Annotated in this window: 51 protein-coding genes, 3 pseudogenes and 2 riboswitches; of the genes and pseudogenes, 21 read left to right on the top strand and 33 right to left on the bottom strand. The window is 66.8% G+C overall.

Annotated elements, in window-relative coordinates; genetic code table 11:
* Positions 1–51: 51 nt before the first annotated feature.
* A riboswitch (cobalamin riboswitch) is annotated at positions 52–251 on the bottom strand.
* A 96-nt stretch (positions 252–347) separates the two neighbouring features.
* The 10 genes from FV229_RS00275 to FV229_RS00230 all read right to left on the bottom strand — a co-directional run bounded on the left by FV229_RS00275 (position 348) and on the right by FV229_RS00230 (position 12,430).
* Entirely contained in the window at positions 348–842 is a 495-nt protein-coding gene (locus FV229_RS00275; protein ID WP_147750022.1) for an AAA family ATPase, read from the bottom strand.
* Between the two features lie 50 nt (positions 843–892).
* Positions 893–1,855 carry a hypothetical protein gene (locus tag FV229_RS00270; RefSeq protein WP_147750021.1) on the bottom strand — a complete coding sequence of 321 codons (963 nt, stop codon included), beginning with the start codon at positions 1,853–1,855 and terminating at the stop codon, positions 893–895.
* Entirely contained in the window at positions 1,830–2,648 is an 819-nt protein-coding gene (locus FV229_RS00265) for an ABC transporter ATP-binding protein (RefSeq protein WP_147750020.1), read from the bottom strand. Before FV229_RS00265 ends, FV229_RS00270 begins: the two co-directional genes overlap by 26 nt.
* Positions 2,645–3,679, bottom strand: coding sequence for an iron ABC transporter permease (locus tag FV229_RS00260; RefSeq protein WP_147750019.1), 1,035 nt, complete (start codon positions 3,677–3,679; stop codon positions 2,645–2,647). Before FV229_RS00260 ends, FV229_RS00265 begins: the two co-directional genes overlap by 4 nt.
* Positions 3,676–4,527: an ABC transporter substrate-binding protein gene (locus tag FV229_RS00255; protein ID WP_147750018.1), complete on the bottom strand. Its 852-nt coding sequence runs from the start codon at positions 4,525–4,527 to the stop codon at positions 3,676–3,678. Before FV229_RS00255 ends, FV229_RS00260 begins: the two co-directional genes overlap by 4 nt.
* A gap of 8 nt (positions 4,528–4,535) precedes the next feature.
* Positions 4,536–6,515, bottom strand: coding sequence for a TonB-dependent receptor (locus FV229_RS00250; protein WP_147750017.1), 1,980 nt, complete (start codon positions 6,513–6,515; stop codon positions 4,536–4,538).
* Positions 6,516–6,635: 120 nt separating this feature from the next.
* Positions 6,636–6,848: riboswitch (cobalamin riboswitch) on the bottom strand.
* Positions 6,849–6,899: 51 nt separating this feature from the next.
* A complete protein-coding gene (locus tag FV229_RS00245) occupies positions 6,900–10,058 on the bottom strand; it encodes a CusA/CzcA family heavy metal efflux RND transporter (protein ID WP_147750016.1) in 3,159 nt (1,052 codons plus the stop codon).
* Positions 10,055–11,560: an efflux RND transporter periplasmic adaptor subunit gene (locus tag FV229_RS00240; RefSeq protein ID WP_147750015.1), complete on the bottom strand. Its 1,506-nt coding sequence runs from the start codon at positions 11,558–11,560 to the stop codon at positions 10,055–10,057. The genes FV229_RS00245 and FV229_RS00240 overlap by 4 nt, the downstream gene beginning before the upstream one ends.
* Positions 11,557–11,952 (bottom strand): FixH family protein, encoded by a 396-nt coding sequence (locus FV229_RS00235; RefSeq protein ID WP_147750014.1) that lies wholly within the window; start codon positions 11,950–11,952, stop codon positions 11,557–11,559. The genes FV229_RS00240 and FV229_RS00235 overlap by 4 nt, the downstream gene beginning before the upstream one ends.
* 82 nt (positions 11,953–12,034) lie before the next feature.
* On the bottom strand, positions 12,035–12,430 hold the full coding sequence (locus FV229_RS00230; protein ID WP_147750067.1) for a hypothetical protein: 396 nt from the start codon (positions 12,428–12,430) through the stop codon (positions 12,035–12,037).
* A 144-nt stretch (positions 12,431–12,574) separates the two neighbouring features.
* Here FV229_RS00230 and FV229_RS00225 point away from each other — a divergent pair, with 144 nt between their 5' ends.
* The gene (locus FV229_RS00225; RefSeq protein ID WP_147750013.1) at positions 12,575–13,330 is read left to right on the top strand and encodes an SDR family oxidoreductase; all 756 of its coding nucleotides are present in this window, start codon (positions 12,575–12,577) and stop codon (positions 13,328–13,330) included.
* 95 nt (positions 13,331–13,425) lie between these two features.
* Here FV229_RS00225 and pyk read toward each other — a convergent pair whose 3' ends face one another.
* From pyk to FV229_RS00205, 4 genes are read right to left on the bottom strand one after another with little or no spacing between them, the layout of a single operon-like run.
* Entirely contained in the window at positions 13,426–14,838 is a 1,413-nt protein-coding gene (pyk, locus tag FV229_RS00220) for a pyruvate kinase (RefSeq protein WP_147750012.1), read from the bottom strand.
* A 38-nt stretch (positions 14,839–14,876) separates the two neighbouring features.
* On the bottom strand, positions 14,877–16,136 hold the full coding sequence (locus tag FV229_RS00215) for a glycerate kinase (protein ID WP_147750011.1): 1,260 nt from the start codon (positions 16,134–16,136) through the stop codon (positions 14,877–14,879).
* 4 nt (positions 16,137–16,140) lie between these two features.
* A complete protein-coding gene (locus FV229_RS00210; protein WP_147750010.1) occupies positions 16,141–17,220 on the bottom strand; it encodes a tartrate dehydrogenase in 1,080 nt (359 codons plus the stop codon).
* A 46-nt stretch (positions 17,221–17,266) separates the two neighbouring features.
* Positions 17,267–18,565 carry an MFS transporter gene (locus tag FV229_RS00205; RefSeq protein WP_147750009.1) on the bottom strand — a complete coding sequence of 433 codons (1,299 nt, stop codon included), beginning with the start codon at positions 18,563–18,565 and terminating at the stop codon, positions 17,267–17,269.
* A 151-nt stretch (positions 18,566–18,716) separates the two neighbouring features.
* Here FV229_RS00205 and FV229_RS00200 point away from each other — a divergent pair, with 151 nt between their 5' ends.
* Together FV229_RS00200 and FV229_RS00195 are read left to right on the top strand one after the other, a co-directional pair.
* Positions 18,717–19,433 (top strand): GntR family transcriptional regulator, encoded by a 717-nt coding sequence (locus tag FV229_RS00200; RefSeq protein ID WP_147750008.1) that lies wholly within the window; start codon positions 18,717–18,719, stop codon positions 19,431–19,433.
* Between the two features lie 276 nt (positions 19,434–19,709).
* Positions 19,710–19,967 (top strand): annotated as a pseudogene (locus FV229_RS00195) (MBL fold metallo-hydrolase); the annotation flags it as partial.
* Here FV229_RS00195 and FV229_RS00185 read toward each other — a convergent pair.
* The 6 genes and pseudogenes from FV229_RS00185 to FV229_RS00160 all read right to left on the bottom strand — a co-directional run.
* Positions 19,936–20,776: pseudogene (locus tag FV229_RS00185) on the bottom strand (IS5 family transposase); the annotation flags it as partial. The pseudogenes FV229_RS00195 and FV229_RS00185 sit on opposite strands and share 32 nt — an antisense overlap.
* Before the next feature lie 177 nt (positions 20,777–20,953).
* Entirely contained in the window at positions 20,954–21,940 is a 987-nt protein-coding gene (locus tag FV229_RS00180; RefSeq protein WP_147750005.1) for a hypothetical protein, read from the bottom strand.
* Positions 21,941–22,002: 62 nt separating this feature from the next.
* Positions 22,003–27,540: a DEAD/DEAH box helicase gene (locus FV229_RS00175; protein WP_147750004.1), complete on the bottom strand. Its 5,538-nt coding sequence runs from the start codon at positions 27,538–27,540 to the stop codon at positions 22,003–22,005.
* A gap of 7 nt (positions 27,541–27,547) precedes the next feature.
* On the bottom strand, positions 27,548–28,627 hold the full coding sequence (locus tag FV229_RS00170) for a hypothetical protein (protein WP_147750003.1): 1,080 nt from the start codon (positions 28,625–28,627) through the stop codon (positions 27,548–27,550).
* A complete protein-coding gene (locus FV229_RS00165; RefSeq protein WP_147750002.1) occupies positions 28,624–31,461 on the bottom strand; it encodes a hypothetical protein in 2,838 nt (945 codons plus the stop codon). Before FV229_RS00165 ends, FV229_RS00170 begins: the two co-directional genes overlap by 4 nt.
* Before the next feature lie 11 nt (positions 31,462–31,472).
* The gene (locus FV229_RS00160; RefSeq protein WP_147750001.1) at positions 31,473–32,681 is read right to left on the bottom strand and encodes a Druantia anti-phage system protein DruA; all 1,209 of its coding nucleotides are present in this window, start codon (positions 32,679–32,681) and stop codon (positions 31,473–31,475) included.
* Positions 32,682–33,613: 932 nt separating this feature from the next.
* Here FV229_RS00160 and FV229_RS00155 point away from each other — a divergent pair.
* Positions 33,614–33,922, top strand: a complete 309-nt coding sequence (locus tag FV229_RS00155) for a hypothetical protein (protein WP_147750000.1) — start codon at positions 33,614–33,616, stop codon at positions 33,920–33,922.
* A 79-nt stretch (positions 33,923–34,001) separates the two neighbouring features.
* Here FV229_RS00155 and FV229_RS00150 read toward each other — a convergent pair whose 3' ends face one another.
* A complete protein-coding gene (locus FV229_RS00150; RefSeq protein ID WP_147749999.1) occupies positions 34,002–34,727 on the bottom strand; it encodes a hypothetical protein in 726 nt (241 codons plus the stop codon).
* Positions 34,728–34,821: 94 nt separating this feature from the next.
* Positions 34,822–35,361 carry a hypothetical protein gene (locus FV229_RS00145; protein ID WP_243971728.1) on the bottom strand — a complete coding sequence of 180 codons (540 nt, stop codon included), beginning with the start codon at positions 35,359–35,361 and terminating at the stop codon, positions 34,822–34,824.
* A gap of 126 nt (positions 35,362–35,487) precedes the next feature.
* Between FV229_RS00145 and FV229_RS00140 the strand changes: the two genes are divergently transcribed.
* The 10 genes from FV229_RS00140 (at position 35,488) to FV229_RS00100 (ending at position 38,949) form a co-directional block, all read left to right on the top strand.
* Positions 35,488–35,823, top strand: a complete 336-nt coding sequence (locus tag FV229_RS00140) for a hypothetical protein (RefSeq protein ID WP_147749998.1) — start codon at positions 35,488–35,490, stop codon at positions 35,821–35,823.
* Positions 35,820–36,053: a hypothetical protein gene (locus FV229_RS00135; RefSeq protein ID WP_147749997.1), complete on the top strand. Its 234-nt coding sequence runs from the start codon at positions 35,820–35,822 to the stop codon at positions 36,051–36,053. Before FV229_RS00140 ends, FV229_RS00135 begins: the two co-directional genes overlap by 4 nt.
* Positions 36,050–36,271 carry a hypothetical protein gene (locus tag FV229_RS00130; RefSeq protein WP_147749996.1) on the top strand — a complete coding sequence of 74 codons (222 nt, stop codon included), beginning with the start codon at positions 36,050–36,052 and terminating at the stop codon, positions 36,269–36,271. Before FV229_RS00135 ends, FV229_RS00130 begins: the two co-directional genes overlap by 4 nt.
* 56 nt (positions 36,272–36,327) lie before the next feature.
* On the top strand, positions 36,328–36,639 hold the full coding sequence (locus tag FV229_RS00125; RefSeq protein ID WP_147749995.1) for a hypothetical protein: 312 nt from the start codon (positions 36,328–36,330) through the stop codon (positions 36,637–36,639).
* A 9-nt stretch (positions 36,640–36,648) separates the two neighbouring features.
* Complete coding sequence (locus FV229_RS00120; RefSeq protein ID WP_147749994.1) at positions 36,649–37,131, top strand: hypothetical protein; 483 nt, start codon at positions 36,649–36,651, stop codon at positions 37,129–37,131.
* A gap of 94 nt (positions 37,132–37,225) precedes the next feature.
* The gene (locus tag FV229_RS28370; protein ID WP_279598563.1) at positions 37,226–37,357 is read left to right on the top strand and encodes a hypothetical protein; all 132 of its coding nucleotides are present in this window, start codon (positions 37,226–37,228) and stop codon (positions 37,355–37,357) included.
* 100 nt (positions 37,358–37,457) lie between these two features.
* Complete coding sequence (locus FV229_RS00115) at positions 37,458–37,670, top strand: hypothetical protein (RefSeq protein WP_147749993.1); 213 nt, start codon at positions 37,458–37,460, stop codon at positions 37,668–37,670.
* 85 nt (positions 37,671–37,755) lie between these two features.
* Positions 37,756–37,992 (top strand): hypothetical protein, encoded by a 237-nt coding sequence (locus FV229_RS00110; RefSeq protein ID WP_147749992.1) that lies wholly within the window; start codon positions 37,756–37,758, stop codon positions 37,990–37,992.
* Between the two features lie 118 nt (positions 37,993–38,110).
* Positions 38,111–38,407 carry a hypothetical protein gene (locus tag FV229_RS00105; RefSeq protein ID WP_147749991.1) on the top strand — a complete coding sequence of 99 codons (297 nt, stop codon included), beginning with the start codon at positions 38,111–38,113 and terminating at the stop codon, positions 38,405–38,407.
* Between the two features lie 29 nt (positions 38,408–38,436).
* On the top strand, positions 38,437–38,949 hold the full coding sequence (locus FV229_RS00100) for a hypothetical protein (protein WP_147749990.1): 513 nt from the start codon (positions 38,437–38,439) through the stop codon (positions 38,947–38,949).
* Positions 38,950–39,048: 99 nt separating this feature from the next.
* Here the strand turns inward: FV229_RS00100 and FV229_RS00095 are convergent, their stop codons facing one another.
* Positions 39,049–40,341: a tyrosine-type recombinase/integrase gene (locus tag FV229_RS00095; RefSeq protein ID WP_246687990.1), complete on the bottom strand. Its 1,293-nt coding sequence runs from the start codon at positions 40,339–40,341 to the stop codon at positions 39,049–39,051.
* Positions 40,342–40,820: 479 nt separating this feature from the next.
* Here FV229_RS00095 and FV229_RS00090 point away from each other — a divergent pair, with 479 nt between their 5' ends.
* Both FV229_RS00090 and FV229_RS00085 read left to right on the top strand, forming a co-directional pair.
* On the top strand, positions 40,821–41,444 hold the full coding sequence (locus tag FV229_RS00090) for a 2,3-bisphosphoglycerate-dependent phosphoglycerate mutase (RefSeq protein ID WP_147749988.1): 624 nt from the start codon (positions 40,821–40,823) through the stop codon (positions 41,442–41,444).
* A 125-nt stretch (positions 41,445–41,569) separates the two neighbouring features.
* Positions 41,570–41,806 (top strand): polyhydroxyalkanoate synthesis regulator DNA-binding domain-containing protein, encoded by a 237-nt coding sequence (locus tag FV229_RS00085; RefSeq protein WP_348644167.1) that lies wholly within the window; start codon positions 41,570–41,572, stop codon positions 41,804–41,806.
* Positions 41,807–41,860: 54 nt separating this feature from the next.
* On the opposite strand, the gene FV229_RS00080 is transcribed toward FV229_RS00085, so the two are convergent.
* The 5 genes from FV229_RS00080 to FV229_RS00055 form a co-directional block, all read right to left on the bottom strand.
* Positions 41,861–42,556: a VIT family protein gene (locus FV229_RS00080; protein ID WP_147750065.1), complete on the bottom strand. Its 696-nt coding sequence runs from the start codon at positions 42,554–42,556 to the stop codon at positions 41,861–41,863.
* Positions 42,557–42,561: 5 nt separating this feature from the next.
* Positions 42,562–43,149: a cytochrome b/b6 domain-containing protein gene (locus FV229_RS00075; protein WP_147749986.1), complete on the bottom strand. Its 588-nt coding sequence runs from the start codon at positions 43,147–43,149 to the stop codon at positions 42,562–42,564.
* Between the two features lie 388 nt (positions 43,150–43,537).
* On the bottom strand, positions 43,538–44,350 hold the full coding sequence (locus tag FV229_RS00065) for a DNA starvation/stationary phase protection protein (protein WP_147749984.1): 813 nt from the start codon (positions 44,348–44,350) through the stop codon (positions 43,538–43,540).
* Between the two features lie 233 nt (positions 44,351–44,583).
* Entirely contained in the window at positions 44,584–45,966 is a 1,383-nt protein-coding gene (locus FV229_RS00060; RefSeq protein WP_147749983.1) for an ATP-binding protein, read from the bottom strand.
* Complete coding sequence (locus tag FV229_RS00055; protein ID WP_147749982.1) at positions 45,959–46,636, bottom strand: response regulator transcription factor; 678 nt, start codon at positions 46,634–46,636, stop codon at positions 45,959–45,961. The genes FV229_RS00060 and FV229_RS00055 overlap by 8 nt, the downstream gene beginning before the upstream one ends.
* 152 nt (positions 46,637–46,788) lie before the next feature.
* Between FV229_RS00055 and FV229_RS00050 the strand changes: the two genes are divergently transcribed.
* From FV229_RS00050 to FV229_RS00035, 4 genes are all read left to right on the top strand, one after another.
* Positions 46,789–48,192 (top strand): efflux RND transporter periplasmic adaptor subunit, encoded by a 1,404-nt coding sequence (locus tag FV229_RS00050; RefSeq protein ID WP_246687989.1) that lies wholly within the window; start codon positions 46,789–46,791, stop codon positions 48,190–48,192.
* A gap of 7 nt (positions 48,193–48,199) precedes the next feature.
* Positions 48,200–51,337 carry a CusA/CzcA family heavy metal efflux RND transporter gene (locus FV229_RS00045; RefSeq protein ID WP_147749981.1) on the top strand — a complete coding sequence of 1,046 codons (3,138 nt, stop codon included), beginning with the start codon at positions 48,200–48,202 and terminating at the stop codon, positions 51,335–51,337.
* A complete protein-coding gene (locus FV229_RS00040) occupies positions 51,306–51,668 on the top strand; it encodes a hypothetical protein (RefSeq protein WP_246687988.1) in 363 nt (120 codons plus the stop codon). The genes FV229_RS00045 and FV229_RS00040 overlap by 32 nt, the downstream gene beginning before the upstream one ends.
* A 202-nt stretch (positions 51,669–51,870) precedes the next feature.
* Positions 51,871–52,080 (top strand): hypothetical protein, encoded by a 210-nt coding sequence (locus tag FV229_RS00035; protein ID WP_147749980.1) that lies wholly within the window; start codon positions 51,871–51,873, stop codon positions 52,078–52,080.
* Positions 52,081–52,199: 119 nt separating this feature from the next.
* Here FV229_RS00035 and FV229_RS00030 read toward each other — a convergent pair whose 3' ends face one another.
* From FV229_RS00030 to FV229_RS00020, 3 genes are all read right to left on the bottom strand, one after another.
* Entirely contained in the window at positions 52,200–53,495 is a 1,296-nt protein-coding gene (locus FV229_RS00030) for an arsenic transporter (RefSeq protein ID WP_147749979.1), read from the bottom strand.
* Positions 53,496–53,557: 62 nt separating this feature from the next.
* Positions 53,558–53,956, bottom strand: coding sequence for an arsenate reductase (glutaredoxin) (gene arsC, locus FV229_RS00025; protein ID WP_147749978.1), 399 nt, complete (start codon positions 53,954–53,956; stop codon positions 53,558–53,560).
* On the bottom strand, positions 53,956–54,303 hold the full coding sequence (locus FV229_RS00020; protein ID WP_147749977.1) for a metalloregulator ArsR/SmtB family transcription factor: 348 nt from the start codon (positions 54,301–54,303) through the stop codon (positions 53,956–53,958). Before FV229_RS00020 ends, arsC begins: the two co-directional genes overlap by 1 nt.
* 47 nt (positions 54,304–54,350) lie before the next feature.
* Here FV229_RS00020 and arsH point away from each other — a divergent pair, with 47 nt between their 5' ends.
* The gene (arsH, locus tag FV229_RS00015) at positions 54,351–55,103 is read left to right on the top strand and encodes an arsenical resistance protein ArsH (protein WP_147749976.1); all 753 of its coding nucleotides are present in this window, start codon (positions 54,351–54,353) and stop codon (positions 55,101–55,103) included.
* Between the two features lie 476 nt (positions 55,104–55,579).
* Here arsH and FV229_RS00010 read toward each other — a convergent pair whose 3' ends face one another.
* Both FV229_RS00010 and FV229_RS00005 read right to left on the bottom strand, forming a co-directional pair.
* Positions 55,580–55,918 (bottom strand): hypothetical protein, encoded by a 339-nt coding sequence (locus FV229_RS00010; protein WP_147749975.1) that lies wholly within the window; start codon positions 55,916–55,918, stop codon positions 55,580–55,582.
* 143 nt (positions 55,919–56,061) lie between these two features.
* Positions 56,062–56,382: pseudogene (locus tag FV229_RS00005) on the bottom strand (sigma factor-like helix-turn-helix DNA-binding protein); the annotation flags it as partial.
* Positions 56,383–56,504 lie beyond the last annotated feature (122 nt).

Raw genomic sequence — 56,504 nt, 5'->3', positions numbered from 1 at the left:
GCAGTGCGCATGCTTCCGCACCCGCCGGGGCACCCCGCCCAGCGTGTCTCGCGTGTGACCACGACTGACGGCAGGTCTCCTGGCTCGCGGGTCACTGCCCTTCACCGTCTTCCCGAGCGAGGCCGCTCAGTGACGTCGGTGGCGAAGGGCTCGCCGCTTACAGTTGCGGGGGCAGCCGCGGCGTTGGGGCTACCCCCGCACCGCGTTCCCTTTTGATCCTCCGGGGAGGAACCGTCACGGCCGAGCTAACATGCCGACGCCCATGCCCGTCAACGGACCAAGTGCAATGCACGAGGGGTTATGCCCTGCCGGCAACACCTGGGAAGACGGATCGCGCACTCCGTCCGTCAGGTCAGGACCTCGACCTGCTGCGGCGGCAAGCTACGCCACCAAGCGTCCGGGGATCGGAAAACCTCGTAGGTGAACCGGAGGACCTCATCCGGCTGGCGATGCGACGGGTCCACCCGACCACGCTCCGCGTTGCGGGACTTCAGGATCTCCCACGGCACGTCGAACACTTTCCACTCCACGGTGAGTCCGTGTCGGGCGACGATCCCGAGCTCGCGCTCGAACACGGGTCTGGTGAGATGGGTGTCCGCCATCACCACGCTGAAGCCGTTCGTCAGGGCGGCATCCAGGGCCGCTTCCTTGACCCGGTGCAGGAGGTCCCGGGCCGCATCGTCATGTGAGCCCTGCCTGAGTTCCCAGTAGACCTGCCGGTGCGGCGGCCAGAGGGTCTGCCGGAAGTCGTCGAGGGTGAGGTGAACCCAGCCGGCGAGAGGGTCGAAGCGGCGGGCGTAGGTCGTCTTCCCCGCGCCCGGGCAGCCGATCAGGCCGATCACCCTCTGCGGTGCCCCCGGACGATTCCTGCCGGGCACCGTCCGGGTCACGGTCAGGCCGTCGCCTCCGCATCCTCGTCGTCGCTCGCCGAGCCCTCGATGATCTCGCCCCGTAGGTAACGAGCCTGGGCCTCGGCGACCCGCCGTGCGCCCTGGGCGTGGCGGGTCGACACCGTGCCGCCGGGCGCCTCGGGCCCGCCGCGCTTGATGGCCACGAGTTCCGGATCACCCCAATGGTCGAGCATCGCCTGGAACGCTTCGTAGCGGCCGGCATCGAAGGCGATGCGGTCGCCCATCATGTCCTTGTAGGGGTGCGCCGGGTGCAGGCCTCCGCAGGGGACCCAGCCCGCCGGGATCGGCGTCGTGGCGGCATGGGTCCGACCGCTGCGCAGGAGCTTGGGCAGCACATGCGTATGCGGACCTTCAGGACTGGTACCGCCGGGGCCCGGGATCGGAGCATAGACCTCGACGCGCCCGACCCGCGCCAGGAACACCCGGTGCGGGCTCATGGCGACGAGATGCGACCCGATGGGGTTTGCGTGGTCGAACAGGGGCATGCCGACGCCGGCCCGCAGCCGCTCGACGGCCTCCGGATCGCGCACCCGCACACAGGCATCCACGGCGAGCAGGCCGAGGCCGAGGTCGAACAGGATGCCGTCGCGATCCTCGACCCGGGCGGCGTTCCGGTCGGGCCCGAGTTCCGTCACCACGGTCCTGCGGTTCATCGCGCAGGTCGCCTCCGGCAGGCAAAGCGCGATGGCGTGGTTCCAGCCGGACGAAACGGCCGTCTCGTAGGCGACGGGCCGCAGGTCGGAGCTCGGGGTCAGGGCGATGGCCCCGCGCGCGGTCGCAAGTCCCAGGCGATCGTCAGGGAGGGCCAGGACAGGCTCGTCCGGATCGCGCATGAACTCGGCGATGGCACCGAAGCTGCCCAGGCTCCAGGCCGTGGTCGGATCGGCCAGTGCAGCGCGCAGAAGGGCGACGGTGGCATCAGGGCTGGTGGGGGAAGGCTGCATCGATCTCCTCCGGATGTGGCCCTGAACGGCTCCAGGGCAGGATATAGGCGGTTCCGTCCGGTCCAGCCCCTCGGCACGCCGTGACGCCGAAGACGTCCGAGAGCAGCCGGTCGGTCAACGCAACGTCCGGGTGTCCATCGGCAGTGACACGTCCCTCGCCCAGGACCACGATCCGGTCGCAGAATCGGGCCGCGAGGGAGAGGTCGTGCAGGACGGCGACGACGCCGGTGCCGGCCAGGGCCACGCTCCGCAACAACGTCATGGCGTCGAGTTGGTGGGCAGGGTCGAGGGCGGTGATCGGTTCGTCGGCCAACAACCATTCCGCTTCGACGGCAAGCGCCCGCGCCAGCAACACGCGCATCCGCTCGCCCGAGGACAGGGTCGGTTCGGTCCGCTCGGCGAAGCGCGCGACGTCGGTCCGTGTCATCGCTCGGTTTATTGCGGCGTGATCGGTGCCATCGAGGCCACCGAACGCGCGTCGATGCGGCAGCCTGCCGAGGGCGACGAGGTCACGCACCTGCATCGGCCAACCGGCCCCCGCGCCCTGGAACAGGACCGCGATGCGCTTGGCGCGCGCGTCGCGGGAGATGCCCTTGAGCGGCATACCGTCGAGATCCACGCGGCCCTTGGTCGGGGCGACCAAGCCCGCGAGGGTGCGCAGGAGGGTGGTCTTGCCAGCGCCGTTCGGACCGACCAGACCGACGAGGATCCCGCGTTCCAGGGACAGGGTGATATCCGAGAGGATGACACGCCCGCCGAGGCGGACATCGAGAGCTGCGGTCGCGAGGCTCATGCGCCACGACCCCGTTCGCGCATGAGAAGCACGATCAGGAACGGCGCCCCGACCAGTGCCGTGACCACCCCGAGCTTGAGTTCCGGGCGCGTCGCCAGGAGGCGCACGCCCAGATCCGCTGCGAGCACCAGGGCCGCCCCCGCCAGTCCGCTCGGCAGCAGGCTGGCGCCGGGACGCGCGCCAACCAACGGTCGCACCAGATGCGGCACCACGAGGCCGACGAAGCCGATGGCGCCGCTGACGGCGACGCCGCTGCCAACGGCCAGCGCCGCGCCCGTGACGAGGCGCAGGCGCACCGAGACCAGATGGAAGCCGAGGCTCGCGGCCGTGTCCTCGCCGAGCGTCAGGGCATCGAGCGCGCGAGCCGTGGACAGCATCAGGCCCCAGCCCACTGCCATCAGCGGCAGGCAAAGCCAGACATGGTCCATGCTGCGGTCCGCGAGCGACCCCATCAGCCAGAACACGATCTCCAAGGCCGCGTAGGGATTGGGTGAGAGGTTGAGCGCCAGCGCCGTCATGGCACCGGCGAGGCTCGACAGGGCGACGCCGGCGAGGATCAATCCCAGGGTGGTGCCGCCTCTGGCGGCGACAAGGTTCAGGGCGAGCGCCGCCACGGCGGCGCCGGCGATCCCGCCGAGCGGGAGGGCGAGGCTGACGGAGGCCGCGAACCCGCCGTAGAACACAACCACGGCCCCGAGGGCCGCCGCGGAGGAGATGCCGAGGATGCCGGGATCGGCGAGCGGGTTGCGCAGGTAGCCCTGCATCGCCGCCCCGGTCAGCCCGAGGCTGAAGCCGACGAGGGCCCCGAGCAGGGCGCGGGGCAGGCGCAGCTCCCAGAGGACGAGGGCAGGCAGTGTCGCCCGTCCGGCGATGATGTCGCCAGCCGCCGCCGGGACGTCGAAAGGGGCATACCCGACCGCGATGGACGCCAACGTCAAAACGAGAACCAGCAGGCCAAGGAGAACGACGATGCTGCGGGGTCCGACGACCGCGCGTTCGATCCGGGCAGGAGGTGGAATGGGTGCGTTCATGGCTCTGCCCGTTCGCGTGCGGCGGCGGCGAGCAAGGCCACGACCTCGGCAACCTGGGGACCTGGACAGGTCCAGAGCCGGTTCGGAATCGAGACGGTACGACCCTGTCGGCGCAGGGCGTCGAGGACGGGGTGATGCAACAGGGCGTCGGCGAGCGACGGCGCGCCGGGCTCCCCCTCGTCAAGGACGATGAGGTCGGCGTTGGCCAAGGCCGCCGCTTCCAGCGGGACCTGGCCGAAGCGGTCGCGACCGAGTTCGGCCGCGACGTTGACGAGGCCGGCGGCGCGGATGATCGCATCGCCAAGGCTGCCGGGTGCGACCGTGAAGGCATTCGGGCGCATGACGAGTGCCCGCAACGGTTTTGCCGCCGGCACCACCTGCGCCAGCCGCGCGTCGAGGTCCGCGACCATCGCCTCGCCGCGCGCCGGGTGCCCGAGGGCCGCGGCGACGGTCCGGATTTGGGCCCGCACCCCCTCGAAGTCGTTGGGTACGCCGAGTTCGAGAAGGGGGAAGCCGACGCGCTTGAGCAGGCCCACCGTGGTCCGCGTCGTGAAGGCACCGGCCACGACGAGGTCGGGCCGGAGCGCGACGATCTCCTCCGACAGGCCACGGGTCACCGCGATGCCGGTGGCCTCCCGCGCGACGGTGGAGCCGCGCGGGTCATGGGCGAGGTAGGTCACGGCGGTGACCTGGTCGCGGTCGGCGAGCCGCAGGACCAGCTCGTCGGCGCAGAGGTTCATCGAGACGACGTAGACTGGATGCGCCGGCTCGTCTGCCGCCCACCCCGCACCTGACAGACCAGGCCAGACCGCAATCGCTAGCGCAGCCAGCGTCCATCGCATCGACATCGCAATCCTCAGAACGTCGTCACGCGGACGCCGCCGTACACGGCGAGGCCCGGGCCGAGGAAGCCGGTGGGGTTCTCGTAGCGGCGGTCGAACAGGTTATCGATCCGGCCGAACACACTCACCGTCTCGCTGACGTCGTAGTTGATCGCGAGGTTGACCAGGGTGAAGCCCGGGTTCTTCAGCCTCTGGATCGAGAAGTCTCGGTTTCCGTCTACGAAGTGGCCAAGCACGATCACCGTCCCGCTGAAGCTCAGGCCGGGGATCGGCGTCCACTGAGCGGTGGCGCTGCCCTTGTGGCGGGGCCGGCGCAGGAGCTCCTGGTTGGTAATCTCATTCTTGGTCACGGTGTTGGTGTAGTCGACCCGGCCCGAGAGCGTGTCGGTGAACCGGACCGCAACGAAGGCCTCGGCCCCGTAGGATTCGGCTCGCCCGACGTTCTCGTTCGAGGTGAAGCTGGCGTTGGTGTTGATCAGGTTCTTGAAGTCGTTGGCGTAATAGGTCGCGCCGACGAGAACGCGCTCGCCGAGCGGCTGTTCGAAGCCGGCATCGTAGCCGAGGCTCTCTTCCGGCTTGAGGTTGGGGTTGGCGAAGAAGTTGAACGCCGGGAAGCTCTGGAACAGCTGGCTCAGCGTCGGCGCCTTGAAGCCGGTGCCGACGCTGCCTTTGATCCGCGTGTCGGTGAACGGCAGGATGTAGCTCGGGGCGACGCGGAACGTGGTGGCCGGTCCGAAGGCGTCGTTCTCGTCGTGGCGAACGTTGGCGACGAAAGAGGCACGGTCGAACGGCGTTAGCTGTATCTCGCCGTAGCCGGCGGTATTGCCGTTCCTGGCCCGCAGGTTGCCGGAACCGAACGGGTTCGGATCGGTGGTCGACAGGCTCTCGTCGTCACGCTGCGCGCCGAACAGAACGAGGTTGCCGGGCGAGAGCTGGTAGTCGCCGCGGTACTCGTAACGCGTGCGCTCGCCGAGGCCGGCGGTCGGGAGCGGGTTGAACGGGTCGTACGCGTTCTGGACCTGGCGGTTGTAGAGGTTCGAGTAGTTGATCGCGAAGACGTTGTGGAAACCGGCGAACGGCGTCCACTCGGCCTCGTTGCGGGTGAAGACTTGCTGCACGTCCGCCTGGCTGCGCAGGCCGCCCAGCGTCACCGGGAAGGTGCCGTAGTCGTCGCCGCTGAAGAGCAGCTTCGAGTTGATGAACCGCGTGATCGAGTTGATCCGGAACGTGTCGGTGAACTGGTAGCCGAACTTCGCCGAGACGGTCTCGTTGTCGTAGTAGTTCGGGCGGGTCGTCGTTCCTGGGGCGACGAGGTTGGGCGGCGTCACAGGCGTTGCGGCAGCCCGGAGATGCTGGATCGACACCGAGTAGTCGAAGCCGTTTTCCGACCCGCTGATCCGGCCGCTCTGGTTGAACGTCCCGAACGAGCCGCCCTCGATCCGCGCGCTGGCCCTGGCCGGTCCCTCGCCACGTTTCGTCGTGAAGGAGATCGCGCCTCCGATGGCGTCGCTGCCGTAGAGCCCGCTCTGGGGCCCCCTGAGAACCTCGATGCGGGAGAGGTCGTCGGTCAGGAGTTGTCCGAAGTCGAAGGAGCCGTTTGGGTTCGACGGGTCGGTCGCGTCGATGCCGTCGATGAGCACTTTCACGTGGTTCGAGTTCGAGCCGCGGATGAACACCGAGGTCTGGCCGCCCGGGCCGCCGGTCTGCACGACGTTGAGGCCGGGCACCTGTTGCAAGGCGTCCGGTACGGTTCGGCGCTGCTGGGCCTCCAGGGTCTCGGCGGTGAGCACCGTCACACTCGATCCGACCTGATCGACCGGCGTCGGGACGCCGGTGGCGGAGACGGAAAGCTCGGAGAGCGTGACGGCCGCCTCGGCCCCGCGCGGGACGTCGGCGAAGGGCGCGGCGGTCTGCTGCGCGAGTACAGGACCGGGAAGGGAGGCGCAGGCGAGCGCGAGCGTGCGCAGGCACGCGGATCGGGAGGGGAAGGACACGGGACAAGCCTCGGGCGACGTCTGTGGCACGTCACCGCGAACGAGGCCTGGGCGCTTGCCTGCCGTTAGGACAGCCGAACGCCTCGACACCCATCAGGACACCCCGCCCGATGCGTTTCGCGTGTGACCACGACTGACGGCAGGTCTCCTGGCTCGCGGGTCACCGCCCTCTCATCGTCTTCCCAGGCCCAAAGACCCAGTGACGTGTTGATGATGGGCTCGCCGCTTACAGTTGCGGGGGCAGCCGCGGCTTCGGGGAAGCCCTTTCGGACCTCATCCTCACCGCGTTCCCTTTTGATCCTCCGGGGAGGAACCGTCGGGCATACAGGACCTGAGGGAATGGCCCGGCGTCAATGTCGCTTCGGGGTTTTCCGCCCTGTGTGTTCATAACGTTACAAGTCGGGCCTCGGGGTCGATGGCATTCGGTTCGGACCGCGGCAGGCCCCATCCTTTCACGAGGCCGTACACCGCCGGGATCACGACGAGGGTCAGGACGGTCGATGAGACCATGCCGCCGATCATCGGCACCGCGATCCGCTGCATGACCTCCGAGCCGGAGCCCGTGCTCCACAGTATCGGCAGGAGCCCGGCCATGATGGCCACCACCGTCATCATCTTCGGGCGGACCCGTTCGACCGCGCCGACCATGATGGCCCGGCGCAGGTCGTCGCGGGTGAAAGTCCGCCCGTCGCGATCGCATACGGCCCGCACCTCGACCAGCGCGTGGTCGAGGTAGACCAGCATGATCACGCCGGTCTCGGCCGCGACGCCGGCCAGCGCGATGAAGCCGACGGCGACCGCCACCGACAGGTTGAAGCCCATCCACCACATCAGCCAGACGCCCCCGACGAGGGCGAAGGGCAGCGACAGCATGACGATGAGCGTCTCGGTGAGCCTCCGGAAGTTGAGGTAGAGCAGCAGGAACACGATCAGCAGCGTCAGCGGGACCACGACCTTGAGCCGGGCGGTCGCGCGGTCGAGGTACTCGACCTGCCCGCTCCACTGCACGAGGGTGCCTTGGGTGAGCCTGACCTCATTGGCCACCGCCGCCCGCGCCTCGGCGACGTAGCCCCCGAGATCGCGACCCGCGACGTCGACGTAGATGAAGACCGCGAGTTGCCCGTTCTCGGTCCGGATCTGCGTCGGGCCGCGGTTCAACTGCACCTTGGCCACCTCGCCGAGTGGCACCGTTCCCCCGCCCGGGATCGGGACCTGCACCTCGTCCGCGATGGACCGCGGGTCGGACCGGAAGGCCCGGGGGTAGCGCACGTTGACGGTGTAGCGCTCCCGGCCCTCGACGGTGTTGGTGACGCTCTCGCCTCCGAGCGCCATCCCGATCACGTCCTGCACGTCGCCAACCGTCAGCCCGTACCGGCCCAGCGCATCGCGGTCGGGGGTGATGTCGAGGAAGTAGCCGCCCTGGACCCGCTCGGCGTAGGCGCTCGACGTGCCCGGGACCGCCTTCACCACCGCCTCGACCTGGCGGGCGACCTTTTCCATCTCGGTCAGGTCCGTCCCCAGAACCTTGATCCCGACCGGCGTGCGGATGCCGGTCGAGAGCATGTCGATCCGGGCGCGGATCGGCTGGGTCCAGGCATTCGAGACCCCGGGGAACTGGAGCGCGGCGTCCATCTCGGCCTTCAGGCTCGCCGTCGTGACGCCGGGCCGCCACTCCGCTTTCGGCTTCAGGTTGACGATGGTCTCGAACATCTCGCTCGGCGCCGGGTCGGTCGCGGTGTTGGCCCGTCCGGCCTTGCCGTAGACCGAGGCGACCTCGGGAAACGACTTGATGATCCTGTCCTGGGTCGCGAGCAGGTCCCCGGCCTTAGTCACCGAGATGCCCGGCAGGGTGGTCGGCATGTACATCAGGGTGCCCTCGTCGAGATCGGGCATGAACTCCAAGCCGAGCCGGCTCGCCGGCCAAGCCGTCGCCGCCAGGACGACGAGGGCCAATAGGATCGTGAGCACCCGCGCCTGCAGGACGCCCGCGATGAGCGGCCGGTAGCTCCAGATCAGGAACCTGTTCACCGGATTGCGGTGCTCCGGGATGATCCGGCCCCGGACGAACAGCACCATCAACGCCGGGACGAGTGTCAGGGACAGCACCGCCGCCGCGGCCATGGCGAAGGTCTTGGTGAAGGCCAGCGGACCGAACAGACGGCCCTCCTGGCTCTCCAGGGTGAAGATCGGCAGGAAGCTCACGGTGATGATGAGGAGCGAGAAGAACAGCGACGGCCCGACCTCGCTCGCGGCCTCGATCAGGATCTCGACCCGGGGCTTGTCCGGTGGCGCCCGTTCCAGGTGCTTGTGGGCGTTCTCGATCATCACGATGGCCGCGTCGATCATGGCACCCACCGCGATGGCGATGCCGCCGAGGCTCATGATGTTGGCCCCGAGCCCCAAAACCTTCATGCCCGCGAACGCCATGAGGATGCCGACCGGCAGCATCAGGATCGCCACCAGCGCGCTGCGCACGTGGAGCAGGAACACGACGCAGACGAGGGCGACGATGGCGCTCTCCTCGATCAGCGTGCCCTTGAGGGTCTCGATGGCCGCCTCGATCAGGTGCGAGCGGTCGTAGACCGGAAGGATCTCCGCGCCCTTGGGCAGGCTGGCGGCGACCTCGGAAAGCCGGGCCTTCACGTTCTCGATGACGTTCAGGGCGTTGGCCCCGAACCGTTGCAGGACGATCCCGCCGGCGACCTCGCCGTCGCCGTTCATCTCGGTGATGCCGCGGCGCTCGTCCGGACCGAGCTCGACCCGGGCAACGTCCTTCACCCGCAGGGGCGTGCCGGCCTCGGTCCTCAGGACGATGCTCTCGATGTCGGCGACGCTCTTGAGGTAGCCGCGGCCACGGACGACGAACTCGAACTCGGAGAGCTCGACGGTGCGACCGCCGACGTCGGCGTTGCTCGACCGGATCGCCTCCCGGAGCTTGGACAGGGTGATGCCCTGCGCCCGCAGGCGGTTCGGATCGACCACGACGTTGTACTGCTTCACGAAGCCGCCGACGCCGGCGACCTCCGCCACGCCCTCGGCGCGCGACGCCCCGAAGCGGACGACCCAGTCCTGCAGCGACCGGAGCTCGGCCAGCGACCGCTCCTTGGCGACCACGACGTACTGGTAGACCCAGCCGACCCCGGTCGCGTCGGGCCCCAGGGTCGGGGTCACGCCGGCCGGCAGGCGCTTGGCCACGGTGTTCAGGTATTCGAGCACCCGGCTCCGGGCCCAGTACGGGTCGGTGCCGTCCTCGAAGATCACGTAGACGAACGAGACCCCGAAGAACGAGAAGCCACGCACGACCTTGGACCGCGGCACCGTCAACATCGCGGTGGTCAGGGGGTATGTGACCTGATCCTCTATGACCTGCGGCGCCTGCCCGGGGTACTCGGTGTAGACGATGGTCTGGACGTCCGAGAGGTCCGGGATCGCGTCGAGCGGCAGGGTTTTGAGGGCGTAGAGCCCGGCTCCCACCGCGAACACCGTCCCGATCAGGACCAGCACCAGATTCCTCGCCGACCATGCGATCAGGCGGGCGATCATGGCGCCTTCCCTTCGGCCGCAGCCTGCGGCCCGGGATCGAGCTTGGGTTCGGAAAGCCCCTGCAGGGCCGCCTTCAGGTTGCTCTCGGCATCGATGAGGAAGTTCGCCGACGTGACCACGCGGTCGCCCGCGGCGATGCCGTCGCGGATCTCGACGTAGCCGTCGCCGCGGACGCCGAGCCTAACCGGTCGCGGTTCGAAGCGACCATCTCCCTTGTCGAGCAAGACGACTTGTTTCGTGCCGGTGTCGATGACCGCGTCGTCGGGCACCGCCACCGCCGGCTTGTCGCTGCCGGTGGCGATCGTCACGTCGGCGAACATGCCCGGGCGCAGGTCGCCGTTCGGGTTGGGCAGCTCGATCCGCAGGCGGGCGGTCCGGGTCCCCATGGCGAGGTGCGGGTAGATCCGGGTCACCGCGCCGGTGAAGACGCGGTCCGGGAACGTCCGGGCGCGAACGGTCGCCGTCTGGCCCTCCGCCACGGCCGCCAGGTCGCGTTCGGTGACGTCGGCCAGGACCCAGACCCGCGAGTGGTCGACGAGCTTGAACAGGGTGTCGCCGGACTTGGCGCGCATGCCGTCGGAGACGTTGCGCTCGACCACGACGCCGTCGCGGGGCGCCGACCATGTGATGGTCGAGGGCACCTTCCGTGTGCGCTCGATCTCGTCGATGACCTCGGGCGGGATTCCGAGGTTCTCCAGGCGCCGGCGGGCGCCCTCGTAGCCGATGCCGGTGAGGTACTGCGCGGCGGCCGCGTTCATCTCCGGCGAGAACAGGCGCAGGAGCGGCTGGCCCTTGTGGACGTGGTCGCCGGTGGTGACGGCCTCGACCTTCTCGATGAAGGCGTCGGTGCGCATCGCGATGACCGAGATCCGGCGCTCGTCCTCCTCGATGGCGCCCGGCGCGCGCACCGGCATCGACAGGACCCGTCGCTCGGCGACCGCCGTCCGGACCCCGGTGCGCTGGAGCTTGCCCGGCGAGATTTTCACGGTGCCGTCGTCGGTGTCCTCGCCCTCGTAGACGGGGAGGTAGTCCATCCCCATCGAGTCCTTTTTCGGAGTCGGCGAGGTGTCGGGAAGGCCCATCGGGTTGCGATAGAAGCGCACCTTGCGGGCGCTTGCAGGGGGCGTCGCCTGAGCCATGGCCATGTCGCCGGGGCCAGCGTCGGGCATCGCCTCCGCCTCGTCGGGTTCGTCGAAGCGCACGTCCTCGCTCGCGTGGACGGCGCGGTAGTCTCGACCGTCCGCGGTGCGCTTGGGCTCCGCGGCGTAGTCCGGTCTCCCGTCCGGGTCCCGGTAGTAGACGACCGGTCCCGTCGCGTTCACCGCGACCGGTGCCTGCATCGGGGAAGCCGGCCGGGGTGTGCCCGGCAGCCAATGGGCGAAGCCGGTCCGCGCCTGCCGGACGAGCGCCGGCACGGGGCTGCCCTCATGCCCCGCTCCAAATCCCAAAACCCCCGCGGCAAGCGCGGCGAGGGTCCCGGCTGCCCAAGCCGACCGGTTCACTTGGTGGCCTTGAACACCAGCCTGTTCTCGACGGTGCCGGTCTCGCCCTGCACCTTGGCCCCGAGCGAGAGGCGCCAGCCGCCGGCCATCGTCAGCTTCGCCTTGAACCGGTAGACGCCCGGCTCCGGCGACGGCATCTGCTCGATCCTGGAGGTCATCTCCTCCATGCTGTCGGGCGCCATGTCGATGCGCTTGGCGAAGATGACGGCGTTCGGCACGGGCTTGGACGTGCGCTTGTCGACGAGGCGGACGTCGAGGATGGCCTCGCCCTGCCTGGCCTCGTCCTTCACCAGTTGGAACTCGTAGTCCTTGGTGTCGGCCCGGGCCGCGGTGGTCAGGGCGAGGCCGAGCAGCGCAGCCGTGAGGGCGCGCGAAAACGATGTCTTGGACACGGTGGATGATCTCCTGAAAACGATGGGACCCGGGCCTTCAGGCGCGCGGGATCGGCCGGCGCAGGCGCCGGCGGCATCGAATTCAGGCTCGGGGAGGCTCGGTGGGTGGTCCTTGCGACAGGCTGTCGAAGGAGGCGGTGACGCCCCAAATCGGCCCCTCGACGCCGGCAACGCGGCCCGGAAGTCCGACGGCGACCGGCAGGCCGGTGACGACCTTCGCCAGGCAGAGCGCCATCAGCGGGCAGCCCTTCGAGCAGTCGGGCATGTCCGGCCGCTCCTTGGGGCAGCACGGCATCTCGTCCATGGCCATCCCGGCCATGTCGTCCATGGCCTCGTCGGGCATCGCCATGGCGTGACCCTGAACGGCCGTCGGCGCGCGGATGCCCGCGGCGGCCGCGGAGGCGGTCACCGGCGCGAGGGCGAGGCCGAGCACCGCCAGGAGCGGGAGCAGCCGCCGAAGGGCGAGCCAGAAGGTCACGGACGGAGGATGCCACATCGCATGTCGGCGAGGAAGGGACAGGGCATCTGATGCCAACCACGGCGCCGTGCGTCGAGCTATTTCGGCCATCGCGCGTTCGCCATCGGGTCTGAGTCCGTATGGCCGCAGAATGGAGGATAGTCCTTGAGCAAAGTCCCCGATGATGAGCCGCCCGTCGCCCTCGTGACCGGGTCCACGTCCGGCATTGGGGCGGCAATAGCTCGTCGGTTGTCCGGCGATGGCTACGCGGTCGTGTTGCACTCGCGCAATTCCGCGGAGGCGGGACACGCTCTAGCCGCCGAACTCGGGAAGGCCGCATACATCCAGGCCGATCTCGCCGATGACGCCGACAGGGTCCGGCTGGTGCAGCACGCCATCGCCCGGTGGGGCCGCCTTGATGTGTTGGTCAACAACGCAGGCATCAGCCAGGTCATCCCTCACGCCGACCTTAAGGCCGCCTCGCCGGCGGTCTGGCACGCGTTGCACGAGGTCAACGTGGTGGCGCCGTTTCGCCTCGTGGCGGAAGCCGAGACCGCATTGCGGGACGCCGCGCGGCGAGGTCGTCCAGCCTGTGTCGTCAATGTCAGTTCGCACGCCGGGGTTAGACCCAAGGGTGCATCGATCCCCTATGCTGCATCGAAGGCAGCGTTGAACCACATGACCCGGCTGCTCGCCGTATCGTTGGCTCCGGACATTCGGGTGAATGCCGTCGCTCCCGGGTTGGTCGATACACCCTTGACAGCCGATTGGACTGCAGCCCAGGCGCTTTGGCGGGAGCGGTCGCCCATGCGCCGGGCTGCCAAGCCGGAAGACATCGCCCAGGCCGTCGCATTGCTGGTGGCGTCGGACTACCTCACTGGGGAGATTCTTCTCTCGGATGGAGGTTTAAACCTTACGTAGCGCTCGCGCCGCGGTGTCTGGGCCTGATCAACAAGCGCGATCTCGAAACACGCGTGATGTGCAAGATCGATAGGCGTCATGCACCGGGACTCGGTTCAGATCTGGATCAGCCGGATGTTGTTGGTGTTGCCGGTGGTGTGAAACGGAATGCCGGCCGCCGTGACGATCGCGTCGTTGGGCTTGGCAAAGCCCTCCTCCTGAGCGTGACGGCAGGCCTTGGCCGTCATCTCCTCGTATGAGTCGACGTCGTCCGTGTGCACGCTGTGGGCTCCCCAGAGCAGGCAGAGGCGGCGTGAGGTATCAAGGTTCGGCGTTAAAGCCAGGATCGGCACCGCGGGACGCTTGCGCGCGACGCGGGCAGCCGTCGTGCCGCTCGCGGTGTAGGTGACGATCGCGGTGGCGTGGACGGCCTCGGCGAGCGTGGCTGTGGCCGTCGCAACCGCGTGGGGCGGCGTCTCCTCTTCGCCGGGGCTGGTGGCCGCGATGATCGAGCGGTAGAGCTTGTGGCCTTCCACGCTACGGATGATGCGATCCATCATCGCCACCGTCTCGACCGGGTACTGCCCCGTGGCGGATTCGGCCGACAGCATCACCGCGTCCGCCCCGTCGTAGATGGCGGTGGCCACATCCGAGGCCTCGGCGCGGGTCGGTGTCGGGGCCGAGACCATCGAATCGAGCATTTGGGTCGCCACCACCACGGGCTTCACCGCGAGCCGGCAGGCGCGGATCAGCTCCTTCTGCCGCCCGGGCACGTCCTCGTGCGGGATCTCAACCCCGAGGTCGCCGCGCGCCACCATCACCGCGTCGGACAGGCGGATGATGTCGTCGATGCGCTCCAGGGCCTGGGGCTTCTCGACCTTGGTCATGATGCCGGCCCGGTCCCCGATCAACCCGCGCGCCTCGATGACGTCGGAGGGCTTCTGCACGAATGAGAGCGCCACCCAGTCCACCCCGAGTTCGAGGCCGAAGGCGAGATCGGCGCGGTCCTTGGGTGTGAGCGGCGAGACGTCGAGGAGCGTGCCCGGCAGGTTTACGCCCTTGCGGTTCGAGATCGCGCCGGCGGTGATCACCTCGGCCTCGATCGCCGCGGCCTCGATGCCAGTAACGCGCACCCGCACGCGCCCGTCGTCGATGAGCAGGTCCTGGCCGGGCACGACGGCGGCGAAGATCTCCGGGTGATGCAGTGGGATCGCATCTTTGGCCCCCTCGGCGCCTTCCAGGACGAAGCGCACCCGCTCGCCGGCGATAAGGTCGAGGCGGCCACCCAGGACGGTCCCGACACGGATCTTGGGGCCCTGCAGATCCTGCAGGATGCCGATCGGTCGGCCGACCTCGCTCTCCAGGGCGCGGATGGCGGCATGGACCCGGGCGTGGTCGGCCTGGAGGCCGTGGCTGAAGTTGAGGCGGAAGGTATCGACGCCGGCCAGGAACAGGGCCTTCAGCATCTCGGGCGAGGACGAGGCCGGTCCGACGGTGGCGACGATCTTGGCGTAGCGGTGACGGCGCATGATGGGCTCGGCCCGAAGGCCGCCTCTGCAAGAGTGGGTCAGACGATCAGGATCGCGCGGAAGTCGTTCACGTTGGTCAGGGTCGGACCGGTGATGATCTCGTCCCCAAGCGCCTCGAAGAAGCCGTGACCATCGTTCCGGGCGAGGCTGGCATCCAAGCTGAGGCCGAGGCGGGCCGCCCGGGCTATCGTATCCGGTGCGAGCACCGCTCCGGCGACTTCCTCCAGGCCGTCCACGCCATCCGTGTCACCGGCGAGGGCGTGAACCCGGGGGTGGCCACAGAGTTCGACACCGAGTGCCAGCAGGAACTCGACATTGCGGCCTCCGCGCCCTTGCCCACGCACGGTGACGGTGGTCTCCCCGCCGGAGAGCAGGACACAGGGCGCCGAGATCGGCAGGCCATGCTCGGCAACGCTTCGCGCGATGCCGGCCATGACCCGGCCGACCTCACGCGCCTCGCCTTCGATGGCATCGCCGAGGATGCACGCTGCGACGCCGACGTCCTGCGCGCATGCCGCAGCGGCCCGGAGGGCCATGAGCGGCGTCGCGATCATGCGCAGGTCCGGTGCCGCGAGGGCCGGATCCCCGGGCTTCACCGACTCTCCCGCACCGCTTTCCAGCTCCGCCTGCACGGCCGCCGGGGCTTCGATCCGGTACCGAGCGAGGATCGCCAGCGCGTCCGCGCAGGTGGTCGGATCGGGAACGGTAGGCCCGGAAGCGATGTCCAGGGGATCATCTCCGGGCGTGTCCGAGATCAGGAGCGTCACGACCTTGGCCGGATGGCAGGCCGCTGCGAGACGTCCTCCCTTGATCGCCGAGAGGTGCCGTCGAACGCAGTTCATCTCGCCGATGGTGGCACCGGATCTCAGGAGCGCGCGGTTCACTGCCTGCTTGTCGCTCAAAGTCAGGCCTGGCGCGGGTCGAGAGAGCAGGGACGAGCCGCCGCCCGAGATCAGGCAGAGGACGAGGTCATCGGGCGTGAGCCCGGCGACCAGGTCGAGGATGCGTCCGGCGGCGGCCTCGCCGGCGGCGTCCGGAACGGGATGGGCCGCCTCGACCACCTCGATCCGCTTGGTGGGTGCGCCGTGCCCGTAGCGCGTGACGACGAGCCCGGAGATTTCGCCCTGCCAGGCCGCTTCGACGGCCTGGGCCATCGAGGCGGCGGCCTTGCCGGCTCCGACGACGACGGTGCGTCCTCGTGGCGGTTCCGGCAAATGCCGGGCAAGGCTCACGGCCGGATCGGCCGCGGCCACGGCAGCCGCAAATAGCTGCCGCAGGAGATCCCCGGGCTCGACCACGGCCCTACTCGTTGTCGCCTTGAACGGCCGCGATCACCGCGTCGGTCACCATGCGGGTCGTGGCGTTGCCGCCGAGATCCGGCGTGTGCAGGCGCGGATCGGCCGTCACCCGCTCGACGGCGCGCATGAGGCGGTCGGCGGCCGGCTTCTCGCCGAGGTGCTCCAGCATCTGGCAGGCGGTCCAGAAGGTGGCGATCGGGTTGGCGATGCCCTTGCCGGTGATGTCGAAGGCCGACCCGTGGATCGGCTCGAACATCGACGGGTAGGTGCGCTCCGGGTTGAGGTTGGCGGTCGGCGCGATGCCGAGCGAACCGGCGAGCGCCGCCGCGAGGTCCGAGAGGATGTCGGCGTGCAGGTTGGTGGCGACGATGGTGTCGAGCGTCTGCGGCTTCATCGTCATGCGCATGGTCATCGCGTCGACCAGCATCTTGTCCCAGGTCACATCGGGGAAGTCGGCGGCGACCTCGGCCGCGATCTCGTCCCACATCACCATCGCGTGACGCTGGGCGTTCGACTTCGTCACCACGGTCAGGAGCTTGCGCGGACGCGACTGTGCCAGCTTGAAGGCGAAGCGGATGATCCGGTCGACGCCGGAGCGGGTCATCATCGAGACGTCGGTGGCGACCTCGTTCGGGTGGCCCTGGTGGACCCGGCCGCCGACGCCGGCATACTCGCCCTCCGAGTTCTCGCGCACGATCACCCAGTCGAGCTCGGGACCCGAGACGTTGCGCAGTGGCGAGGTGATGCCGGGCAGGATGCGTGTCGGGCGGACGTTGGCGTACTGGTCGAAGGGCTGGCAGATCGCGAGCCGCAGGCCCCAGAGGGTGATGTGGTCGGGCACGTCCGGCGCGCCGACCGCGCCGAAGAAGATCGCGTCATGGTTGCGGATCTGGTCACGGCCGTCGGCGGGCATCATCACGCCGTGCTTCTTGTAGTAGTCCGAACCCCAGTCGAAGTGGTCGAACTTGAAGGTGAAGCTGCCGGCCTTCTCGGCCAGCACGTCGAGCACCTCGATGCCGGCGGCGATGACCTCGACGCCGATGCCGTCGGCGGGGATCGCGGCGATGTTGTAGGTCTTGGTCATGACAGGTCTCCGTTGGGACGTTGGGGTGTGGGAACGAGGCAGGGGTTCAGCGCGCGATGGCGCTGGCAGGCTCGGCGCGCCGACCCGAGCGGGCGACGGCGAGGGTGACGACGGCGGAGAGGACGAGCAGCGCCGCGACGAAGACGAGACCGCCCGTGAAGCTGCCGGTCAGGTCCTTGATCCATCCGATCGCCCACGGACCGACGAAGCCGCCGAGGTTGCCGACCGAGTTGATCGTGGCGATGCCGACGGCCGCTCCGGAGCCGGACAGGAACATCGTCGGCATGGCCCAGAGCGGCGGCTTGGCCGCGCTGATGCCGACGTTGACGAGGCTGAGCGCGGCGACGACCGTAACGGCCGAGGCCGCACCGCCTGCCAGCAGCAGGCCGGCCGAGGCGACGAGGCAAGCGATCACGACGTGCCAGGTGCGCTCACCGGTCCTGTCCGAGTGGCGCGCCCAGAGGATCATGGCAACGATCGCGATGGTGGGCGGCACACCGTTGAGGAATCCGACGGCCATCGTCGACAGCCCGAAGCTCTTGATGATCTGCGGCGCCCAGATGCCGAGCGTGTAGAGGCCGGCCGATGTGCCGAAGTAGACGAGCGCGAGTGCCAGCACACGGATGTCGGTCATGCCGGCCAGGATGCCGTGGCTGGCGACCACCTTCTTGCGGGCGTGCTCCTCGTTCATCTCCGCGACGAGCCAAGTCCGCTGGTCCGCGGTCAGCCACTTCGCCTTCTCGGGACGGTCCGTCATGTAGAACAGCACGACCACGCCGAGGATGACGGCGGGGATGGCCTCGATGATGAACATCCACTGCCAGCCGTGAAGGCCGAGGACGCCTTCCATCGCGAGCAAGGCACCTGACAAGGGTGAGCCGATCAGCACCGAGACGGGAGCCGCCGCCATGAACAGGGAGACGACACCCGCGCGGTACCGGGCCGGAAACCAATAGGTCAGGTACAGGATGATGCCGGGGAAGAAGCCGGCCTCCGCCGCGCCGAGCAGGAAGCGCAGGGCATAGAAGCTTTTCTCGCCTTCGATGAAGGCGAAGGCACCCGATAGCATCCCCCAGGTGATCATCACGCGGGCGATCCAAAGTCTCGCGCCGACCTTGTCGAGGACGATGTTGGAAGGCACCTCGAAGAGAAAATACCCGAAGAAAAAGATGCCGGCCCCGAACCCGAACACGGATGAGGAGAAGCCGAGATCCTTGTTCATCGTCAGTGCGGCGAACCCGATGTTCACCCGGTCGATGAAGGCGATGAAGTAGAGCAGGCAGATAAAGGGGACCAGGCGCCATGCGACCCTGCGCATGGTCGCCCGCTCAAGCGAAGCGTCCATCGTTTCCTCCTGGGATGGCCAGCCTGCGTTGGTCTTTGAGCGCCAACTTGCATGCAAGGTGGGATGAGATGCGCATTATCGTGCAAGGCTGTCAACTCTCATATTGCAGCTTGCATGGAAGATGGTACGACAGTTGGCAGTGGAGAGTGCGATGAACCGGGTACGGACAGCGGCGAAAACAAAGGACGATCAGGAGGTTGAGCGTCGACCATCACTGGTCGACGACGCCTACCTGGCAATGAAGCAGGCCATCCAGGATTCGAGCTTTACGCCGGGCTACCAGGCGTCGGAGCAGGAGATCGCCTTGCGTCTCGGGATGAGCCGCACCCCCGTCCACGAGGCGGTGATTCGCCTTCAGGAGGACGGTCTCGTCCGCGTGCTGCCGCGCCGCGGCGTCCTGATCTGTGCCCTCGCTCCGGAGGACATGCGGGAGATCTACGACGTCATCATCGCGGTTGAAGGACGTGCGGCCGAACTGCTCGCCGAACGGTCTGACGCCGAGCGTGCGGCCATCTGTGGGGAACTCGCCGACCAGACCGAGGCCATGGCCGAGGCGTGGAAGACCGGAGACTTTCTGACCTGGGGGCAGGCAGATGCCGGTTTCCACCGATTACTCGTCGAGCGGGCGGGGAACGGGCGAATGAACCGCATCATCCAGACGATCAACGATCAGTCACATCGCGCCCGCATGCTAACACTCAAGCTTCGACGGGAGCTTGGAGCATCTGTTGCCGAGCACTGTGAGATCATCGATGCGATCCGGATTGGCAATGCGATGCAGGCGCAGAACTCTACGCATCATCACCGACTGCGCGCCCGCGACGAGCTTCTTCCTCTACTTGAGAGTTTTGGTCTGAAGCATCTCTAAAGCACTCACACGCCTGCTTCTGTCGTGCGATTGGGTCAACTGCTCAGGCGTAATTGGGTCGGGACCCGCCCGTCTGCGCCACGGCCAAGAGGAGTGGAAGGGAGACCGTATCCTTGACTGCGTTTCGACCGAAGCGGTCATCCACCGGCCTCAATCCCCGACAGCACATGTCACATTCGCGGACCCGGTCTCGTCCCTGTGTGGAGGCGCGCGTTTCCGGATCCTGGTGAGCCGGATGTCCGCGCGTCCCATCGAGGGGCGACCATGGACACTTCAATGACCGGCCAAACCGATACGAGAGATCCTCACCGAGCGCGTCCAAGTTCGGAGGAGTTGGTGCCGTCACGATACGCGGTGCGCATCGGCGAGATCGACGTGCTGGTCGTCAGCGATGGGGTCTTGCCCCTTCCGACGGCAATGCTCGCTCACAATGCGGACCCAGCGCTTCGGGCGGAATGGCTGGACGACATGTTCCTAGCGCCGGACGCATTCGACTGGCCGCTGAACGCCGTCCTGGTGCAGCGCGGCGAGCAGGTTAGTCTTCGAGCGGTAGGCGGTGTCGGCCCATACGTCGCTCGCCGTGTTGGTCGCGTCGAGGACGTTGGCCAGTTGTGCCCCGTCGTGGGCGGCCGCGCTGGTCACGGTGAAGCGGCGGACGAACCCGTGCTTGCGGTCGATCGAGACGTGGGTCTTGTAGTCGAACATCGGAACGGCGATCTCGACCTTGGCCTTGGTGCCGTCCGCCTTTGCGGGCCGCGCCTTGGCCCGCTTCAGGGTCCAGCGGGCATCGCGGTCTCATCTCGCGCCAGCTTCTTCGGTTTGGCCGCCCACGCGTCAGGGATCTTGCCCTCCCTGAGAGCCGCCTTCTCCGCATCGGTGTTGCGCTGACGCGGAGCTGCGATGATCGAGGCATCGATGATCTGCCCCGACATCGCGAGGTAACCCTTGCCCTTCAACCAGGCGTCGAAGGCTGCAAACAGCTCGTCGATCGCGCCGGCCCGGGTCAGGTGCTCCCGGAACAGCCACACCGTCTTGGCGTCGGGCACGCCATCCTCGAAGCCGAGACCGAGGAAGCGCATGAACGAGAGCCGATCCCGGATCTGGAACTCGGTGGCGTCGTCCGAGAGCGTGTAGAGTGTCTGAAGGACCAGGATCTTGAACATCAGGACCGGGTCGTAGGGCGGGCGGCCCCCCTTCGACCCATCGGACCGCTTCAGTGCGGTGGCCAACTTCGGGCGGAAAGCCTCGAAGTCGATCAAGGCCGCGAGCTTCACCAGCGGGTCGCCGTTCTCCGACAGACGCTGATAGCGCTCATCCAAATCGAAGACCCCTGGCTGACCCATCCGAGCCTCCCCAACGCCGACAGCATCAGGGAATCACGACACCGCACCGTACGGAAGGGGGTGTTTCGAGGTGTCCGTTCGACTAGTTCTTGGCGATTGGCTGGCTAAACGCGCATAAAGCGACTTGTTTCTGAGTAGAGAAAATGACAAAACTGAAAATTATCTCCCTTGCAAGAGCTACTTCTGCTTCACAACCATAAACTTCAGCACTCCAACGCCAACGTAGACGACTACCACCGCCAAAATATACTTCCAAGTGAACTTTCCGGCGGCATATATACCAAGCAGTGCAGCGCCTGCGGGTGGAGCAGCTACCAGGGCGGCTTGAATGATACGGTTACGCCGATCTGCCTCAGAAGTGATTGGCAACTCGAAACGAAGCTTCCATTTGCGCTTGTCGTCTGTGCTCAGTGAAGGTTCATGTAAGAAACTCAGGAAAGAAGGCGTTTGCACGTCCGGCCCTGTGCCTTGCACGATAAAAGCCTGCTTATCATAGTCAGAATCAAGGGTCATCGCGCTTTGCGAAATGACCTTGATGGCATCGGAACTGGCAGAAATGCTGAGAACATCACTGTTTTCGACTGCAGACGGGGAGAAGTAGCTGACGTGGATGTAGTAAGGTACGCCGGCGCTCAGTGACATGCCCGTTGTGTACTGCTGATGCCCGGCATCGTCCTGGCTTACGCCATACACTCGAAAAAAGCGGCCGTACTTGGCATCCTTGAAGCCGTCAGAGCCTCCCAGCTGGGTGACGATCCTTTGCCAGGTATCATCGGAATTCGACGACTTAAATTTCGGGTCATCGATTTTCCCGAAGAAGTATCTCACCCTCTCCCACTTGGACGCAGACTGCCCGCTGGGGACAGGGATTTCTCGGTTCAATCCCTCGAACCTGCTCTGGACGTCGACGTCCTCGGCGATGTCGGGAAAGGCTGACAGCCCGAGGTCGAGGGTCATGAACCCTCCGACTACCTCGACCTTCTCGATGCGTGCGAACCGAGTTGGGACGATGCTGGGGAACAGCTCCATCTTCGAGGCGTCCAGGAAGCAGATGAGTGCCGTTTGCCCATTGAGCTTCCCCGTCGACGCTACGGCCAGAACCTTCGGATCGACGATCTTGGTCGCATACCTGAAACGGATGATCGCACCGGGCGGCATGGACACCGAACGGGCGACGTCCTCAAGGTACCGGACGCGTGAAGCCGACGAGAGGCAAACGTACATCGCTACCCAAGCCTCTCCTCGACCATCCTGACGGCGGACGGAAGATTCCTCCGCACCAATAGGTCGTTCACGCAGATGATCGGCTCGCATTGTGCGTAGGGGAGCTCCCTCAGAGCCCTGTCGGCTGGGATCTTAATAGCGATGGGTGAGGCCAGGGCAATCCAATGCTCCGCACCCGTCTCCCGGTTCGTGGCAAGGATCGGTACGGAGACCTTCCTGCCTGCAGCAAGTCTCTCGACATCCCGCTCGAACATGAACCTATCAGAGAGTTGCCTCGTCACGTCCGAGTACAGGACGTCCAACGAGATGGCGGCTCTCTTAGGCGAATAGTCCGGAATGCCCCCAAGCAGGGCATGGCGCAGGAGCTGTTCCGCAAGTTGGCGGTCGAGCAATGGATGATCGAACTTGTTCTTGAAGCTCCTCAGGCACCGGTAGCAGGACGCGTCACAGCATTCCGGGCAGTCGCTCAGGATGGCGAGCGTCGTCTTAAACAGGTCTCCGGCGCGATGGGCTAACTGGGGCGAGAAACCGGCGCCACCGGCGAGGGTGTCGTAGAGGAAAATTTCGACCTCTTTGCCATGAGCCCCGGCAGGGGTAAGGGCCGGCCTGTATTCCGCAAGGATCTCCCCGCTCTCGATCTCCAGAAGCTTCGAGGCGGCCTTGGCCATCGCCTCGCATACGGTTCGCAGGGCCGTCTCCGTCTCCGTATTTCCGGGCCGCAACTGGAAGGGCATCTCCAGCCGGATCGAGAAGAGGCAGATGTCCGCGATGAAGTCGGTGCCGAGCACCACATGCCTCGCGATCCGATTTCCCAGGCAGAGTTCCTCGTCGGAGTCCGGATAGGGAGGCTTGTGGGGCTGCCCCAGGTTCTCGTCCTGATCCCTCTCTGCCTCGATGCGACCGCAGGCCGTGCAGTAGACGTACCCATCCTCCCCGGGGCCCGTGTTCGAGACGAGGAGGTTTCTTCGCGTCGGGAATGCCCGGACGCGGTCGTTGACGGCTACCCAGCCATCCGCGTCTCCCGGAGTGGACATGACGAGCTTGGCCCGCGTCGCGTACGCGGTCTCGCTCTTCTCGTCCGGCTGCGAGGTCGCGACCATGCTGAAGGGATGGGCGAAGCCCGGCGGACGGATCCAACTGACGGCCGGCCCGAACGAGCCCTCGGTCTCGCAGGCCTCGCAGGCTATGCTTTCGTTCCGCCGCTCCCGGTCGAAGTCCGTGGTCTTCGCGTGGTGGCAGACGTCACACTCGTAGTAGAGTTTACGCCCTCGCCACGCTTTCTTGCGCTCTTCCTCGAATGGTGAGTAGATCGCCTTTGACGTGTACTGCTTGTTCTTGATCCAGATCTGCTTGTTAGGCGCATATTGAGAGAGGGCGATGTTCAAGCCCTGTGAGGGCGCGAACAATGTTTTGGCCTTGTACGAGGTGGAATTCGGATCGAACACGTGGAACGAGGCCACGTCCGTTGGGAAGGCATATCGCGGAAGCTTGCCGCGGTAGAGCAATCGATCCAGCAGTTTGTCCGAACCGGGGTCAGCCAGTTCGTCATCCGCGCTGGGCACCTCAACAACTTCCTCGGGGTCCTTCTCGCTTCCCTCCAGGGGCGGCGCCTCGATCGGAAGGATCGGGCCTTCATCGTCCGCGGCAGCGTCGCCAGTCCAGTCTATCGCGTCCTCGACGTTCTTGAGGACGTCATCGCCATGGGTGGCGATGAGCAAGGCGCGGTCCTCCGGCGTAAGCTCACTGGGTAGCCACCGGTCGAGCGCATTCTCAAGCTTCCCCTTCGATTCCTGCAGCCACGCCGCGAAGTCATTGCGGTTGAGAACCCCGCCGCCGCGAAACTCGTCGACCTTCCCTAGGACCGAGAACAGGTTCGCATTGGTGAGGGGATCGACACCGGGTATGCGATCCTCGGAGTAGCGCTGGATGATGAACGCGCGAACGTGGCGGCGGGCGATGTCGACGTTCTCAAGGGTCAGGCGAGGGTCGGTGACCGGCCCAGTGATCATCTCGTCCGGCTTGACGAAGTAATGGTCGTCGTGGCTGTCCACGCTCCCGAAGGCCACGACGGTCGCGACGGCGTTGCCCCGGCGACCGGCACGGCCCGCCCTCTGCTGGTAGTTTGCCCGGCCCGGCGGCATGTTGCGCAAGGCAACGCCGGACAGCGCGCCGATGTCGATGCCCACCTCCATCGTCGTGGTGCTCGACAGTACGTCGATGGCCGGCTCCGACCGATCCGTCCCCCTCCATGCGAGGTTGATGTCCTGGAAGCGGATCTCGTGCGCCTCGGCCTGGGAGAAGGCGTCGTCGGGCTGGGCAGCGTTAAGCTGCGCGGTGTGCTCGGCCGCGATCAGAGAGAAGGGGGCCTGTGCCTCGTCCTCCATCGCGGTAGTAACTGGCTTGCGATAGAAGCCCTTTCGAGCCTCGAAGACCTTGTCGTCACCGGGGTCAAATGACTGGATGTTCAAGGAACTGCAGTCGATGCAGGTTTGGACGCGGCTGATCGGACGGTGGACCGAACGGCAGGTTTCGCACCGCCGCCAGTCCCCCTCGAATTCCAGCATGAGGTTCCTCGCGAGAAGCCGCCTGCCGCCGTCATCGGCGGTCACAGTGAACTTCTGGAGTAACTGGGGGAGCCACTTCCCGTCGAACGCGGCGCGCGTGCCTTTCGCGACCAGCACCTTTTCCATTGGGGCGAACTTGCCCGCGTGGCCCTTGACCTCCTTTTGCCACCAGACCCCCGGCATGCCCTTGAACCAGATCCCCGGTTTGCGGACCCAGCACCGGAGCCAAGCCCTTACGACCTGGACCTTCTCCTCGGGTGTAGTGGCCAATCCGGGCAGGTCGGGAAGGGTCGCGATGAAGGGCTTGTGCTTGTCGGCCTCGCGGACGCTCGCCACGGCGAGGGCTTCCAAGCCGAGGTGGTGATCCCGGATCACCCGGACGATGGCCGAGAGGAGGTTCTCGGGGCAGGTCTCATCGAGCAACTCGTAGACCTGATCCTTGTCCACCTCACTTCCGAAGGTGCCGGAACCGACCGTCGGCATGGTCTCGCCAGCGGCCAACTCGGGCCGGATGCGAACGCGGTGGCGCTGGGCCGCCACCATCAAGCCCGCGAAGGCGCTATCCAGCGTGACCTTGTTCCCGAGCAACTCGGCATCGCCCAGGATCTTGAGGCCGGCCGGGACGAGCGCTCTGACGGTGTCCCTCAACGAGAAGGTCTGCAAGGTCGGGGCGAGGCGGGCCGCCATCTGACGAGAATCGGAGAAGATCAGGACCTTTCGTCCGCGGAGGGGCGCGAAATCGGAGGCATCCTGAGGTCCGGGCGGCTGGATGCGGATCTGCGTCGAGAGGAGTGCCTGGAAGGGCTGGTCGCCCTTCGTCTGATGGTCCTGAACGGTGGACTTGTTGTAGGCCCCCCTGCCTTCGCAGCAGCCGCACGGGACGAACTGGCCGGGCGTCGCCTTGCTCGGCTCGTCATCGTCGTCAACTTTCGTCGGGACCTCTGGAGCGAGATACACGTACCGCACCCGGTTGCCGGGGATGTCGGGATCGATCTTGCCGTTCATCAGGTCATAGACGGCCGGGCGTACCTTCTCCGGAGCCGGCGGCTCCTCCAACATGAGGTCGAACGGCTGGAGCGCTTCGGCCCCGCCCTCGTCGTTGTGGATCAAGGAGCCTGGGGCGGCCCAGGTGTCCGATGGACGGTCAGGGCGAGTGGCGTAGCCTCGGGCATAAGAAATCCCGCAATCCCGACAGGTGAAGTATTCAAGGACGGTCGCGCCGCAGTCGCATCTCTCATGGGGCTGGGCATACATGTGCCCCGCTGGCCCGCCGCGTTCGGCGGGCGGCAGCGCCGAGCATTCCGGGTCCATGCAGACCCAGAGGCCGGCGAGCCCACGGAAGAACGTGTGGATGCGGCACGGCAGGAGGCTCGGCTGGTCGGGAGCCAGCTTAGCCCGGCTGCCGAGCGCGAGGAGGGAAGTGATGGCCGTGTCCGCCCTGAGACTGTTGATGCCCGGGAAGATAAGCTCGCCGAGGGCGCCCAGGGGTCGCGCGACCTTCATCGTCTCGTTCACGAGCATGTTGAACGGGGCGAAATCCTTGAGGGCTGCATGGAGGTTCGGCTCCAGATCACCTTCCGGCGTCCGACCACGATACTTCAGGAACGGCGCCGTGGTCTGCCGCTGGAGTTCGCGGTCGGCCGAGTAGAAGTCGTCCAGAACGACGCCTTCCAGAGCGGCCACGTCGGCCTCGTTGCCCGTATGGGCGGGCTTGCGGTGGTTCAGCGTCCCGGTCACGGGAACAAAGCTTTCCTTCGGCACGCCAGTGAGCGCCGCGCCGAAGCGGTCGGCGTTCTCTGTGTCCTGGAAGCTGGCTGTCGAGCAGATGACCTGCAGCCGGTCCGGACCGATCCCGAGGCGCTCGCGCAGGCGCCTGAGGAGAAGCCCCACCTCCGCGCCCTGGGCACCACGGTAGAGGTGCGCCTCGTCCATGACGATCAGGAGCTTCTCCTCGGGGTTGTCCTGCAGCCACTCCTTGGTCTTGTCGAAGATCGGCCGCTCGATGGGCCGGAGCATCATGTACTCCAGCATCGAGTAGTTCGTGATGAGGAGGTCCGGCGGGTTCTCCTGGACTTCGTGTCGGGTGATCAGTTCGGCATCGTGGGGGCGGAGCACGCCGCGCTTGGACTGCTTATTCTTGCCCGGCCAGTGGGTTCCTGGCTTGCCGAACCAGGCGGAGACGCTTTCCTTCGACGGCCACTTGCCCCGCTTCGATAGTTCGGCGTGCAGGTGGCCGGCGCGCTCGTTCTCCTCCTCGCTGGTCGGCCCCTCTGTACCGGGAAGGGCCTTGGCGGCGTCCTCGATGGCACCGAAGAAGGTTCCGATCGTCGCCAGCCGTTTGCCGTCCTTTGCGGAGGTCCGGACGCCCGCATAGGGGGTGCGGCTGGTGTAACGGGCGAACCGGGCGGGGCGCCCTGCCCATTCCTCGAACATCTTGACGGTGCGGGTGTCGCCGAACATCAGGCGCAAGCGGCCAAGTTGGTCGTTTACGAGCGCGTTCATCGGATAGAGTACGATGGCGCGCACCGCGTCGTAGCGACGGAAGGACTTAGGCCTGTCGCGCGCCTCGATGGCGAGCTTGCCGAGGATGGGCAGAAGGAACGACTCCGTCTTGCCGGACCCCGTCCCGGTCATGACCATCAGGTTGCGCCCGTTGCCCAGCGTCTCCCGGATGGCTGTAGCCTGGTGGCTGTAAGGCGGGTTGAACACGAGGGGATCGCCATCTGAGGCGTCCGCCAGCCTGCAGTAAGCCTCCTTGGCCGCTGCCGGCACGCCCTGCATGTCCTCGTATCGACCACCGGGGACGTAGCGCGGCGTGCTTTCGAGGAATGGGACTTGGTGGATGTTGCCGACCTCGCCGAGCAGCCGGCGGCGTTGGTCCACCATGCCGGGATGGCCGATGTGGTAGGTGGCCTCGATATACTCGGTCAAGGTCCGACGGAGTTCGTCGACGGTCTGCTGGATCGTGGTTGTCATCGGGCGCTCAGTGCGTCGTTTCTTCGAGCCACAGGCAGTTCTTCAGGAAGTGCAGGACGTTCGGCAGTTCGTCGGGCCTGGTCGCGAACGCCATTAGGCACCGGGGACGTTGGGCCCGGGCACCCGAGACGAGCAGGCGACGCTGTGCCCAAGAGGGAAGCGGCGAGAGGAACTCCAAGAAGGTGCCGTCGTCGTTCCGGACCACCCGGAACACCTGCCGCCTGCCGACCAGGGCGTCCTGGGCCATCTGGATCCGCCAGGCGATGTCGCAGGGCCTCTGGAGATCGCCGGCAGACGTGATGTCGAGGAGGCGCACCGGACGGCCGCCGTCGAGCTCCACGATGCACCAAAGATCCGCCCCAAAGGCCTGGGGCCGGCGAGCGACGAAGCGACCTGACATCTTCGCGGGCTCCACCCAGCGACCCTTGTAGTAGCGGACGCTGCTCTCGACCGAGATGACCCGAAGCCCTTCGATCTCGCCGCTTCGGTCCTGGGCCGCCAGCTTGTCCCACCAGACCCGGAGGAAGGCCCCCGGAGTTTCCTCACGGGGCAGGCGAAGCCAGCCCTTCAGGTCGAGACCGGGAAACCCGTTTTCCGCGAGATAGGTGCTTAGCTCCGAGGCGCCGTCTCCCTCTAGTAAGCGCAAGGCCCCGATGTGATGGACACGCGCCAAGGTCGAGGCGGGAAGCGGCGTGATCTCCTCGTTTCCGAGACCGAGGATCACGCAGGAATCCGCGCCCCGCATCACGTGGTGCGGCGGGGCGGCCCGTATGACGAACGAGGCGCGTACGGAGCCTTCCACGGGCACCTGCATCTCAAGGAGGTCGCCATAGACGAGCAATTCCTCGGTGGCCTGCTCAACCGCCAAGGCGAGCGTGGACCTGTCGGGCCAGAAGCCCTTCAGCGCCTCGACGGCCACAGCTTCCAGCGCCGCGCGACCGCAAGGCGTGACCGCGAGCGCCGCGCGGCGGATCACCTGGCAGACGAAGGCCACGGTTCGCTCCGCGTCCTGACCGGGATCCGGCACGGAGAGGGATGAAGCGATCCGGGTGAACGCATCCTTGGGCGGGAGGACGGCGATCGTCATGCGGCCACGTCCTTCGGTGACACCGGATCCGCACCGAAGGCGGTCACCGCACGCACGAGGAATGCACCCCTGGCGAGACCCTTGTTGGCGGCGATGCCCGCGAAGAGATCGCGTCCCCTGCGGGGATCCGCGAAGGACAAAGCCGCAGGCTCCATGGCTATCTGCCACGCTGTCTTGATGGCATCCGCATCAGAGCAGACCTGATACCGAATGGCAGCCTGCTGGAAGTGCGGTAGCCCCCCCCTTATGGCATCGGGCCTGCCCGCGAACGCCTCGGCTAGGGCTCTGGCGAACGAGGGAATTCCTACCATTTGCTGCAGGGCCCGGTCGCTCGTCACCCGCCGTTCGGTGAACTCGCGGGTGGCCCGCAGCCAGTGGGAACCGCAGAGAATTTCGACCAACCTGGCGTCCAAGGCCTGAATGGTTCGCCACCTTCGGATTGTTGCGAGGGGGCCCATACAGTTCGCGCCGTTCCATAGGCGCTGCAGGTTGACCAGCCGTGGGATCCGGCGAGGATCCTGACCTACGAAATCAAGGAGCGGGTCTAAGGCCAAGTCACCGAGGGACGTCGACTTCCCCGATGGGGAGAGGGCGATGACCGTGCGGTAGCGCTTGCCATCGAGCAAGGCGACGAACAGTGATCCCGCCGCCGCGAGCGGAATGCCGGCCATGCACGCGTCGGAGGACATCGCGACTTTCACGTCGGGCGCGGTCAGGTCGTAACGCTCGACCGAAAGCTCTTCGGGCCGGTCTGCCTCATCGATCAGGCGGACCGTGATACCCCCGCGCTCGCGCGAAACCTTCCAGCGGAGCGGCTCGACCTTATTGCGGAAAGATACGCGGGCGGAGCCGAGTTCGCCGGCATCGAAGACGATGTCGACCTTGGGCGAAGACTGTATAAGGTCCCAGCACTTCTCCTTATTGAGCGGCTCGACGGCGCGCCTGAACCAGCCCGTATCGGCCGGTAGTTCCCGCTCTCCGAGACGCTCGGTTGCCTGAACGTGAGCGTTGACGTCGAAGAACTCCGCCTTGACCGAAACCTTCCTACGCGGCGGCCCGATAAGGGTGATCCGCGCCTGCCCGGCCAGGAGTTCGCCGAGCCTAGCCTCGGGCGGGTCAACGGAGACTTTCAGCCCGCAGCGCTCGGAAGGTGCCTTCGACCATGGACGAGGTGCCCGCACGAGCGTTCGAAGTATCTCGGTCTGAACCCGCTCCGCCAAGCCTTTGTCCATCGGCACGGCGGAAACCGTGACCGTCCTCGGGCCGAGTGGAAGGCGTCCGCATGTGCATAGGATCTCGGGTCGCCCGTCACCGGGTATTCTGACGGCCGGCGAGGAGCCGACGGCCACCTGATATTCGCGTACCGCGTAGTCGGCCGATAGCCTGAGAACGATTTCGTCGTCAGGCGACCAGATCGACTGGCCCGTGGAGGGATCGAGGCTCGGCACGATGCCAACAGGGTCGATGCGAGCTCCGAGGCTGTAACCGAGGCCGACCTTCTCCAACGCAGCCAAGCGGATGCCGCTGAGCGCGTCGGGTACGTTCAGTTCGTAGAGGTTGGATCCTTCGGCCTCACGGATGACGCAGAGCTTGAGCTCCTCGACGGCCGTGCGGGCCAGGGGTTGCGTGGACGCCAGCACGTATGTCTGCCCGACGCGAACGTGATGTCCCATGACCTGCCGGGCAACACCATCTGCCTGCACCCTCAAAAGCCACGGCGATGGTCCAGGGATCGAGATGGCGCGGTGGAGAGCCTGCTCAACGGTCGGTGTCTTGGTCTCGAAGTCGATGATCCGTTCCGTGGGCGGAAGGCGGGTGATCGCGGGTTCGGACTTTGAAAGGTTGATGAGCGAACGTCCGGGGCGCCACGTGCCCTTCTCGTCGAAGAACCGAATCCTCGTCTTGTCGAGCTCGGGATTGCCGATCTTCGCTGCCTTGAGGGCTGGCCTGAAGTCGGGAAGTTGCAGCCTCAGGGCCCATGCCCCATTGCCGGCACGACGTGCGGTCAGCAGAGCGTGCCTCTCGATGGGCACCGCCTCGACGGATTTTTCCTGCCCCTGTTTGGGTTTGGCGGGCGCCGGCGCGAGATGACGGGACTGCTTGAGGCAGGCATCTCGGATCACCCGTCGGGCCTCACGCAGCCACTCCTTGGCGACCTGTCGCTGCTCAAGGTCGCCGATGATACGAGAGAGGGTCGCCTTCTCGATGGGCAAAACTCTTTCACCGATGCCCTCGTCGCGCAGCGCGATGAACAGCATGCCGGTCAGGTTGACCTGTTCAAGGAAATTCCCGAACCGGGTATTCGTATCGGGGCCAGCCTTGCGTAGGAGTTCGCCGATCTTGTCAGCGCCCTGGTCCTGGATGCTGGCGAGTCGATACCTGCATTCGTAGAGGAGTCGCGCGAACTGGGACTGGAGATCCTTCGGCAGGATAGAGTGTGTGATCGGCCAGGCGATGATGGAAAAGTGTTTCGCCCAAGGTCCTTCAGGGCGGATCCCACTGAACCGCTCGCCGAAGCGCTTGTACCAGTCGCGGATCGTCGTGCGGCTGCCCATCGTCGACCAGCCGGGAACCGCCCCTTCGAAGGAGGTCCAGAACTCGACGCCGTCGAAGGAGTAGCCAACCTCTGCGGCTGCGGCGATCCAGCAGAGCCAATGGGTGTGGTCGAGCTTGCCCTTCCTCTTCAACTCACCGGACAGGGAGAGCTTTAGGGAATGGATCTCCGGCTCGCTCAAGCCGTGCTCCAATGCGAAGACCGGCAGTCCACTTGCGGCGCGCTGGGTGCGCAGGGCAGCGAATTGCTTGTCGAGCCGACGGTTGATGTCTGCCAGCATCGAGGTCTCCTTCACCCCGCTGCCGCGATGTCGGTTACGTCGGATGCGGTGACACGGCCCGAACCGTGGACCAGGTCGAGGATGCCCTGTCGCTCCCACGCGCGGAACTCGTCCCGCCTTTCCGCCCTAGGCACCATCCAGCGCTCACGGGCGAGGTCGCCGATCTGCGCCACCGTGAGTAGGTTCGAGGTGTCGAGAGTGCCTTGCCCGGTCCGCATGATCTCGGCGGCGTTGGCGCCGAAAGGTGCATAAAAGACTTCCCGTCGGATGCCGTGTTTCAACACGGCTTCGTTCAGCCCCAACTCGCCGATGGCCGCCCTGATGGTACGGAGGCGCCAGTTGGGGCCTTGGCCGTAGCCATGCTCGTCGGCGTATCGATGTCCACGGAGACGCAGGAACTTGCGCATCTCCGTGAACAGGTAGTCGTTGATATGGAAGTGGCCCCACCCCGTCGTGTAGCCGATGCTCCTGAAATACGTTTCATCGCTGAGCTTGAGGCGGTTGTAGATTGACGATCGGCCCATCGAAGAGCTGGTCGTCACCGCCAGCAGCTTGGCGATCTTCGACTTGCCAGAAATGATCCCGGTACTGCCGCCGTAGGTCTTCGCGAAATCCTGGAATACATCCGTCGACCGAATGGCGCATGCGACGGCCTTGCCGCCCAGCAGCATGTTGTAGGGTGGGACCGCACCGAGGACGTAGGCATCGAGGATGCTGACGAGCCGATCCTTCCGGTCGGTTGCCGTCCAACCGATAAGCCTGTCGCGCACGCTTAGATTGAAGACAGGGTCACCAAGCGCGAAGATCCCAACGAGCTTGTCGTGGTGGTCGTCCCATACGAGATATCTCATTCTGCGGCCGAACCCGAGCGAAACCGGCACGGACCAGGTTAGGGAAGCTAGGCGGAAAATTTCGGCATGGACGCCGCGTTGCGGCACTCTAATAAGCCGAAGCTTGATCTTTGCCGGATCTATATTCCGACCGTCCGCGAAATGCGGAAGCAGTTTCTCGCCGCGCTCTGTAATGAAGCGAAGGTTGCCGGAAACACGGTCGTTCCTTTGCGCCGCGTGAAGCCGGCGCACATGTTCCTTTTCAATTCCAGGAAGGACGAGTGATCCGTCGTCAGCTTTCGAAAATCCAAGATCCCGGAAGTGCTGCCGCAGCTTACGCTTCAGATGATCTTCTATGGGGTCGACATGTATTACCGAATTCGACTGCATCTGACGAATCGCCCGACCACCCGCCTGCGCCAATCATCGCATGCAGTGAGCAAAGCGTCAGCTGGCGTAAACGAGGCCAAACCATCGCACCTACAAGCGATTTATCCTTCAATCGCCTTATGGTTGCATACGAAATTCATACGGCCAAGCTATTTCTTTGAGGTTGCCGCACGAGAAGTAAACACCCATGGGGATTTGAAACGCGGCCTCCGGTCGAGGTCGGTGCTGACCCTGATGCGGAGCCTGAGCGGCAACATGCGGGCGTCTGGCGAGCCCGTGGTACTCGCACATGCGATGCAGAAGCCCGAGGATGGTTCGTAGCATCCCGACACAACGCGCTTGGCATTCGCATAAGCCGCAGTTTGAGACCGGCCTGCCCGGCGACGGGATTGGCGTGCACCATCGATGCACCGCTTAAAGGCCTCCAGGCCGAGGATACGCCGGCGGTCAGCCACTAGCTCCCCGGATCGCGCATCGGACCTGAGCGCGTCCACGCCTTCGCGTTCCCAGGGTGAGCTGCCTCGCCAATAGTGAACTCTCCCCCCGTTACTTCCGTTCACTGTAGCGCCGTACTGAAAGAACGTAACGGCGCGGGATCGCCGTGATGCAACGCATTTCTCCACAGCAGACCCGGAGCATCCCATCTACTGAGGACGACACACTCCCGTGGACACTCGGGGACCTGGTAACGCGCTTCTTGAAAATCGGCTCTCCCGGAAAATGCCGATTTCCCGAGTCGTGTGAATCACTTCCGAAATCTGAATACATAATTCTCGGTAGCCTTTTTCGGGCGCACGTCGGGCGCACACAGGCGCACGTCGGGCGCACAAGGGCGCACAGGCCAGGGATGCCTTAACCCTCGGGGCCGATCGCCCGTTGACCGGGGACTCCCCATCGATTCTCCTGGGCTCACGGATCGAGGGAGAGCGGACATGGGCATCGCGAGCGAGGTTGGGTTCGAAGTGGGCGGGAACCTCGCGCGGGGCGGCCTCCTCATGCATTCCGCCATCCAGGGCACCCTCGACGGGATCCGCGTCCGCCGCGAGCGCGCCGTCGACAGCGTCCAGGAGCTCGCCATCCGCCTGCAGGAGGCCCGCGGGGCCCAGCGCGCCGCCGAGCGCCGGGCCGCCTCGGCCGAGGGCCAGCTCGGGGACGCGCTGGCCGAGCTCAGGCTCCTGCGTCAGGCCCTGCGCGACGAGAAGCGCCTGACCGCGGGCCTGCGTGAGGCCATCGGCGTCTGACGCAATCAGGGCACCGCGTAACGAAAAGGGCCCGCCGGTCATCCCGGCGGGCCCTTCGTCGTTCCAGGGCTATCCCCTATCAGTGCATCGCGGGCCGGGGCGCCGTGTAGGACGGCTCGTTGTCCCATGTCGGCTCGGCGAGGGGGCGGATGTTCCGCCTGGACATCGCCTCGATCTCGCGGGCCTGGCCGGCGAGCTTCTTCTTCGCCTCCCGGACGACTGCCTCGACGTCGAACGCCGGCACCTTAGGCTGCAGGTGGAGCGGGGGCGGCAGCATCGGTGTGCACTCGGACAGGCGATTGGCATTGGCGTGGCGCACGAGCGCGGCCGGCGGGATCTGGCAGGCGACGTCGAGGTCCCGACGATCGAGACTGCGTAGCCAAGTGACGACGCCCTCCGGCACGTAGGGAAGGAACGGCTTGAGGGCAGCCTCTCCGCCGTCGCGCAGGGCCGCGGCCGCGGCCCGGTGATGGGTGGCAAAGATCTGGTCGGCGGTGTGCACGCCGCCATTTCCCAGGCCGCACTCGTCACGGGCGACGGCATCGTCCGCGACGGCCTGCGGGCCCGGAGTGGCTCTGGGCAGGATGCCGCTGAGGACGGCCCCAGGCAGAGCCAGGATCCCGGCGGCGAGGGACACCCCGGCCTGACCCGCATCCGCGGCGCGGTCCCGCAGCCACGGCAGTGCGTCCGCGACCGGCGCGACAGCCTCCTCGACCGCGTCGTGCAGGAATCCGTAGGCACCGCGGAGCGCTGAGTTGGCGCGGGCCAGGGCGGCGAAAAGGGCGGCGAGGAAACGACGAACCATGGTAACACCTGTGCTGCTGCTGTTCGGGGGCTCGACCGATCGCCGTCCCCTCTGAGCGCAGACTGCCAAGGCCCCACGCAAGGCACAAAGTGCGTTACGTGCGCCCTGCGTCCCAGGCCCTCGCCTCCGCCAGCGTCGCCCGCCGCCACCAGGCCTGCCGCGCCGTGCATCTCTCTGCATACGCAAGGGAATTCCCGACCGCCTGGACCCCCGCGACGAGCGTGTGCGGGCCGACGAATCGGGTGAGCGTGCGAGGCAGGCCGGCCTCGTCGGCGTGGGCGTCCAAGACGCGCTGGGCGGCCCGGTCTGCGATGCGAACCGGGTTGGGATCGAGGTGGTCCATCGCGTCGGCATAGGACATCGGGACGAGGCCGTCTGGCGTCGAGAAGAAGATCTCCTTGTCGAGCGGCCAGCGGCACGTACCCGTCATGACGACTCGGCCGATCGGGACGTCGATCTCGGCCTTAAAGCGCGTCCGCTCCTCGTCGAGGAAATGCTGCCGCCGCTCGAATCGCTCGAAGCCGGCGACGAGCTTGTCGGCCGTCTGCGTCCGGTCGCCTGCCCAAACGACCAACGGCCTCACGTGGTCGCCGACGCGTACCACCACGGTCACCGTCTCATCAGTAGGTCCCATTTGGACTCACTCCCGATTCATCGTTAATCGCGTTCACCGCTTTTACCCCTTGCCTGCGAGCTTTTAGTACCGCAGTTTAGCGACTCAGTGAAGCCGATAGTGGACTCACGCGGACAGGTGGCGGACATGGCAGTAGAGATCTACAGGGCGCCGAAGGCGGAGCTTCGGAGGCTCCTCGACCAGGGTGAGGGCTACGCCTCGATCGGGCGGCTACACGGCGTCCATGAGAATCGCGTCCGGTACCGCGCGACGAAGCTCGGCCTTCGCGGCACGACGCAGCCGCAGGGCGAGATGCCGAGCGAGGCGCTGCTGCGCCTTGCGCTGCGGCAGCCGGATCTGACGCTCAAGGCCATCGCCAAGCTGTTCGCCTGTCAGGCTCAGGCGATCGCCCGGGGCGCCAAGCGCTACGGCCTGCCCACGGACCGGCGCGGGCGCCTCGCGCTGCGGGAGGACCGGTCGTGAGCCGGCGTCCCGTCCCCCTCTCCGGCGACGACGTCCGGACATGCCTGCAGGCGGCGGTACTGGCGGCCGGTGGTCAGCGGGCATGGGCGGCCCGGCACGGGCTGAACCAGAGCCACGTCGCGAAGCTCATCGCCGGCAAGCGCGCGCCCGGCGATCGCGTCCTGTCGCTCCTGGGGCTGCGAGAACTGCCGCCGGCCTACGTCCCGGCATCCGTGGAGGACCGGCCATGAAGCGGGCCGTCCGATTCCTGCGCGTGTGCCTCCGCGACGCCTTCCCGCTCGTCGTGGATCGCATCACCGCGGCGGGCACGCTCGGCCCGATGGGGCTCGCCCTCGCCCACGTCGAGGCCTCCGACACCCTTCAAATCCTGATGGTGTGGTGGGGGTCTGTGGCCGGGATCTACGGCCTCCTGCTGTTGGCCTCGGCGCCAGCTGATCCCGACGCCTGACACCCCCTTTCCCAGTCCACCCCCGGCCTTCGGGCCATCATCGAGCGAGTAGCGTAATGCCCGATACGACCCCGACGCCCACCCGGCGCACGATCCACGTCGACGACCTCGACCCTGACTTCGTCAGGCGCGTCCTCGGCGACGGCCTGACCGCGATCGAGCGGTTCCGTCAGTCTGTCGAGAAGTTTGTCCCCCCGGAGAAGCTGGATCGCCTCGTCAGCGACCTTGCCGCCGACACGGAGCGGCTCGTCGCGAGCGGCGCGATGATCGAGATCGTGGGTCCGCGCGGCGTCCTGGCCTGGCAGCCAGCTTCGGACGGCCCCTTCGCGGCGGCTGCGCCCGCCACCGTCCTCAAGTTCCGCCGCTGAGGACGCGTCATGACGCAGATGTCCCTAGTGCCCCTGCTCGACGGGGCGATCCCATACGAGCGAGCCTCCCCGGACGACGAGGAGGCAGTGCGCCAGCGCTTGCGGGCGCTCACCGGGCCGGGAATCCCGGATCCCATCATCGCCGTTGTGCATGTCGAGTGGCACGGTCCGGCGCGCTGCCTCGCCGACGTCGTCGTCTTCGACGGGGGCCGCGTCCAGGTCGAGTTCCGGGGCACGCTCGCCCTGCCGCCCTGGCTGGGGATGCGCTGGCACGCGGACGCCGCCGCGCTCCCGTTCGGATGGGACGACCGGGCCGGCAAATGGCGGCGCTACCCCGATGACGGAAAGCCGCCGGATCGCGATCCGTTCGAACGCGACGCCGACGCGGAGGCCAGGCGCGAGCGTCGACGGGAGGCCGCGCGTCGGGGCGCGCAGACCCGGAGGCTGCTGCGACAGGCCGCCACGAACGCCGCCCCAGGGGTACGGCGCTGAGTTACAAAATAGTGCCAATACGGCCTTGACCCGTCAGAACGACGGTACTATTTTGTAACTATAGCGAGTAACCCTAAAGAAGCGGGAGACGACGATGACCCAGCCCACCGAGACCACCACTGACACCCTCCTCGACGCCATCGTCGCTCATGTCGAGGCCGAGAACGCCGAGGAGATCGAGCTCCCCGAGCCGGCGGTGATGGTGCCCTTCCCCACCGTCCTTTGAGACCCGCCTCGGGGGAGCCACCGCGCACCGCGGGTTCTGGCTCCCTCGCACGGGCCTCAGACCGAGTGACCCATCCACCCGAGAATCGGAGACCACCATCATGACCAAGACCACGACCAGCAAGCCTGGCCGCTACGCCTGGCAAGTCGGATTCAGCGGCGTCGTCAGGCACGGAGCGCCGATCTACCGGACCGCCGGCGAGGCGAACTCTGCCGCAAGGAGGCAGGACGGTTGCGGCTCGCGCTACGGTGCGTTCACCAAGCGGATCAAGCTGGATGCGGAGACGTATGCCACGACGAAGTTCTCCGCCTGAGACCCGCCTCGGGGCCGGCGCCGCGCTTCGCGGATAACGCCGGCCTCGCACGGGCCCCAGCCCATCCACAGGGAGAACCATCATCATGAGTGCCATCAGACGCGCTGGCGTCATCGCTGAGTACGGGAGCTTAGAGGCCTACCGTGACTACGTCATCGAGGGCCGGGACAACTGCGCCACCCGCCTACATCGATCCGTCATCGGGGCGATGTCCGACATGGACAACGCCCGGGCCGCCGACCTCCGGATGGCTCTCGCGGACTGGAAGGTCGACCTCGCCTGGGTCGACGCCGAGCTTGCCTCCGAGCGCGAGATCGCTTGAGACCCGCCTCGATTGATGCCGCCAAGAGCCGGGGCTCCCACGCCCCGGCCCTTCTCCGGACCGCCCTCGGCCAGGGCGGTCCCGACAAGGGCCACGCGCTCGCACAAAGGAATCCACCATGCCCAGGACCAGCTCCATCATCCCCTTCCCGACGATCGTCCCGGCGAGCGATGACGACGAGGACGACATGACCCTGGTGATCCCCCTGGATCAGGGACGCGTGCGATACCACCAGCATGTCGGCCGCGAGCCCGGGTGGTTCGCCACGCTCCACTACAAGCGCCCGGTCGGCGATCCGTGCGACGTCCGGTGCGTGTCCGTGTACCAGCCCACGTCCGGCGACCCGGGGATCACATCCTGCCAGCGCTTCTTCCCGGACCCTTTCCCTGGCGGCAATACGGGTTATCCTGAGTAACCCTATCGAGTGACCCTGAGGAGTGCCCTATGACAGAGACCCGCGAGCGCCTGACACCGGAGGAGCGGGCCGGCCGCCAGCGCCGGCTCATGACGGTCGGCGAGTATCTCTACGGCCCTTCGTGGCAGAATGCCTTGGCCACGCGCCTGGAAAAGCGCGGCCCCGTCGCGGTCCCCCGCGTCCGCCTGAATCAATGGGCGAACGGCGCCAAGCCTGTTCCCGGCTGGATGTTGCCCGTCATCGAGACGGTCGCCCGGGAGGCGGCCGCCGAGCTGCGCCAGCGCGCCCTGGTCCTCGACGCGATCGCCGCTGGCGGCGACGCCCCGCCCGGCGCCCCCGGCGAGCCCGAGGGAACTGGTGATTCGTCCGTCGAAACCGGATCCACCGTTGACCAGGGCGCCGCCGGTGGCGCCGGGGAGGCCTTCGAGTTCTCGATGGACACTCCGGTTTCCCCGCCCGGCGCCGACGAGCCCGAGTTCGACATCGGCGCCTTCGTGGACACTTTCGTCCAGACGTACGCCCACGTCCCGCTCCCGCGCTAGACGGGGCCGCCCCCGCCCTTCCTCTGCCGTACGAGCCGCTGTTCCTCAGGCTCGCTTAGGGTTTGGCGGAGGGGTCGGGATTCGAACGGCCAGCCGGTCTCATGCCTTCCTCTCCCTCAGGGGCTTGAGCCCGCGGGACTCGACGACGGGGCTGCCGTCGAGCGGTGGCAACTTGACGAGGCTGATCGCGTCGAGTGCGGCCTGCAGCTCGGGCCCGGAGCTGTACCGGCCGAGGGTGAGGCCGGACCTCTTGTGCCCGACGATCGCTGCGATCAAGTCACCGTTGACGCCGGCACGCTCCATCTTCGTGATGAACCATCTCCTGAAGCTGTGAAAGTTAACTAGAGACCTTCTTTTCCCTTCAACTTCATCTCTTACCGCAACTTCTCTCGAATACCTCGTGAAACGCTTACTAAAGTAAGAGGAGCGCGGCTTCTTGGACGGAGCCTTTGGCCCTGGCCAGTCCTCGAAAAGGCTCGCCGTCGGGGGCTTGCCCTTGATCCGCCGCAGGACGATCGGGCGAAGGTCTGGGTGGATCGGCACGTGCCTCTCGTCCGTCTCCTTCTTCTGAGGCTTGAACGCGAAGATCCCCTCGGCGCACTCGCCGACTTTCAGGTCGATGACCGCGTCGAGTCTGGCCCCGGTCAAGGCAGCGACGGCCATCACGTCGAGCATGCTCTCCCCTTCGAGCGGCTTGCCCATGAACAAGGTCTGGACCTCGGTGTCGGTATAGGCGCGCTCCTCCTGCTCCCCCTCGACGACCTCCCGCTTGATCGTCAGGTCGTAGATCGGGTTCGCCTTGGCGATGCCGCGCTTGCACAGCCAGGCCCAGTAAACCTTCAAGCGCCCGAAATACTTGACCTTCGACGCCCAGCTCAGGTCCGAGCTTTCCTGGAGCCAGTCGGCGAAGGCCAGGGCCGTGTCCCGGTCGAAGGCCTCGACGTGCCGGGGGATGCGCTGGCTCTCCATCCAGTCGAGCAGCAGGTTCAGAGCCCGCGGTTCGTCGAGCTTGGAGCGTTCCTTGATCTTGAGGCTCCGCATGAAGTCGGGATGCGGTGCCGCGATCGGGGTCAGCTTCCCGTAGGCGATCCGGCGGTACTCGGAGGCCTCGCGCCGCGCCTCGGCCGTGAAGAACTCGGCCATGATCGGTCCCTCCTCGTCGTCGATGACGGTCTCCTCCCGCCGGCCGGCGTTCAGTATCTCCGCGGCCCGCGCCTCGATCTGGTGGTCGATGAGGGTCAGGAACGAGCCCTGAGCGGTCTTCATCTCGCGGCGCAGTTCCAACGCCTCCGCGACGAGCGAATGCTTCCGGCCGCCCCGGGCGTCCCAGGCATCGGCGATCCGCTTCTTGAACTCGGCGACGACCGCCACGCTCCGGGTCTTGGCCAGCACTACCGACTTCGTGTCGAGGCCACGCACGAGGCGGTTGCCGAGCTGCCCGCGCAGTTCCTTGGGCACCGCCATCGTGACGCGGTAGAACCCGTTGTAGGCGGCGACGTAGGGGATGTCTGAGCCGGGCTTGCGGGGCACTGTCGGAGGTCCTGGAGGGCGGCGCGTACCGCATAAGTACCGCTACCGCGAACCGCAAAAGCCTTCAAGCGCCGTGGGTTGCTTATGCCAGAATCGGTTAAGTGGACCTTGGCGTCTAATCCCTCCGTCTCCGCCATCTACGACTGCCCATCATAACTCTTTGTTTTGACTGGGCTTTCGGCTGGCTAAAAAACTCATTTGTCCCCGATTTGTCCCCGAACGAGTTGCCTGTGGAAAGCCTGGGCGCATACGTCCGTTCCTGACTGCTCGCTTTGCCCATTGGCGGCCAATGACCGGGGTTCGAAGCAAAGACTTTCGCTCACCAAGCCCCATTGTCAGCCATGACCCAGCCGTCGCGACGCCTAGTCCTGGTCAGGCATGGCCAGAGCCAAGCCAACGCGGACGGCCTTTTCACGGGTAGGCTCGATCCTGCTCTAACCGAACAGGGCCGGCGGGAAGCGTGCGCGGTCGGGACGATCCTGAGAGATGAAGGGCATCGCTTCGAGGCAGCCTTCACGTCGACCATGACGCGGGCCGTCACGACCTCGGCGCTGGCACTCGGTGTCCTTGGACAGGCGGAACTCGTCCCCCATCAGGACGCAGCGCTGGACGAGCGCGATTACGGCGACCTCGGTGGCCTCGACAAGGTGACCGCCTACCGACGTTTCGGGGCTGAACGGGTCGAGGACTGGCGTCGGTCGTACGAGGGGCGGCCGCCGAACGGCGAAAGCCTCAGGGACACCGTCGCACGGATCGTACCGTTCCACCTGAGGCACATCCAGCCGGCGGCGATGCGCGGTCCGACGCTGGTCGTCGGCCACGGCAACGCGCTGCGGGCCCTGGTGATGGCAATCGAAGGCCTTAGCGCGGGCGATGTCGAGTCCCTTGAACTCGCGACGGGGGCGATACGGATCTACGGGTTCGCCCAGGACACCACCATTATATCGCGAAGGCTCATCGGGTGATGACGCTCAGTGCCCCGCGGATTGGTCGCGGGGTTTGGCGGCGGACGAAGGCGATCGAACCGTACGAACATCCGGTCGATGATTGCACGCCCAGATCACAGAATGTAATCATTCCAAGGTAAGGAATGTGTCGCACCGCTAGCGACGCCAGCCCTCTGGAAGCGATGCCGAGAAAGAAACCGCAACCCATCCTGCAACTCAGGCGCTACGCTGGCTCCCGGCTGTATGATCCTGAGAGCAAGACCTACATCTCCGCCGAGGACCTGCAACGGTTCAGGATGGAGGGTCATCGCATTTCCGTCCGTGACGTCGAGACCGGACAGGACGTCACTGAAGCTTGCATCAACTATCGTATCCACTGACGCAGCATCGCTTCGATGTTCCATGCATGTGGGCCGGGCCGACGGAAGGAGCGCTTAGACGGCGTTTCCGACGAGATGTCCGATACCCGCGGTCGCAGCCATCGCTAGGGCGCCCCAGAACGCTACCCGGGCTGTCGGTCGCAGGATCTCGGCACCACCGGCCTTTGCCCCGAGGGCTCCGAGCATGGCCAGGAAGACCAAGGACGCCCCCGAAACGAGGTACACCACGAGGTTGGCCGGCGAGACTGCCGCCACCGCCAGGGGCAGCGCCGCTCCGGACGAGAAGGTCGCCGCGGATGTCAGCGCTGCCTGAACCGGACGCGCGGTCGTGAACTCGGAGATCCCGAGCTCGTCCCGCGCGTGGGCGCCCAGCGCATCCTTCGCCATGAGTTGCTGGGCCACCTTGAGGGCCAGGTCCCGGTCGAGGCCACGGGTGACGTAGATGGCAGCGAGCTCGTCGCGCTCGGCTTCGGGGTCCTGTTCGAGTTCGCGGGTCTCCCGGGCCAGGTCGGCCCGTTCGGTGTCCGATTGGGAGCTGACCGAGACGTATTCGCCCGCCGCCATCGACATCGCGCCGGCCACGAGGCCCGCGCAGCCCGCCACCAGGATCTCCCCGGTGGACGCGGTGGACGCGGCGACGCCCACGATCAGGCTGGCCGTCGAGACGAGCCCATCGTTGGCACCGAGCACTGCCGCCCGTAGCCATCCGATGCGGTCGATAAGGTGGTTTTCTGCGTGGGGTGCGCGCACGGCGTTCAACGTCTTTCCGAGGTGAGCCGTGCGGCACGGCTCGGAAGGATGCGCCGCAGGATGTTGTCGTGCCAAAGGTAGTGGTGGACCAGCGCGGCAGCGGCATGGAACAGCGCCAGCGCCATCAGGATGATGGCGGCGACCCCGTGCCAGTGGGTCAATGGCCGGCGCCATTCCGGGTCGCCGATGGCCGGTAACGCCAGCGGCCCAGCGAGGGTGACGCCGCGCACGAGGGCGTTCGCGATGCCGAGCCCTGCGATCACGAAGAGCAGCGCGTACAGGGCGGCATGGGTCGTCTTGGCCAAGATGTGCAGGGCGCCCGGATCCTCTACGGGAAGCCGGCGGCCGCCGAACCATCTCCAGAGCGGCAACGCGACGATGACGGCGGTGAGGACGAAGCCTAGGTCGAAGTGAGCCGACCAGATCCCGGAGCGCACGGCCCCCTTTGGCAGGATGTCTTCGCGGAAGGTGCCGATCAGCCAAAGGACCAACACGAGGCCGGCGGTCAGCCAGTGCAGGGCGATGGTGCCCCGGTCGTAGGCCGACGCGCCTGGATTTCCGGCGACGGTGGCGCGTCTCGTGCTCGAACTCATCGCTGCATGTCCGCTACGGCCGTTGAGGCATGGGATGGGACGACATGGCTCGATGCCAAAGCCGCTTCGGACGACCGGCGCGGCAGGAGGCGACGCCCCTTGGCGCTGAGAGACCAAAGGCCCGGAGCGTTGCCACGGCGCGGTCCCGGCTTGATGAACCCGCGTTCGAGCAGGGAGCGCACCGTGCGCATTTCCCACGGTCCGGGGAAACGAAGCGACCCTTCACGCTCCAGGCGACGCAGCATGGTCCGCTGCACCGGAGTGAGGGAACGCCAGATCCGTGATGCGTCGAGGCAACCCATAATCAGATTAGAGCTATTCCAATCTTTAGAGAAAGGGCGAGCGGTCGATGGCCCTGTCCGGAAACGTGCAGGGCCATCAACACGGCTCAGGGCTTGGTCGAACTACCGCTCGCGTTCGGCGCTTGTTGACCCTGCAGGTCGACCGGCTTGTTGTCGTTGAGGTCCCAGCCCGTGTTCGGGTCGGTCTTGGTGCGCTGGAGTTGGGCGCGCATCTGCCACTGGTACTTGGCAACGCCGTGCTCGACCTCTTGCAGGAGGTTGGAGGTGGTCGGGTCGACCTGTTCCGTCGCCTTGATGGCCGCGTTCACCTCCTCACCGACCCGCTTGTAGGCGTTGGTGAACCAGACCAGGATCTGGGCGTCGTCGAGGAAGCCACCGGGGATCTCGGGAACGCCGGAGGTCTTCACGATGGTGTTGGCGCGCCCGTCGGCCGAGGCCCCCACTGCGAGCAGGCGCTCCGCGATGGTGTCGGCGTACTTGGACAAACCCTCGTAGTGCTCCTGTAGGAGCAGGTGCAGCGGGTAGTACAAGGTGCCGGAGGCGTTCCAGTGCGCCTGCTTAGTCTGGAGCTGGAGCTGTTGCAGCTCGGTCAGGGTCTGCTGGAGGGCGGCGACGTCCTTCTTGATCGCGTCCGCGTCGCCGTCGAGACCGATGACCGGAAGCGTCGTCATCTCGTTGGTCGGGAAGGCGCCGACCGGCTGCGCGCTGGTGGTCTTGGTCTGCGAGGAACCGCGGACGTCGTCGGTGCTCTTGGCGGTCGGCTGGTCGGCCTGGGCGAGGTCGATCCGTGAGAGGGCCTTCATCGCGCTCGGGGCCGTCGGCGTTCCGTTGGCGAGGACGGGAAGCGGCAAGGGGGCGCCGAGGAGGAGCATGGCCGAGAGGAAACGGGCGTTCTTCATGAGGTGCCGATTTGACCTTGGAGGCGGCAAAGCCCGGGGCGGGCGATGTGTACATCAAGAACGAGCGCAGTTTAGAAGCGTTCGAAAATGACACCGAATTTAAGGTCGGGTTGGTCATGGCCTGAGATGCGATGGACGTGGCATCCGTCCTGGAAGCCGCGGCCTTCGCTCATGATGCGATACCTTTGGGGCCGGGCTCGATTAGAGACGGCTTTCGAAGGCAGGCTGGTCGATCATCCCATGACCGACGCATGGCACTCTGATGTCGGGCATGCCATCTCGAAGCGACATCCACCGCGAGAACCGTCGCCAACGGAGAGAGGAAATCCGTGCAGCTTGGCGATGGCCGCGACGAGGCCGAGGCCGAGCCCGTTGCCCTCTGTCTGCCTGGCACGTTCCGCACGATAGAAGCGCTTGAAGACGTGGTCGCGTTCGCCTGCGGCGATGCCCGGACCGGTGTCCTCTACGGACACCACAGCGACGCCGTCGCGCCAGGCGAGACCGATACCGACGCGCCCCCCGGTCGGGGTGAACTTGATCGCGTTATCGAGGAGGTTCGAGATTGCTTCGAAGATGAGGCTGCGGTCGCCCCGGACCGCAGACGCTCCCTCCTCGATGCCGATGCCGAGGGCGATGCCCTTCTCGTCGGCCAAGGGTTCGAACAACTCCGCGGCCTCGCTCACCACGAGCTTTAGGTCGACCGGGCCGAAGGCGGCGCAGCGCCGTCCGTGCTCGATCTCGCCGATGCGCAGGACCGCCGTGACCATCTCCAACGTCTGGTCGATCCAGATCAGCCCTTGGTCCACCGCCTGCCGCAGGTCCTCGACGTCGCGGGCTTGATCCCGGCCTCGCTCAAGACGCAGCCTCAAGCGCGTGAGCGGCGTCCGGAGATCGTGGGCGACGGCGTCGCCAACCCCGCGCACCTCCTCCATGAGGCGCTCGATCTCGTCGAGCATTACGTTGACGTCCCGTGCCAGACGGTCGAACTCGTCCCCGGCATCGCCGACCGGCAGGCGCTGGCGCAGGTCACCCCGCATCACCCGCGCGACCGCCGCCTCCGTGGATGCCAAGCGTCGCCGGGCGCGTCCGGCGAGCAGGACGCCTCCGAGGATGGAGAAGGCCAGGGTCGGGACGAGGGCGAGGCCAAGCGCCCGGATCACCGTGGCCTTGGCGCGGTCGATCTCGTCGGTATCGTGGGCCACGACCACCACGGTCCCGTCCTCAAGGGACCGGGCGGCCGACCAGAGCTCCTCGTGCAGGCGCCGTCCCGCGATGGCCACCTGCGTGCCGATCCGGTGGACCTCGCCGTCGAGGGGCAGTTCCGGTGGGCGGGCGTCGAGGTTGCCGGTAAGCTTGCGGCCATCCGCACCGAACAGGCCGGCAAAGTGGACGCTGTGCAGGTCCTCGCTGACCCACGTCTCGATGCGAGTGGCTGCCTTGGCCGTATCCCCGGCGGCGTACCGGGCCTCGTGGCGTAGGACCTCGGCGAGCTCGTCCTGCATGAACGCCGCGGTCTGCCAGTACACGAAGGCGAAGAGCAGCAGCGAGAGGAGCGTCGACCACAGGGCGATGCCCAGGGCCCACCGGAACGCGAAGGAACGGACGAGCCTAGACATCGGGGGTCAGGGTGAAGCCCTCTCCCCGGACGTTCTGGATCAGCATCGGCTCGCCTTCGGCCTCAAGCTTCCTGCGCAGGCGTCCGACATGAACGTCGATGAGGTTGGATTTAGGCGCGAAGCGATAGTTCCAGACTTCCTCGAACATCATCGCCCGGGTCACGACCTGCCCTGGCCGCCGCATGAGGTATTCGAGCAGCTTGAGCTCGCGCGGCAGCAAGTCGAGATCGCGCACGCCCCTGCGACCGGTGCTGGCGATGAGGTCGAGCTCCAAGGTCCCGACCCTGAGGACCGTCTCGCGGGAGTCCGTCGGCCGCCGCAGCAAGGCCTCGATCCGGGCCGCGAGTTCGGCGAGGACGAAGGGCTTGCCGAGGTAGTCGTCCCCCCCGGCGCGCAGGCCGCGGATGCGCTCATCGACGTCGCCGAGCGCGCTCAGGACGAGTGCGGGCGTCCGGTCTCCGGCGGCGCGCAGGTCACGCAACAGGGTGAGCCCGTCCAGGCCGGGAAGCATCCGGTCTAGGAGGATGGCGTTCCAGATCCCCGAACGGGCCGCATCCGCGCCTGCGGGCCCGGTAGCAGCCCATGCAACCTCATGCCCACGCCCCTGCAGGTCGGCGAGGATCTCCTCGGCCGTCGCGGCGTCGTCTTCGATCAGCAGCAGCTTCGCCAACCCGGTCCACTCCCGGGCTTACGCCCCTGTCCCGTTGCATGATGTGGTTCGGAGCCGGCCTCGGGACCACGAGTGTGAACGCGAATTTAATGGCGGGTGCGGTCGCACGCCCTATGTCTTAGAATAGCTCTAATCTGGTTTGGACCGATATCTTGCTGAGGGAGGCGGAGACCGACATGCCCGGGACCGGCGATGCCGAGATCGTCGACCGTGGCGGGGTACGCGCATCGGTGAATGCCGCTGCATCGGGCACGACGGAAACACCCATCGGCTCCGAGGCACCCGGTCCCGCATCCACGAGGATCGGGTTCCGTTCGCGGTGGGTCTTGGTCGTTTGTCTGGCCGCGCTCGGGTTGGCCGGCTGGTGGTATCGCGACGCTGTCCGGCCTTATGTCGAACCGCTTCTCCAGACGGTCGGGTTGGCGCCGGCGGCGCCAGATACTCCGACGACGACCCCTGCCGCCTCAGAGCAGCCGACCGATGACAACGTCGTCCGGCTCGATGCCGACGGCCAGGGCCGCCTCGGACTGGCCTTCGGGCAATCCGAGACCCGCCGGATCATCCTACCCGTACGAACCCCCGGCATGGTCGCCTTCGACGAGCGTCGGGTCACCCGCCTGAAGCCCCGCACCTCGGGTCGGGTTCTCAGCCTCTCGGTGCAGCCCGGCGACCGGGTGAAGGCCGGCCAGACGCTGGCCACCCTCGATGCCTCCGGCGTTCTCGATGCGCGCAACGGCCTCGCCGCGGCGCAGGCCAGCCTCGGCGAGGCGCAGGCGACGGAGAAGGTCGCCGAGATCAATCTCAAACGCGGCAGCGACCTTGTCCGGATCGGCGGCGTCGCCCAGGCCGAGGTCGACCGGCGCCAGGTCGACCTCGCCAAGGCGCATGCCGCGACCCTGTCCGCCAAGTCGCAGGTCGACCTCTACCGCGCGCAATACGAGCGTCTCGCCCCCGCGCCCGGACAGGCCCCCGGCACCAGCGCCATCGTCTCGCCCATCGACGGCGTGGTCACGGCAGCCGGGATCACCCTGGGCGAGGTGGTCGACACCAACCGCGACGCCTTCACGGTGGCGGACCCCTCGCAGATCCAGGTCCTGGCCAACCTCTACGGCCACGACATCGCCACTGTGAAGGCCGGCGACCGGGCGACCATCGAGGCCCCGGTAACGGCCCATCCCCGCTTCGAGGGACGGGTACGCTCGGTCAACGCGGCCATCGACCCGACGACCAATACTGCCCCCGCCCGCATCGAGATCGCGAACCCGGACGGGACGTTGCGCGCCAACATGTTCGTCTCCGTCGAGATCGCCGCCGACCTCGGGCGCGAGGGCGTCACGGTTCCGGCCGCGGCGATCCAGCAGACCGAGGGCGGTCCCATCGCCTTCGTGCGGACCGGCGACGACCGCTTCGAGAAGCGGGACCTCAAGCTCGGTATCCAGCGCGCCGACTGGGTCGAGGTGACGTCCGGCGTGGCGGCGGGTGAGACGGTGGCGACGCAGGGAAGCTTCGGCCTCAAGGCCATCCTGATGCGCGCGCTCCTCGGCTCGACGGACTAAGGCCGCCATGAACGCTTGGTTCGCCCTCCTCATCCGCCGCCGCTGGCTCGTCGTGATCCTGGCGCTCGCCGGGGCGGTCGGCGGCATCGTCAACCTCGAAGGCCTGTCCATCGACGCGGTCCCGGATGTGTCGCCCAAGCAGGTGATGGTCCTGACCCTGTCGCCGGGCCTCGGCCCGCTTGAGGTCGAACGCCTCGTGAGCTTCCCCGTCGAGAACGCGATGGCCGGGGCGCCGGGCCTGTCGGGCATCCGCTCGACCTCGCGCTACGGCGTCTCCGCGGTCTACGTCACCTTCGACGACGCCATGTCGATCACCGAGGCGCGCTCGCAGGTGTTCCAGCGTCTGCCATTGGCCAAGACCATGATGCCGGCCGGCGTCGGCGATCCCGAGATGGGGCCGATGGCGACGGGCTTAGGCGAGATCTACCAGTTCGAGGTGCGGGGGCCGGGCTACTCGCCGATGGCGCTGAAGCGCATCCTGCAATGGACCATCGCGCCGAAGCTCAAGCTGACCCCCGGCATCGCCGACGTGAACGTCTACGGCGGACAGATGCCGACCTACGAGGTCCGCATCGCCGCCGAGAGCCTGCACCGCTACGGCGTGACCATGGCTCAGGTCTACACGGCGCTTGGCGAGAACAACGCCGCACGTGGCGGCGCCTACATCGAGCACAACGACCAGCAGGAGGTCATCCGCGGCCTGGGGCTCGCCAGGGATACGAAGGACCTTGCCAACATCGTCGTGACCACCGGCCCCGGCGGCGTGCCGGTGACGGTCGCGACCCTGGGCGAGGTGGTGGAAGCCCCGAAGGTGCGTCTCGGTGCCGTGACGCACGATGCGGCGGGCGAGACCGTCGTCGGCATCGCCATGATGCAGCAGGGCGAGAATGCCAGCGCCGTGGTCGTGGCCGTGAAGCAGACGATCGAGGCCCTGCGCCCGCAGTTGCCGCCGGGCGTCGAGATCGTGCCGTACTACGACCGCAGCACCCTGGTGGCGCGGACCATCCGCACGGTGGAGCACAACCTCATGGAGGGGGCGGTGCTCGTCATCGTCGTCCTGCTCCTGCTGCTCGGCAACCTGCGGGCCGGCCTGGTCGTGGCGGCCGCCATCCCCCTGTCCATGCTGATGGCGTTCGCCGGGATGCGGCTGTTCGGGCTGTCGGGCAACCTCATGAGCCTCGGCGCCATCGATTTTGGCCTCATCGTCGACGGCGCCGTGGTGATGATCGAGAACGTCCTGCGCGCCCGAGGGGAGCACCCAGAGCGTCCGGCCGAGGAGGTCATCCGCAAGGCGACCGTCGAGGTGGCGCGCCCGATCCTGTTCGCGGTGGCCATCATCATAATGGTCTACCTGCCCATCCTCGCCCTCGAAGGGGTGGCGGGCAAGATGTTCAGGCCGATGGCGCTCACCGTGATCCTGGCGCTCGCCGGCTCGCTGGTCCTGACGATGACGCTGATGCCGGCGCTCGCCGCCATCGTGCTGGCAGGCCCTGGCATCGGCGAACGCGAGACCCGCCTAGTCCATTGGGCGCGAAGCGCCTACACGCCGGTCCTTCGGCTCGCCGAGCGCCGCACCAGCCTCACCGTCCTCGTGACGCTCGGCCTTTTTGCCGGAAGCTGTTGGCTCGCGACGCGCCTGGGGGGCGAGTTCCTGCCCAAGCTCTCGGAAGGCTCCATCGTCATCACGTCGGAGAAGCTGCCCGGCATCAACCTCGACGCCTCGCTCAAGGTCATGCACCGGATCGAGCGGACCCTGAAAAGCTTCCCAGAGGTGAAGCGGGTCGTCTCGCTGACCGGCAGCGCCGAGATCCCCACCGACCCGATGGGCGTAGAGTCCACCGATAGCTTCATCACCCTGGCCGACCCGTCGACCTGGACGACGGCGACCACCCAGGAGGGGCTCGTCGCCGCCCTCGACAAGCGCCTCCAGGCGGAGGTGCCGGGGGTGTCCTACGCGTTCTCGCAGCCGATCCAGATGCGCATGGACGACCTGCTGGAGGGCGTGCGCGGCGACGTGGCGATCAGCCTGTACGGCGACGACCTGAAGGTGCTGAAGGACAAGGCGGACGCCATCGTGCGCGCGGTCTCAGGCGTCTCGGGCGCGGCCGACGTGAAGGCCGAAGCCCAGGCCGGCATGCCGGCGCTCTCGATCCAGGTCGACCGGGCCGCGGCCGCCCGCTACGGCGTCAACGTCAGCGACGTCCTCGACGTGGTGGAGAGCATCGGCGGGCGCACCGCCGGCATGATCTACGGCGACGACAACTCCATCACCGACATCGTGGTCCGCCTGAAGTCCGCCGACCGTAGCGACATCGCCCGCATTCGCGACCTGCCTGTGGGGCGCAGTGGAAAGGCGCTGGTACCGCTCTCGCTGGTCGCCTCGGTCGACGTGGCGACGGGACCGGCCCAGATCAGTCGAGAGAAGCTCCAGCGCCGGATCTCGGTCCAGGCCAACGTTCGCGGCCGCGACGTCCAGAGCTTCGTGAGGGACGCGCAAGCCGCGGTCCAGGCGCAGGTTCCCCTTCCGCCGCGGTACTCGCTGCAGTGGAGCGGGCAGTTCCAGAACTTGCAGGAGGCCACGAGCCGGCTCTCCGTCGTGGTGCCAGCCGCCATGGCCGCGATCCTCGTGCTCCTCGTGGTGATGTTCGGGGACATCCGGCTTGCGGGCCTGATCTTTCTGAACGTGCCCATCGCCGCGACCGGCGGCATCGTCGCCCTGTACCTGCGGGGGCTGCCGTTCTCGATCTCGGCGGCGATCGGATTCATCGCCACCTTCGGCATCGCCATCCTCAACGGCGTCGTGCTGACGAGCTACATCCGCGACCTCGAACGTGTCGGCCTCGACCCGCGCGAGGCAGCCTTTCGAGCCGCAGAGATGCGACTGCGGCCTGTCCTGATGACGGCTCTGGTCGCGGCACTGGGGTTCCTGCCGATGGCGCTTTCGACCAGCGCCGGCGCCGAGGTGCAGCGTCCCCTGGCCACGGTGGTGATCGGTGGCCTCGTCACCGCGACGCTCCTCACCCTCGTCGTGTTGCCGGCCGTTTATCCGTACCTGGCGCATATCCGGCTTCCGTGGCGACCTCGCGGTGATATCGAGCCGGAATTGGAGGCGCATGGCGGTCGCCGGGCGGGCGCCGATGGCTAGGGGCCTTCGGGTCGCGCCGGCGACGGCCCTCGCTACCGTGATGTTGCTGTTACCGGGCCTGCGATCCGCGACCGCCGCCGACGTCGATTGCGTCGGCTTCCTCAGGATGCACGGCCTGCTGCGCAGGGCTTCGACGGCTTGTGGCTTCACCGAATACAACCCGGCCATCGTGGATCGGGCCCGCATCTGCTTCGACGCCCTCGGCAGCCGCCGCGGCACCGAGGAGGTTCAATCGGGGGTAACGGAGTTCGAACGACTACGGTCCACGCGCCACCACGATGCGGTCTGCGCGATGCTGGCCGCCAAGTTTTCCATGGTCGTCCGGCCGTAAGGCCCCCCATCGTTCGGGCAGATGGGCAACGGCCACCCCAAGCTCGGCATGCAGGCGCTCACGAAGCCCTTATCGATGGCGTCCCCGGCCGCCTGCATCGAAGGGCCGACCGCCCCGCCGCCGTGATGACCATTAGCGGAAAGTGGTGCGTATGCCGACGGATGATGACGGCGGCCTCGACAGGGCCGAACGGACGCGAGGGATGCTGAAGCGCATCGCGGATTTGCTCGGCTGCGATCCATCGGCGCTAGCCGATGGCGGCCCGCAAGGCCGCGGCCACGAAACGGTCGGGGCGCGGGAACTGGTTCTCGCTTGGCTCGACATCGAAGACCCGGATGACCGACGACGCGTCGTTGACCTTGCACGTGCGCTCTCGCGGTCGAGTACAAAACCCGGGCCTGATGCCCATTGAAAGGAATGGCGCGCCGGCACCTTCGCCCGCCCATCGGGCAAGAGGAGCTTAAGGTGAGAACTTGGATGACTCCCAAGTCCTAGATCACGGCTCAGCGCCGCGCCGCGCCCATCGGATGGCTACCCGGCACCAAGCGCGGGCAGCCAGAGCGCCAGCGCCGCCAGGCTGACCAGGAGGACCGGCGGGGTGATGACCAAGCCGACGCGCATGTACTGGCCCCAGGTAATGCGCTGGCCCTTGGTGTCGAGGACGTGCAGCCAGAGCAGGGTCGCCAGACTCCCGATGGGCGTAAACTTCGGGCCGAGGTCGCAGCCGATGACGTTGGCGTAGACCATCAGCTCCCGCATCAGGGGCGACAGGTCCGGGGCCTGCTGGATCGAAAGCGCGCCCACCAGCACGCTGGGCATGTTGTTCATGATCGACGACAGGATCGCGGCGGCGACCCCCGTGCCGATGGTGGCTACGAACGGTCCGTGACCCGAGAGCGAGGTCAGCCCCTGAGCCAGGTAATCGGTCAGGCCGGCGTTCTTCAGCCCGTAGACGACGAGGTACATGCCGAGGCTGAACAGGACGATCTGCCAGGGAGCTCCGGCGAGCACCTTGCGGATCGGGATGACCCGGCTGCGATTGGCCAACGCCAGCAGCACGAGGGCGCCGGCGCAGGTCACCACCGAGACCGGCACGCCGAACGGCGCGGTTACGAAGTAGGCCACGAGCAGCAGGGCCAGGAGCGGGAAGGCCGCCTTGAACACCAGCGGGTCCTTGATCGCGTGCCGCGGCGCTTCGAGCTCGGCCACCGGGTACGTGGCCGGCAGGTCGCGCCGGTAGAACAGCCACAGCACGACCAGGGTCGCGGCGAGAGACACGAGGTTCACCGGCACCATCACGGCGGCGTAGCGGCTGAAGGTGATGTCGAAGAAGTTCGCCGAGACGATGTTGACGAGGTTCGAGATCACCAGGGGCAGGCTGGTGGAGTCGGCGACGAACCCGCAGGCGACGATGAAGGCCAGGGCCGCTGCGGGCTTGAAGTCGAGGCGCAGCAGGATGGCCAGAACGATGGGGGTGAGCAGCAGGGCCGCGCCGTCATTGGCGAACACCGCCGCGATGGCGGCCCCGAGCAGGATCACCAGCGGGAACAGCAGGCGCCCCCGCCCCCCGCCCCAGCGGGCGATGTGCAGGGCCGCCCAATGGAAGAAGCCCGCCTCGTCGAGCAAAAGCGAAATGATGATCAGGGCGACGAAGGTGAAGGTGGCGTCCCAGACAATGTGCCAGACCGCCGGGATGTCCCCGGGGTGGATGACCCCGGTGGCGAGCGCGACCGCGGCTCCGATCAGGGCGCTCCATCCGATCCCGAACCCCTTCGGCTGCCAGATGACGAAGACGAGGGTGACGACGAAGATGGCGAGCGCGAGCATCGGGACCGTTTCTTGTTCTTGATTACGTGTAGCGATCAGGCGGTGGCGACGCGGCGCCCGTGCTAGTCGACCACGCGCTCGCCGTCCTCCTTGACGAACTCGCCCTGCTGGGCCGGCAGGAGGTCGAGGACCGCCTCGGACGGTCGGCAGAGGGCGACGCCCTTCGGGCTCACAACCAGCGGGCGGTTCAACAGGATCGGTTGTGCCTCGATGGCATCGAGAAGCCGGTCGTCCGACAGGGACGTGTCGGCGAGGCCGAACTCGGCGTAGGGCGTCCCCTTCTCCCGCAGGAGATCTCGGACCGTGACGCCGGCGCGCTCGGCGAGTTGGCGGACCAGGATGCGGTTCGGCGGCGTCTTGAGGTACTCGATCACGTGCGGCTCGATGCCGGCGTTGCGGATTAGGGCCAGGGTGTTGCGGGACGTGCCGCAATCCGGGTTGTGGTAGATCACGACGTCCATCAGGCGGTTCCCTCGCAGCAGGCGGATAGGGCGACGATGGCCGGGCCGCAGACCTCGGGTCGGCCCTGGCAGCAGTCGCTCATCAGGAACTGGATGAGCTCCGACAGGTCCGGGTAGGCGGCGCTGTAGATGATCGACCGGCCCTCGCGCCGAGAGGTGACCAGGCCGGAATGGCTCAGCTCCTTCAGGTGGAACGACAGGTTGGTGCCGGACACCCCGACTGCCTCGGCGAGCATGCCTGCCGCCATCCCGTCAGGTCCGGCGGTGACGAGTTGGCGCACGATCCGCAGGCGGTGCTCCTGCCCGAGCGCCGCGAAGGCAGCGACGGCTTGCCGTTCGTCCATCATGATGTCAATATCTCAACCATCGTTGAAACGTAGAGGAATGAGACGTCTTGGACAAGCCCCGACAGCCCTTCGCCGATGGCATGCCGAACCTGAGCGAGGGGCACTTCGTCGTCCCGACGAGCGCCGACCTGGCGGTGGCCACGCCATTCACCCATGCCCCGCGTTTCCTGATCCTGTACGGGTCGCTCCGGGAGCGCTCGTTCAGCCGCTTCCTAGCCTACGAGGCCGCGCGCTTGCTGGAGGCGATGGGCGGCGAGGTGCGGATCTACGACGCGCGCGGCTTGCCGCTGCCCGACGACGCCACGGCCGATCACCCCAAGGTTCAGGAACTCCGGAACCTCTCGATCTGGTCGGAGGGCCACGTCTGGGTCAGCCCCGAGCGGCACGGTGCCATGACCGGGGTCATCAAGAGCCAGATCGACTGGCTCCCCCTGTCGGAAGGATCGGTGCGCCCGACGCAGGGCCGGACCCTGGCGGTGATGCAGGTCTCCGGCGGTTCGCAGTCGTTCAACGCGGTCAACGGCCTGCGCGTGCTCGGGCGCTGGATGCGGATGATCACCATCCCGAACCAGTCCTCGGTCCCGATGGCCTACAAGGAGTTCGACGAGGACGGCCGGATGAACCCTGGGCCGCTCTACGACCGAGTCGTCGACGTCTGCGAGGAACTGTTCCGGTTCACCCTCCTGACCCGGGAGCGGGCCGACTATCTCGTCAACCGCTACTCCGAGCGGAAGGAGCGCGAGCCCGAGCGGTTTAAGTCCGTGGCCGCCGACATCGGGTTCGTGAAGCGACCCGCGTGATCGCTCCGGACTGGGCCAGGACATCGCTGGCATGACGTCGGATCGACGGGCCCGGTATGGGTCTGGTGACGCGACCGATCCATTGCGCCCCGGGATGGGCATGCCGAGGCCTGGACGATCACGCCCCCGACATCGACGATGACTGAGGCGACCGCCCTCGGCACCAGGATGGCCCATACCGGAAGGTACCGTCCTACCTCCTCGACGGTGTCGCTGCCGTCATGATGCTTGTTTACTTCGCCTACTTCCTGTCGCTGGCCATCGCGGCCAGGTAGCCATCGCAGGTGCCGCGCCATCGGGTAATCGAGCCCTCCCTTGCGGGTTAGGACCCTTGCCGGTCGCCCCGACCTCATGAGCAGTCGTGCCGAAGCCGCTCATGCCCGCGAAACCGCGGGGAACGGCTTCAAATCGAGATCGTCATCGTGGTGCCCGGTGATCACGACCAAGCTGAAGAAGCCTGCCGCGGAACATGCGGATCAGGAAGAGGTCCTGCCGCCCTTCAGCCGCTGCAGCGTACGAGCGCTCTCCTGGTCGAACTGAGCCTCGGTGAGATCGCCCGCATCGACCCGTCGGGCTAGCTGCGTGCGATATTCCATCGCCGCCTCCTGTTCCTGGCTGAGGGGAACGGTGGAGCGCGCAGCCGCCCGGGTCCGCTCGGCCCACTCGGTGTAGGAGATGCGACGGGCATCCCGGTCGGCCTTAAGCCGTGTCAGGTCCTCCTGCATCGCGGCGGTAGGCAGAGACGTAGACGTCGTTCCCTGGCAGGCACCGAGACCCACGGAGATTAGCAGCAGCACGGCGGCGACTCTGTTCATTCGTAAAATCCTCTCGCCTCAGAGCAAGGAGAGGTTTTCGCGATGCGTCGATGCCATAACCGCCACACCTCGGCGCGTTGCCGAAACTTCCCACATGAGGGTGCCGGTCGATCCCGCCCAAGCGCAACGCCCTGACGGCCGGGTCAAGCGGCGACGTTCGCGTTGTCCAGGCCGCCGAGCCCGAGCGTCTCGGATAGATATGCCCGTGCCCGGCTGACCCGGCTCTTCACCGTTCCGACCGCGCATTGGAGCCGCTCGGCGGCCTCCTCGTAGGTGTAGCCTTCCGCGCCGACCAGCAGCAGCGCCGAACGTTGCGCCTCCGGGATACGGTCGAGCGTTTCACGAAGCCTTCGAAGGTTCACGACGCCTTCCTGATCGGGGAGCGCCGTAAGCTTGCTGGCGTGAACGCCATCGGCGTCCTCGACCTCGCGCTTCCGCTTGCGCATGTCGGTGTAGAACTGATCGGCCCCCACGAGGTGGTCCAAGGGTAAAGTTAGTGCACGGTGGGCCGCTCCGCCACGGGTAGCTTGGCCGGCGGAGCTGGTCTGGCGAGCGCAGCCGGCCAAGCGGAGAAGGCTGGCATGAA

It is taken from the genome of Methylobacterium sp. WL120 (assembly GCF_008039465.1).
Classification (GTDB): Bacteria; Pseudomonadota; Alphaproteobacteria; order Rhizobiales; family Beijerinckiaceae; genus Methylobacterium; species Methylobacterium cerastii.
This window is presented reverse-complemented; position numbering and strand designations above follow the sequence as displayed.

What these genes read in the sequence shown, in the direction of transcription:
- FV229_RS00270 (WP_147750021.1), bottom strand. Translation starts at nt 1,855, where the DNA reads ATGCAGCCTTCCCCCACCAGCCCTGATGCCACCGTCGCCCTTCTGCGC.
- FV229_RS00265 (WP_147750020.1), bottom strand. Translation starts at nt 2,648, where the DNA reads ATGAGCCTCGCGACCGCAGCTCTCGATGTCCGCCTCGGCGGGCGTGTC.
- FV229_RS00260 (WP_147750019.1), bottom strand. Translation starts at nt 3,679, where the DNA reads ATGAACGCACCCATTCCACCTCCTGCCCGGATCGAACGCGCGGTCGTC.
- FV229_RS00255 (WP_147750018.1), bottom strand. Translation starts at nt 4,527, where the DNA reads ATGTCGATGCGATGGACGCTGGCTGCGCTAGCGATTGCGGTCTGGCCT.
- FV229_RS00245 (WP_147750016.1), bottom strand. Translation starts at nt 10,058, where the DNA reads ATGATCGCCCGCCTGATCGCATGGTCGGCGAGGAATCTGGTGCTGGTC.
- pyk (WP_147750012.1), bottom strand. Translation starts at nt 14,838, where the DNA reads ATGCGCCGTCACCGCTACGCCAAGATCGTCGCCACCGTCGGACCGGCC.
- FV229_RS00210 (WP_147750010.1), bottom strand. Translation starts at nt 17,220, where the DNA reads ATGACCAAGACCTACAACATCGCCGCGATCCCCGCCGACGGCATCGGC.
- FV229_RS00205 (WP_147750009.1), bottom strand. Translation starts at nt 18,565, where the DNA reads ATGGACGCTTCGCTTGAGCGGGCGACCATGCGCAGGGTCGCATGGCGC.
- FV229_RS00200 (WP_147750008.1), top strand. Translation starts at nt 18,717, where the DNA reads ATGAACCGGGTACGGACAGCGGCGAAAACAAAGGACGATCAGGAGGTT.
- FV229_RS00175 (WP_147750004.1), bottom strand. Translation starts at nt 27,540, where the DNA reads ATGACAACCACGATCCAGCAGACCGTCGACGAACTCCGTCGGACCTTG.
- FV229_RS00170 (WP_147750003.1), bottom strand. Translation starts at nt 28,627, where the DNA reads ATGACGATCGCCGTCCTCCCGCCCAAGGATGCGTTCACCCGGATCGCT.
- FV229_RS00165 (WP_147750002.1), bottom strand. Translation starts at nt 31,461, where the DNA reads ATGCTGGCAGACATCAACCGTCGGCTCGACAAGCAATTCGCTGCCCTG.
- FV229_RS00160 (WP_147750001.1), bottom strand. Translation starts at nt 32,681, where the DNA reads ATGCAGTCGAATTCGGTAATACATGTCGACCCCATAGAAGATCATCTG.
- FV229_RS00155 (WP_147750000.1), top strand. Translation starts at nt 33,614, where the DNA reads ATGGGCATCGCGAGCGAGGTTGGGTTCGAAGTGGGCGGGAACCTCGCG.
- FV229_RS00150 (WP_147749999.1), bottom strand. Translation starts at nt 34,727, where the DNA reads ATGGTTCGTCGTTTCCTCGCCGCCCTTTTCGCCGCCCTGGCCCGCGCC.
- FV229_RS00145 (WP_243971728.1), bottom strand. Translation starts at nt 35,361, where the DNA reads ATGGGACCTACTGATGAGACGGTGACCGTGGTGGTACGCGTCGGCGAC.
- FV229_RS00140 (WP_147749998.1), top strand. Translation starts at nt 35,488, where the DNA reads ATGGCAGTAGAGATCTACAGGGCGCCGAAGGCGGAGCTTCGGAGGCTC.
- FV229_RS00130 (WP_147749996.1), top strand. Translation starts at nt 36,050, where the DNA reads ATGAAGCGGGCCGTCCGATTCCTGCGCGTGTGCCTCCGCGACGCCTTC.
- FV229_RS00125 (WP_147749995.1), top strand. Translation starts at nt 36,328, where the DNA reads ATGCCCGATACGACCCCGACGCCCACCCGGCGCACGATCCACGTCGAC.
- FV229_RS00120 (WP_147749994.1), top strand. Translation starts at nt 36,649, where the DNA reads ATGACGCAGATGTCCCTAGTGCCCCTGCTCGACGGGGCGATCCCATAC.
- FV229_RS28370 (WP_279598563.1), top strand. Translation starts at nt 37,226, where the DNA reads ATGACCCAGCCCACCGAGACCACCACTGACACCCTCCTCGACGCCATC.
- FV229_RS00115 (WP_147749993.1), top strand. Translation starts at nt 37,458, where the DNA reads ATGACCAAGACCACGACCAGCAAGCCTGGCCGCTACGCCTGGCAAGTC.
- FV229_RS00110 (WP_147749992.1), top strand. Translation starts at nt 37,756, where the DNA reads ATGAGTGCCATCAGACGCGCTGGCGTCATCGCTGAGTACGGGAGCTTA.
- FV229_RS00105 (WP_147749991.1), top strand. Translation starts at nt 38,111, where the DNA reads ATGCCCAGGACCAGCTCCATCATCCCCTTCCCGACGATCGTCCCGGCG.
- FV229_RS00100 (WP_147749990.1), top strand. Translation starts at nt 38,437, where the DNA reads ATGACAGAGACCCGCGAGCGCCTGACACCGGAGGAGCGGGCCGGCCGC.
- FV229_RS00090 (WP_147749988.1), top strand. Translation starts at nt 40,821, where the DNA reads ATGACCCAGCCGTCGCGACGCCTAGTCCTGGTCAGGCATGGCCAGAGC.
- FV229_RS00085 (WP_348644167.1), top strand. Translation starts at nt 41,570, where the DNA reads ATGTGTCGCACCGCTAGCGACGCCAGCCCTCTGGAAGCGATGCCGAGA.
- FV229_RS00075 (WP_147749986.1), bottom strand. Translation starts at nt 43,149, where the DNA reads ATGAGTTCGAGCACGAGACGCGCCACCGTCGCCGGAAATCCAGGCGCG.
- FV229_RS00065 (WP_147749984.1), bottom strand. Translation starts at nt 44,350, where the DNA reads ATGAAGAACGCCCGTTTCCTCTCGGCCATGCTCCTCCTCGGCGCCCCC.
- FV229_RS00060 (WP_147749983.1), bottom strand. Translation starts at nt 45,966, where the DNA reads ATGTCTAGGCTCGTCCGTTCCTTCGCGTTCCGGTGGGCCCTGGGCATC.
- FV229_RS00045 (WP_147749981.1), top strand. Translation starts at nt 48,200, where the DNA reads ATGAACGCTTGGTTCGCCCTCCTCATCCGCCGCCGCTGGCTCGTCGTG.
- FV229_RS00040 (WP_246687988.1), top strand. Translation starts at nt 51,306, where the DNA reads ATGGCGGTCGCCGGGCGGGCGCCGATGGCTAGGGGCCTTCGGGTCGCG.
- FV229_RS00035 (WP_147749980.1), top strand. Translation starts at nt 51,871, where the DNA reads ATGCTGAAGCGCATCGCGGATTTGCTCGGCTGCGATCCATCGGCGCTA.
- FV229_RS00030 (WP_147749979.1), bottom strand. Translation starts at nt 53,495, where the DNA reads ATGCTCGCGCTCGCCATCTTCGTCGTCACCCTCGTCTTCGTCATCTGG.
- arsC (WP_147749978.1), bottom strand. Translation starts at nt 53,956, where the DNA reads ATGGACGTCGTGATCTACCACAACCCGGATTGCGGCACGTCCCGCAAC.
- FV229_RS00020 (WP_147749977.1), bottom strand. Translation starts at nt 54,303, where the DNA reads ATGATGGACGAACGGCAAGCCGTCGCTGCCTTCGCGGCGCTCGGGCAG.
- FV229_RS00010 (WP_147749975.1), bottom strand. Translation starts at nt 55,918, where the DNA reads ATGAACAGAGTCGCCGCCGTGCTGCTGCTAATCTCCGTGGGTCTCGGT.